The 57,671-nt window shown below is 52.1% G+C and carries 43 protein-coding genes (2 of these 43 cut by a window edge); 24 read left to right on the top strand and 19 right to left on the bottom strand.

Translation table 11 applies throughout. The features are described from left to right. Positions 1–1,926, top strand: the 3' portion of a protein-coding gene (locus tag JRC49_06185) for an aconitate hydratase (protein ID QTE72398.1). 87 nt of this gene lie to the left of the window's left edge; only the last 1,926 of its 2,013 coding nucleotides appear in the window; its start codon lies off the left edge, out of view; it ends in the stop codon at positions 1,924–1,926. Positions 1,927–2,108: 182 nt separating this feature from the next. Here the strand turns inward: JRC49_06185 and JRC49_06180 are convergent, their stop codons facing one another. Together JRC49_06180 and JRC49_06175 are read right to left on the bottom strand one after the other, a co-directional pair. Next, positions 2,109–3,416 carry a sensor histidine kinase gene (locus tag JRC49_06180; protein QTE72397.1) on the bottom strand — a complete coding sequence of 436 codons (1,308 nt, stop codon included), beginning with the start codon at positions 3,414–3,416 and terminating at the stop codon, positions 2,109–2,111. Continuing rightward, positions 3,413–4,165: a response regulator transcription factor gene (locus tag JRC49_06175; protein ID QTE72396.1), complete on the bottom strand. Its 753-nt coding sequence runs from the start codon at positions 4,163–4,165 to the stop codon at positions 3,413–3,415. The genes JRC49_06180 and JRC49_06175 overlap by 4 nt, the downstream gene beginning before the upstream one ends. Before the next feature lie 177 nt (positions 4,166–4,342). Here JRC49_06175 and JRC49_06170 point away from each other — a divergent pair, with 177 nt between their 5' ends. From JRC49_06170 to JRC49_06155, 4 genes are all read left to right on the top strand, one after another. Then, the gene (locus tag JRC49_06170) at positions 4,343–4,852 is read left to right on the top strand and encodes a hypothetical protein (protein QTE72395.1); all 510 of its coding nucleotides are present in this window, start codon (positions 4,343–4,345) and stop codon (positions 4,850–4,852) included. Between the two features lie 129 nt (positions 4,853–4,981). After that, complete coding sequence (locus JRC49_06165; GenBank protein ID QTE72394.1) at positions 4,982–5,803, top strand: hypothetical protein; 822 nt, start codon at positions 4,982–4,984, stop codon at positions 5,801–5,803. Between the two features lie 10 nt (positions 5,804–5,813). Further along, positions 5,814–6,536: an rRNA pseudouridine synthase gene (locus tag JRC49_06160; GenBank protein QTE72393.1), complete on the top strand. Its 723-nt coding sequence runs from the start codon at positions 5,814–5,816 to the stop codon at positions 6,534–6,536. Then, positions 6,533–7,138, top strand: a complete 606-nt coding sequence (locus JRC49_06155; GenBank protein ID QTE72392.1) for a class I SAM-dependent methyltransferase — start codon at positions 6,533–6,535, stop codon at positions 7,136–7,138. The genes JRC49_06160 and JRC49_06155 overlap by 4 nt, the downstream gene beginning before the upstream one ends. Before the next feature lie 172 nt (positions 7,139–7,310). On the opposite strand, the gene JRC49_06150 is transcribed toward JRC49_06155, so the two are convergent. From JRC49_06150 to JRC49_06135, 4 genes are all read right to left on the bottom strand, one after another. Next, positions 7,311–8,300: a hypothetical protein gene (locus JRC49_06150; GenBank protein QTE72391.1), complete on the bottom strand. Its 990-nt coding sequence runs from the start codon at positions 8,298–8,300 to the stop codon at positions 7,311–7,313. Continuing rightward, a complete protein-coding gene (locus JRC49_06145) occupies positions 8,287–8,757 on the bottom strand; it encodes a sigma-70 family RNA polymerase sigma factor (protein ID QTE72813.1) in 471 nt (156 codons plus the stop codon). The genes JRC49_06150 and JRC49_06145 overlap by 14 nt, the downstream gene beginning before the upstream one ends. A gap of 263 nt (positions 8,758–9,020) precedes the next feature. Beyond that, positions 9,021–10,148, bottom strand: a complete 1,128-nt coding sequence (locus JRC49_06140) for a hypothetical protein (protein ID QTE72390.1) — start codon at positions 10,146–10,148, stop codon at positions 9,021–9,023. Between the two features lie 3 nt (positions 10,149–10,151). Continuing rightward, positions 10,152–10,628 (bottom strand): RNA polymerase sigma factor, encoded by a 477-nt coding sequence (locus JRC49_06135; GenBank protein QTE72389.1) that lies wholly within the window; start codon positions 10,626–10,628, stop codon positions 10,152–10,154. Positions 10,629–10,959: 331 nt separating this feature from the next. Between JRC49_06135 and JRC49_06130 the strand changes: the two genes are divergently transcribed. From JRC49_06130 to JRC49_06115, 4 genes are all read left to right on the top strand, one after another. Further along, positions 10,960–11,946, top strand: coding sequence for a hypothetical protein (locus JRC49_06130; GenBank protein QTE72388.1), 987 nt, complete (start codon positions 10,960–10,962; stop codon positions 11,944–11,946). A gap of 48 nt (positions 11,947–11,994) precedes the next feature. Further along, a complete protein-coding gene (locus tag JRC49_06125) occupies positions 11,995–12,963 on the top strand; it encodes a hypothetical protein (GenBank protein QTE72387.1) in 969 nt (322 codons plus the stop codon). A gap of 81 nt (positions 12,964–13,044) precedes the next feature. Then, a complete protein-coding gene (locus tag JRC49_06120) occupies positions 13,045–13,557 on the top strand; it encodes a sigma-70 family RNA polymerase sigma factor (GenBank protein ID QTE72386.1) in 513 nt (170 codons plus the stop codon). A 116-nt stretch (positions 13,558–13,673) separates the two neighbouring features. Then, the gene (locus tag JRC49_06115) at positions 13,674–14,519 is read left to right on the top strand and encodes a hypothetical protein (protein ID QTE72385.1); all 846 of its coding nucleotides are present in this window, start codon (positions 13,674–13,676) and stop codon (positions 14,517–14,519) included. A gap of 78 nt (positions 14,520–14,597) precedes the next feature. On the opposite strand, the gene clpB is transcribed toward JRC49_06115, so the two are convergent. Next, positions 14,598–17,195: an ATP-dependent chaperone ClpB gene (gene clpB / locus JRC49_06110; GenBank protein QTE72384.1), complete on the bottom strand. Its 2,598-nt coding sequence runs from the start codon at positions 17,193–17,195 to the stop codon at positions 14,598–14,600. A gap of 659 nt (positions 17,196–17,854) precedes the next feature. Here clpB and JRC49_06105 point away from each other — a divergent pair. Both JRC49_06105 and JRC49_06100 read left to right on the top strand, forming a co-directional pair. After that, positions 17,855–20,833 carry a PBP1A family penicillin-binding protein gene (locus JRC49_06105; GenBank protein ID QTE72383.1) on the top strand — a complete coding sequence of 993 codons (2,979 nt, stop codon included), beginning with the start codon at positions 17,855–17,857 and terminating at the stop codon, positions 20,831–20,833. A gap of 228 nt (positions 20,834–21,061) precedes the next feature. Beyond that, a complete protein-coding gene (locus JRC49_06100) occupies positions 21,062–21,766 on the top strand; it encodes a CvpA family protein (GenBank protein ID QTE72382.1) in 705 nt (234 codons plus the stop codon). A gap of 187 nt (positions 21,767–21,953) precedes the next feature. Here JRC49_06100 and ugpC read toward each other — a convergent pair whose 3' ends face one another. The 6 genes from ugpC to JRC49_06070 form a co-directional block, all read right to left on the bottom strand. Further along, positions 21,954–23,081, bottom strand: a complete 1,128-nt coding sequence (gene ugpC / locus JRC49_06095; protein QTE72381.1) for a sn-glycerol-3-phosphate ABC transporter ATP-binding protein UgpC — start codon at positions 23,079–23,081, stop codon at positions 21,954–21,956. 563 nt (positions 23,082–23,644) lie between these two features. Further along, a complete protein-coding gene (locus JRC49_06090) occupies positions 23,645–24,487 on the bottom strand; it encodes a sugar ABC transporter permease (protein ID QTE72812.1) in 843 nt (280 codons plus the stop codon). Between the two features lie 26 nt (positions 24,488–24,513). After that, the gene (locus JRC49_06085) at positions 24,514–26,049 is read right to left on the bottom strand and encodes a sugar ABC transporter permease (protein ID QTE72380.1); all 1,536 of its coding nucleotides are present in this window, start codon (positions 26,047–26,049) and stop codon (positions 24,514–24,516) included. A 110-nt stretch (positions 26,050–26,159) separates the two neighbouring features. Then, on the bottom strand, positions 26,160–27,683 hold the full coding sequence (locus JRC49_06080; protein ID QTE72379.1) for an extracellular solute-binding protein: 1,524 nt from the start codon (positions 27,681–27,683) through the stop codon (positions 26,160–26,162). A gap of 212 nt (positions 27,684–27,895) precedes the next feature. Beyond that, a complete protein-coding gene (locus tag JRC49_06075; GenBank protein ID QTE72378.1) occupies positions 27,896–29,857 on the bottom strand; it encodes a glycosyl hydrolase 53 family protein in 1,962 nt (653 codons plus the stop codon). Next, positions 29,854–30,879: a hypothetical protein gene (locus tag JRC49_06070; GenBank protein ID QTE72377.1), complete on the bottom strand. Its 1,026-nt coding sequence runs from the start codon at positions 30,877–30,879 to the stop codon at positions 29,854–29,856. The genes JRC49_06075 and JRC49_06070 overlap by 4 nt, the downstream gene beginning before the upstream one ends. 120 nt (positions 30,880–30,999) lie before the next feature. On the opposite strand from JRC49_06070, the gene JRC49_06065 reads away from it, so the two are divergent. From JRC49_06065 to JRC49_06055, 3 genes are all read left to right on the top strand, one after another. Beyond that, positions 31,000–32,568: a hypothetical protein gene (locus tag JRC49_06065; protein ID QTE72376.1), complete on the top strand. Its 1,569-nt coding sequence runs from the start codon at positions 31,000–31,002 to the stop codon at positions 32,566–32,568. 202 nt (positions 32,569–32,770) lie between these two features. Then, a complete protein-coding gene (locus JRC49_06060; GenBank protein QTE72375.1) occupies positions 32,771–34,234 on the top strand; it encodes a C69 family dipeptidase in 1,464 nt (487 codons plus the stop codon). Positions 34,235–34,653: 419 nt separating this feature from the next. Then, positions 34,654–36,549 (top strand): helix-turn-helix transcriptional regulator, encoded by a 1,896-nt coding sequence (locus tag JRC49_06055; protein QTE72374.1) that lies wholly within the window; start codon positions 34,654–34,656, stop codon positions 36,547–36,549. On the opposite strand, the gene JRC49_06050 is transcribed toward JRC49_06055, so the two are convergent. Continuing rightward, on the bottom strand, positions 36,531–36,710 hold the full coding sequence (locus tag JRC49_06050) for a hypothetical protein (protein ID QTE72373.1): 180 nt from the start codon (positions 36,708–36,710) through the stop codon (positions 36,531–36,533). The two genes, JRC49_06055 and JRC49_06050, sit on opposite strands and share 19 nt — an antisense overlap. A 465-nt stretch (positions 36,711–37,175) precedes the next feature. On the opposite strand from JRC49_06050, the gene JRC49_06045 reads away from it, so the two are divergent. Genes JRC49_06045 through JRC49_06030 form a run of 4 tightly spaced genes read left to right on the top strand, consistent with a single transcriptional unit; the run spans position 37,176 to position 42,546 of the window. After that, positions 37,176–38,480 carry a radical SAM protein gene (locus JRC49_06045; protein QTE72372.1) on the top strand — a complete coding sequence of 435 codons (1,305 nt, stop codon included), beginning with the start codon at positions 37,176–37,178 and terminating at the stop codon, positions 38,478–38,480. After that, the gene (locus JRC49_06040; protein ID QTE72371.1) at positions 38,425–40,077 is read left to right on the top strand and encodes a YcaO-like family protein; all 1,653 of its coding nucleotides are present in this window, start codon (positions 38,425–38,427) and stop codon (positions 40,075–40,077) included. Before JRC49_06045 ends, JRC49_06040 begins: the two co-directional genes overlap by 56 nt. Next, complete coding sequence (locus JRC49_06035; GenBank protein QTE72370.1) at positions 40,064–40,993, top strand: hypothetical protein; 930 nt, start codon at positions 40,064–40,066, stop codon at positions 40,991–40,993. The genes JRC49_06040 and JRC49_06035 overlap by 14 nt, the downstream gene beginning before the upstream one ends. After that, complete coding sequence (locus JRC49_06030; GenBank protein ID QTE72369.1) at positions 40,990–42,546, top strand: ABC transporter ATP-binding protein; 1,557 nt, start codon at positions 40,990–40,992, stop codon at positions 42,544–42,546. Before JRC49_06035 ends, JRC49_06030 begins: the two co-directional genes overlap by 4 nt. A gap of 60 nt (positions 42,547–42,606) precedes the next feature. Here JRC49_06030 and JRC49_06025 read toward each other — a convergent pair whose 3' ends face one another. Both JRC49_06025 and JRC49_06020 read right to left on the bottom strand, forming a co-directional pair. After that, positions 42,607–43,899, bottom strand: a complete 1,293-nt coding sequence (locus JRC49_06025) for a TldD/PmbA family protein (protein QTE72368.1) — start codon at positions 43,897–43,899, stop codon at positions 42,607–42,609. Next, the gene (locus JRC49_06020) at positions 43,899–45,344 is read right to left on the bottom strand and encodes a TldD/PmbA family protein (GenBank protein ID QTE72367.1); all 1,446 of its coding nucleotides are present in this window, start codon (positions 45,342–45,344) and stop codon (positions 43,899–43,901) included. The genes JRC49_06025 and JRC49_06020 overlap by 1 nt, the downstream gene beginning before the upstream one ends. Before the next feature lie 874 nt (positions 45,345–46,218). On the opposite strand from JRC49_06020, the gene JRC49_06015 reads away from it, so the two are divergent. The 6 genes from JRC49_06015 (at position 46,219) to JRC49_05990 (ending at position 54,508) form a co-directional block, all read left to right on the top strand. Continuing rightward, positions 46,219–47,904, top strand: coding sequence for a peptide ABC transporter substrate-binding protein (locus tag JRC49_06015; GenBank protein ID QTE72811.1), 1,686 nt, complete (start codon positions 46,219–46,221; stop codon positions 47,902–47,904). A gap of 120 nt (positions 47,905–48,024) precedes the next feature. Beyond that, complete coding sequence (locus tag JRC49_06010; GenBank protein QTE72366.1) at positions 48,025–49,608, top strand: ABC transporter permease; 1,584 nt, start codon at positions 48,025–48,027, stop codon at positions 49,606–49,608. Next, complete coding sequence (locus JRC49_06005) at positions 49,608–50,567, top strand: ABC transporter permease (protein QTE72365.1); 960 nt, start codon at positions 49,608–49,610, stop codon at positions 50,565–50,567. The genes JRC49_06010 and JRC49_06005 overlap by 1 nt, the downstream gene beginning before the upstream one ends. 16 nt (positions 50,568–50,583) lie before the next feature. After that, entirely contained in the window at positions 50,584–52,389 is a 1,806-nt protein-coding gene (locus JRC49_06000; protein ID QTE72364.1) for an ATP-binding cassette domain-containing protein, read from the top strand. 2 nt (positions 52,390–52,391) lie between these two features. Next, entirely contained in the window at positions 52,392–53,333 is a 942-nt protein-coding gene (locus JRC49_05995) for an ATP-binding cassette domain-containing protein (protein ID QTE72363.1), read from the top strand. A 26-nt stretch (positions 53,334–53,359) separates the two neighbouring features. Further along, positions 53,360–54,508 (top strand): hypothetical protein, encoded by a 1,149-nt coding sequence (locus JRC49_05990; protein QTE72362.1) that lies wholly within the window; start codon positions 53,360–53,362, stop codon positions 54,506–54,508. Positions 54,509–54,588: 80 nt separating this feature from the next. On the opposite strand, the gene JRC49_05985 is transcribed toward JRC49_05990, so the two are convergent. The 3 genes in view from JRC49_05985 to JRC49_05975 are tightly spaced (at most 18 nt apart) and all read right to left on the bottom strand, a layout consistent with a single transcriptional unit that may run on beyond the window. Further along, a complete protein-coding gene (locus JRC49_05985) occupies positions 54,589–55,821 on the bottom strand; it encodes a hypothetical protein (protein ID QTE72361.1) in 1,233 nt (410 codons plus the stop codon). Positions 55,822–55,839: 18 nt separating this feature from the next. After that, positions 55,840–56,886, bottom strand: coding sequence for a DUF58 domain-containing protein (locus JRC49_05980; protein QTE72360.1), 1,047 nt, complete (start codon positions 56,884–56,886; stop codon positions 55,840–55,842). Next, a protein-coding gene (locus tag JRC49_05975) for a MoxR family ATPase (GenBank protein ID QTE72359.1) crosses the window boundary here: on the bottom strand, positions 56,883–57,671 show its 3' portion. It continues 153 nt past the right edge of the window; 789 of the gene's 942 nt are visible here — the last part of the coding sequence; its start codon lies beyond the right edge, outside the window; it ends in the stop codon at positions 56,883–56,885. Before JRC49_05975 ends, JRC49_05980 begins: the two co-directional genes overlap by 4 nt.

Below are 57,671 nucleotides of genomic sequence, written 5' to 3'. Positions count from 1 at the left end.
AATTTAACTCAGAAGATTCTGAATGCCCACCTGGTTAGCGGAAAACCCGCGGCAGGCGAAGAGGTCTCCATCCGGATTGACCAGACCCTGACGCAGGACTCCACGGGAACCATGGCTTACCTGCAGTTTGAGGCTATGGGTATCGGCCGGGTCAGAACCATGAAGAGCGTAGCCTATATTGACCACAATACCCTGCAGACCGGCTTTGAAAACGCGGATGACCACCAGTACATCCAGAGCGTAACAAAGAAGCACGGCATCTTCTGCTCCAAGCCCGGCAACGGCATCTGCCACCAGGTGCACCTGGAACGCTTCGGCGTACCGGGACTGACCCTGCTGGGCAGCGACAGCCACACCCCCACCGGCGGCGGCATCGGCATGCTGGCCATCGGCGCGGGCGGCCTGGACGTGGCGGTGGCCATGGGCGGCGGCGCCTACTACCTGACCTACCCGAAGGTGGTCGGTATCCGCCTGAGCGGCAGCCTGCCCTACGGTGTGGCCGCCAAGGATATCATCCTGGAGGTGCTCCGCCGGCTGACCGTGAAGGGCGGCGTGGGCAAGGTAATGGAATACATCGGCGAGGGTGTGAAGACCCTGACGGTACCGGAACGCGCCACCATCGCGAACATGGGCGCGGAGCTGGGCGCCACCACCTCCGTATTCCCCAGTGACGAAGTGACCCGCGCCTTCCTGAAGGCCCAGGGCCGGGAAGCGGATTTCCGGGAACTGGCTGCGGACGCGGATGCTGAATATGATGATATCGTGGATATCGACCTGAATACCCTGGAGCCCCTGGTGGCTCAGCCCCATATGCCGGACAACGTGGACACCGTGAAGAACATCGGACCGATCAAGGTGGACCAGGTGTTCATCGGCAGCTGCACCAACTCCAGCTATCAGGATATGATGCGGGTGGCCCGGATCCTGAAGGGCAAGACCGTGCATCCGGACGTGAGCCTGGTGATCGGACCCGGATCCAAACAGGTGCTGACCATGCTGGCCCGCAACGGCGCGCTGGCGGATATGCTCGGTGCCGGTGCCCGGATCCTGGAGAGCGCCTGCGGCCCCTGCATCGGCATGGGTCAGAGCCCGAAGACCAACGCGGTCTCCGTGCGGACCAACAACCGGAACTTCTACGCCCGCAGCGGGACTGCCTCCGCGGGCATCTACCTGACCAGCTGCGAAACCGCGGCGGTAACCGCCCTGACCGGCGTGCTGACCGATCCCCGGACGCTGGACCTGGACCTGACGGTGGAACAGCCGAAGCAGTTTGAAGTAAACGACAACCTGGTGATCCCGCCGGTGGCGGAAGGCCAGGAGGATACTGTGGACGTGGTTCGCGGCCCGAACATCAAGCCCTTCCCGCTGGGACACGACCTGGAGAATGACGTCAGCGGCAAGGTCTTGCTGAAGATGGAAGACAACATCACCACAGACCATATCATGCCCAGCAACGCGAAACTGCTGCCCTTCCGCAGCAACATTCCGCACCTGGCTGATTTCTGCCTGACTCCTGTGGACGAAACCTTCCCGGCACGGGCCAAGGAAGAAAAGGGCGGTATTCTGGTAGCCGGCGCCAACTACGGCCAGGGCTCCAGCCGTGAGCACGCCGCACTGGTACCGCTGTACCTGGGCATCCGTGCCGTGGCGGCCAAGAGCTTTGCCCGCATTCACCAGGCGAACCTGATCAACAACGGCATCCTGCCCCTGACCTTCGCGGACGAGAAGGACTATGACCGGATCGACCAGGGCGATACCCTGAGCCTGCCGGGCGTCCGGGAAAAGATCGAAGCGGGCGAGGAAACCCTGGTGCTGAAGAACGAGACCAAGGGCGAGACCTACGCCGTGAAGATGCCGCTGACCGAGCGCCAGAAGGGCATGATCCTCTCCGGCGGACTGATCAACTACATCAGATCCAATGCTTAATGCGGAGACGTTTAAGGGTTAAATGAAATATGAGCCTGAAGGCTCATGTGAAATACGGCTTCGCCGTGTGAAATGTGGCTTCGCCACATGAAATATTCGACTTCGTCGAATGTGATGGATACTTTAAGCAAATAAAAAACACGGACGGGAGAATTTCCTGTCCGTGTTTTTTATTCAGTAGATTATGCCGGCTGGAGAAGGAGCATGACGTCGCTGTGGAATTCACAGCCGTCATGGGAGAACTCCGCTTTGCCGTGATATTTCTCGGCGGAGGTCCGGATGGACTTCAGACCGATGCCGCTGCCGCTATGGCGGCGGGACAGATATTTGCCGTTACGCTCTTTGACCAAGCCGTTGAAGGAATTGGTGGCCACGATATACAGCCGGTTATTCTGTACCAGGCCGGAAAGCAGCAGGCTGCGTTTTTCGGCGGGAATCTCCAGGGAGGCCGCGACGGCATTCTCCAGGATGTTGCCGATGATGGTGCACAGGTCCACATCCGAGACGGAAGTCTTCTGCGGGATATCAATGCGGAAGGAAATCGGGATAGCATTTTCCTTTGCCTTGCCCGCATAATAGTTCAGCAGGGCATTGAGAGCACGGTTTGAACAGTAATGGCGGGTTTCCGGAATGGGAAGCGCGTCATAATATTCATCAATATACTGGCCCAGCTGTTCATAGTTTCCTTCGTGATAAAGGTTCTTCATCGTCAGGATATTCTGGCGGAAGTCATGGCGGGTGCGGGCGAAGGATTCCATGTACTGCTGCTGGGACTCGAACTGACTTTCCTGCATTTCCAGCATTCTCATCCGCTCCCGGGTACGGGAAGCATTCAGGGCGCCCATGACGATCTGGTAATAGATGACACAGAGCATATTCCACAGGATAAGGAAGGTAAAAATGGAAAACAGGAAAGAACGAAAAACGTTGTTGACAAAAAGGGTCTCATATTTCAGTGGACGGATGAACAAATTGCAGATGATCATGACACCGGAAAAGGGCAGAGTCATATACCAGATCTTTTCCAGTTTCAGTTCGTCGATGAGCCGGCTGCCGTGACGGAAGAACGGGAAGAAAAGGATCCCCAAGGCGACAGTGTTGACACCCAATTGGATCAGGGCCGACTTCAGGCTGAGGGTATTGGCGCCGGAGGCAGGATCGAAAGAGGCCTCGATGGCACAGGTGAGATTGCAGAGAATGGCCATCAGGGCGGAAACAGACAGGAATACAGCCAGGGTCTTGCTGATAGGACACTTCAGGATATGCTGATAGACCACAAAAAAGACCAGCAGCATCGGAAAAAGAACATAGTTGATATCCAGCGAGAACTGGATCGTGACGAAGGCGGCCATGGGAAGAAGGAACGCGTTCAGTACTGCCAGGATGGCGACGGTTTTCTTCTGGCCGGGCTTCAGCTGATGGCGCATAGGCAGGAGGCACAGAACCTGGGCCGGGAGTACCATGACAAAGGAGAGCAGGGCTGCAATCACGGGCGGATTCCTCCTTCCGCCATGCTTTCACGGCGAATCCTGGAAAAAGTATAGTCGGTCCAGAGCTGCTCAATTGTGGCGCGGTTCCGGACGCTGACGGGAAGTCGGAGATCTCCCTGCAGGCAGCAGGTGTTGTCGGCAATATCAGTGATATAGTCCATATTGACGATGACTCCGCGGAGGACCTGGAGGAAGCGGCCATCCTGCTCCAGCTTGGACCAGACGGAAGAAAGCGTCATCCGGGTACGGTATTCTTTTTTCTGGCGGCTGTGAATAACCAGGTAGTTCCGGTCCGCCGTAAGACAGACCAGGTCACTGTAGGGGAGACTGATTTCCGTTTTGCCGGCGGTAAACCGGAGGGTCGGGAACGTATCACGGATATGTCCGCGAAGCAGACGGTCCATGACCCGGAAAACGGCCTCAGGTCCTTCGTCCTTGTTGATATAGTCATAGACGTGCCAGTGGATGGCCTCGGCCTGATGCTCATTGCTGGTGGTCAGGAAAACCAGGCAGACCTCCTCGTCTATTTCGCGGATTCTGGCGGCGGTTTCAATCCCTGAGATTCCATTCATGTAGACGTCCAGGAAGATAAGAGAAAAATGCTGTGAGGAGAGAGCTTCCAGAAGCTCCTCACCGCCGGAATATGTATGCAGGTCAAAATGAAGACCGTTCCTGTCGGCGTATTCATTCAGGGTTTCCGACAGTTTTGCCAGGGCATCCGGCCTGTCATCTGTGAGCGCAATGTGCATTCCGTTTCCTCCTTCTCCGATAAACACACGGGAGACAGTATACCACTCGTCCCAGATTTTTGCCACTCGTCCCATTTTTATTGATTTCAGAAAGCGATTTTTGTATGATTTTTGCCGTTGTGTGAGCTGTAAGGCTCGAAAAAAGGGACGAGGTCCCGAAGGAAAGAGGAAAACAAAATGAAAAAGCTGGTTGTACTGATCCTGGCACTCTGCATGCTGTGCTCTGTCGCGTTCGCGAATGAGCTGACCTGGGCTTCCGTGGAAGAAGCTGCTTCCCAGATCGCCGGTGAATTCAAGACCTTTGATGAAATCAGCGTGAAAATCTGGATCCCCGAAGTGCTGCAGGCCGTTGAACTGAGCGATGAAGACCGTGAAAGCGGCTACATCGGCTACTACATGACCGAAGACCAGAGTGCTGCTGTTGCTGTTCAGTACGTGAATATGGAAGGTATGAGCCTGGAAGAATATGAAGCTCAGCTGAAGGAAGACAGCGAAGTTTCCGACATCGAAGCCGGTACCGTGAACGGCCTGCCCGCCCTGAGCTACGCGATCAAGGATAAGGACACCGGCGTCGTGGCCTTCACCACCGAGATGGGTTATATCCTGGAAGTGGCCTGTGGTCCTGTGTCCAACGAAGGATTTGCTCAGATGGTCGGCATCATCCTGAGCTCCATCCAGGGCTGCTGAGCAAGGCAAATCCCATATACCTGATTATGACAGGATGCACCGCATATACGGTGCATCCTGTTTTCATTGCAATGAAACCGCAAAACCGGTATAATACACGGGAAAAGACAGACAGGAGGGATCACCTGAATGACGATTTCCGCAGCGTTGAAAGACGCGTTTCGGGCATACAAGGAGCATTTCGGAAACACGGTCAAATTCCTGATCGTGGAGGCCTGCATTACCCTGGCGGCCCTGACGCCGCTGCTGTTCCTGACGGACAGCAGCCTGATGGTGTTTGCCCTGCTGGCTGTTCCGTTCTGGATGCTGCTGGTTTTCTGGGGACGGGTGAACGCGGCCTCAGCCATGCGGGATGCCCTGAGAGGTGGGAGCTTGTTCAGCATCCGGCTGATTGATCCCTCCGAATATGGAAAGAAGCTGGCATACGGACTGAAGCGGATGCTGATGCTGTTGTTCTGGAGCGTGCCGCTGATTGCCTGCCTGGTGATCGCCAAGATTCATTATTCCGGGGATATGGACGGGTTTACCCTGCTGCGGGGGATTAAGGACTTCGGCGGCGGGGAACTGATGACCGGCGTTCTGTACCTGATTGCCATTTTTGTCGGCGCGGTACTCCTGGTGGCCTTTGGCTGCGCTTTCCACAGCGGAGACCGGCACGCGTTTATCCGGAACAATCCGAAGATGCTGCGCGGCCATCACGGGAAGATCGTCCTGTGCTGGCTGTGCTCACTGATTACCTTGCTGCCGATCATTATTGCGATTGTTGCGGTGATCATCCGCTACCTGCCGGTGCTGCAGGACCTGAACGGTCTGGTGATGAAGACGGTCAGCCTGCCCTCCACCAAGGTGTCCCTGATTATCCTGGCTGTGGGCGGAGTACTGACTATTCCGCTGCTGCCGCTGCGTTCCCTGATTCCCGCGGCGTTTGTGAACGGACTGGAGAAGGAGTAATACCGGTATCATGAAAATGAGGCTGGACCGCTGGCTGGCTACGCTTTCCGTCGGCAGCCGCAGTGAGGTTAAACAATGGATCCGCGGCGGACAGGCCGCGGTGAATGGGCGGGTCATCCGGGATCCCGCCCTTTCTTTTGAGACGGAACAGGACAGCCTGACGCTGAACGGCAAAGCACTGGACGGACGGGTCGTCCGCCATGTGATGCTGCACAAGCCTGCCGGGCTGCTGACCGCGGCGCGGGACGCCAAGCAGCCTACGGTGATGGACCTGCTGCCGCCGGTGTACCGGAGCATTGGATGCATGCCGGTGGGCAGGCTGGACAAGGACACTACCGGACTGCTGGTGCTGACCTGCGACGGGGAACTGAACCACCGGCTGCTGAGCCCGGGACGCCATGTGGACAAGCGCTACAGGGCGCTGGTGGAAGGCGAACTGGAAGAGAAGGATATTGAAACCTTTGCTTCCGGGATGGATCTGGGAGATTTCACCGCCCAGCCCGCGAAGCTGACGATCCTGAGACCGTCCGTGGCGGAGGTGATTATCTCCGAAGGAAAGTTCCACCAGGTGAAACGGATGTTCTCCGCGGTGGGGCATGAAGTGCTGGAACTGCACCGCTGTGCTTTCGGTCCGCTGGAACTGGATCCGGAACTGGCGGAAGGACAATGGCGGGAACTGACAGACGAGGAGCTGAAAGCCCTGCGGCAGGCCGCAGGCATGGGGGAAGTATGAACGATCATTATTATACCCGGGTGCCGCAGAGCGAATCGAGACCGGTAGGGTGTGAGTATACCTACCGGGGGATTCCGCTGAGCTTCCAGACGGATGCGGGAGTATTCTCCAAGGGAGAAGTGGATACCGGTACGCGGCTGCTGCTGGAGGCGCTGCCGGAAGAAATGAAGGGTGATGTCCTGGACCTGGGCTGCGGCTGGGGCGTGATCGGGATTTCGATTGCGCGAAAATGGCCGGAAACCCGGGTGACCATGGCGGACGTGAACACGAGGGCGCTGGACCTGAGCCGAGAGAACGCGAAGCGGAACCGGGTTGAGGTTACCTGTATTGAAAGCGACGGTATGGCGGCCGTGGAAGGGCAGACCTTTGACGCAGTGGTGACCAACCCGCCGATCCGGGCAGGGAAACAGGTGATCTACAAGATGTTCGCGGACGCGGCGAAGAGCCTGAACCCCGGCGGCGCGCTGTATCTGGTGATCAGGAAACAGCAGGGCGCGGAAAGCTGTATGAAGTACCTGCAGACATTGTATGACAGTGTGGAGAAGCTGGATAAATCAGCGGGATTCTGGGTGCTTAAAGCAATGAATTGCGATCGCTGTTAACAAAGTTCCGTTCGACAGTGTCTCCGGAACTTTGACAGCTGTAGCATGGCAGCTGTTACCCAAATCATAGATTTGGACAGCTGCTCAAATGAAGAATGTAAAATGAAGAATGAATACTGAAAAGGCCCTCATGTTGGTAAAACATGAAGGCCTTTTCGGTTGAACGGAAGGATCAGCCATTGCCAGCCAGACCGGAGTCATAAACCAGGTCTTCAATAACTCCCGTTAACAGATTAATCGTTACCCAATACTGACCATCTTTCTCCGTAAAATTATCCCCAGAGAAAGTGGCACCCTCTTTCTGCCACAGGCAGTAACAGAGATTGATCAGCGGTTCATCATTCTCATATGACGCATAAATCATATCCGGTTGATATTCAAGCTTGTCGGCCTGTTCTTTTGTCAGCGTATATTCCTGGATGATGGCTTCTTTTCCGACATCCGCGGCCTGTTCCACTGTGATCTTCCCACGGCTTTCAGCTTCTGCAATTTCCGCAAGGCGCTGCTTTTCATCTTCTTCCACTTCTGCCAAGGCATGTTCCCATTCCGCCTGGTCCTCTTCTGTCCACTCCTCATCGTCAATCTGTCCGTCTGCCAGGCGGGGATTGGGTGAGTAATCAGGGCTGGGGATGATTCCCAGTTCCATGAGCTGCTGCATTGCATTTCCATAATCATAGGAGATTATATGCAGCTGATCGGGGCCATAGGCTTCGGCGGACAGACCGCCGGAAGTATCTTTGCCTTCATTGGACCAGCTTACCGTTGCTTTGGGTCCATCGACCATCACAGTATATTCACCGATTCTGGATACGGGTCCAACATCATTGGTAGTGCTGTAAACAACGGTGGTTGTTCCGTCTTCGTTCTCTTTTACGTCACGCCAGAACAGACTGAGCAAATCCGGGGTGATACCATACTGGTCTTCCATAGCCTGATTGGAGATGCGAACCGCATCATATTTAGGGGAAAAGATCAGTCCGGCGGCCAGTGCGGTTACGCTCAGGCAGACAATCGCGGCGATCAGAATAAATGTAGTGGAAAACTTCTTCACAGGCTTTTCCTCCTCGTTGAGAGCATGAAGCACCCTTTGGCGCTTCCGCTCGTCCCATACGAGCCCGGAAAGGTTCTGGTCAACGAGCTCCTGAAATTCATTGTTCTTCATTGTAATACCACTCCTTTAACCTGTCCCGTAAAAGTTCATTCGCTTTATTCAATCGGGACCGGACCCTGCCGTCGGATAATCCCAGCGCGCTTGCGACTTCCTTCAGTTTGAGTCCTTCGTAATACCGGAGAAGGATCACTTCCCGGTACTTTGCAGGCAGATGCATGACCTCGGTCAATACTGTGTTATCCGGAAACTCAAAAACAGCAGGCTGTTCGGGCAGCGTGTCGATATCTGTTGACCGGCTGTGGTGGCGGAACCAGGCGGATTTCAGCATGTCACGGCTGACGTTGATTGCGATGGCTGTCAGCCATGTCTTTTCTGAACTCTCTCCGCGATAATTGTCTGAATGCCGGTATGCCCTGATGAATGTTTCCTGCACAGCGTCCTGCGCAAGATCCGCGTCCTTCAGATAGAGAGCGCACATTCTCAATAGGCTGCTGCCGTACTGTTCCATCAGCCGCTCGATTTCAAAGCGGCTGCTTTCCTGGATTCCCTGGGACACAGTACCAACTCCTTTCACCTATTAGACGAGGCAGGACGATAAAGCTGCATTTTTTCCTGAATCTTTTTTCAAAAGCATTATACCCAACGAAACAGAAGTGTATCAGCTTCCGGGATGGCTTTGTTGTATTCTTTTGCCTTTTTTGTGATATTAAAAAAATAGCCTCATGTTTAATAAACAACATGAGGCTTTGAGTGCCTTTATTTGTGAATGATTCAGCGTTCCACAAACTCCAGGGTATAAGGGGTAAAGAGTTCTCCTGTGCCGGAATCCCGCGGCTGGATGGTGTAACTACTGCCAATCTGAGTTATAGGAATCATTTCCCTGATCAGCAGATGCATCCATTCTTCAGCATCGCTGAATCTATCCAGATTCTTCCATTCATTTGTCATGCAGGGAAGCTCTTTGCCTTCCTGATCCAACACGTGGAACCAGGGACTGCCGTGGAGCGGCAGGGTGATGGAAGGAACTGAACAGCCTTCCTCATCCTCTACCATGGAGTTTTCATATTCTTCCGGATCATAATCATCTTCCACTTCAATTTCAAAGTAGCTGCCCATATCTGTACGGGTGATCCGTGCGGAAAGAACCTTGTAGTTTTCCAATTTGATCGGCAGGTTGGTTGCTTCATAGATACGGGCTTTGGCAATCTGGACGGGCAGAGTCACATTGTAGGGTACCGTTTCAGCAACAGGCATGATAAAATCATCATTCAGAACGAATTCATCAAGCGAGAATCCAGCGGAGATTGTCATGGAATCGCCAAGTTCCATCTCATCAATAAAGAAAGTAATATCCATAGAAATGGAGCAAGCTGAATCATAGCGCTTGACCAGGTTTTCCATCATTTCATACCGCTGTCCGCCGGTTTCAACAACCATCTGGGAGGGATTGAGGACATACACCTGCGGGGCTGCCGCACGTTCGGCGGCGAAAGGCAGGGTACTCAGATCTTTATCCCAGTCAAATCCCCAGAGCAGGGAGCCTTTTTCAGGATCAGCAGTACAGGTAACCAGCATATGAACGGAGCGACCGTCGCACACAGCCTCATCTACCCGGATCTCTTTCAGAATTCCGGTTTTGGCATAATCGACTTTCACATCCGGTTTCTGAATCTGTACTTCACCAATGTCTTTAGCGTGCAGGAAGTTCAGGATGTCCCCGCCGAAGGCAAGGGCTGTGGCCATCAGGACAAGAATCAGGGCAAAAGCGATTATTACGGATCGCGGAATGATGCGTTTCATTTGATGTTCCTCCGTTTTTGTCTGCAGCGCGCGCTGAACGGAGCGCTCGAAGGCTTCCGGTGCAGGCTCAAAGCAGTCTTTCCAATTCAATTCTTTCATCCTTCACACCTCCTCTTCCAGCAGAACGCGTAATGTGGTTCTCGCCCGATGCAATCGCTGTTTGACAGTGCCCTCGGGGCAGTGAAGTATATGCGCGGTTTCACGCAGGGAAAAGCCGTCGATATAGTAGAGTGTAACGGCGAGCCGCAGCTTTTCGGGAAGCTGCATCACAGCACTGTGAAGCGCTTCATCCCGCAGGCGGGTGTCGACGTCATCCGGTTGTTCGATCTCAATCTCTTCCACGGTTACTTCACGCCAATGTGAGCGGCACAGGCGTTTGCATTCGTTGACGAGGATGCGCATGATCCATGCGTTAAAAAGGCTTTCATCGCGCAGCTGCGGGAGCTTGCGCCAGGCTTTCCATACGCATTCCTGCACGGCATCCTGCCGGTCCTGGGGGCTGTGCAGCAGGCTGGCGGATACCCGGTACATCTTCTGGGTAAGTGCGGTTACCTGCTGCTCGAATTCAAATTCAGTCATGGGCGCCCTTTCCTTTCCTGTATCGGCCGATACACCCTATAGACACATTCACCGGGGAAAAGGTTCGATTTTTCAAAAAGTTTTTGTTCCGGATAGATAACGAAAGAAGAATTACCGGCGTTCCGCCTGCGCGGAACTTACATCAATAACAGGCGGAAATGTGCTTTGATATTGTTATTCAAAAGCCCAAACCGGATACCGTCATTTGCGGTATCCGGTTTGGGCTGGACACGGCAGATGAAAAAACAATTGAAATACATAAATGCATGTTTCAAATGACGGGAGATTCGTTGTCTATATAGATGCAGGATATTGTTGGAGGGAATAACAGATGAAATGGTACAAAAGAATGCACTGCCGGGCATCACTGCTTCTTTGCGTGATGCTGGTTTTTGCGTTCTGTATCGTGAGCGCCAGGGCGGAGGAACATATCAGCAAACGGATTGCTACGCTGGGCGAATCATACATGGATATTGATATGGATGTGCCGGCTGAACCGCCCGCAACAGTGCCCCGGATGAAACTGGAACGAATCTGTTTTGATAAAACCAAAATCAGAGAATTAATCAAAAAGTACAGTATTGCTCCTCAAACGGGAGAAGAATGGGTTTGTGAGATCGGAAGCAAACTGAATCCTGATTATGAATTGTATTTCTGTGAGGAATCTGGTGCTTATGACAGTATAGCTGTTGATCTATATGCACCGCATATTCTGATGGATGAAACAGACGAAGGCCAGTGTAGGGCTGATGCAACAGTCAAGGCATTCCTAGATGAATTGGGACTCGTCTATGAGTATCCATTTTATTATGTTGCCCCGATGGAGGAGAATGCAGGCGATGTGCGGTTAATAGAAATTGTAGCCAGGCTTACCATTGATGGGATGCCCTGTAATACAACGATCGGATGGACGCGTGATTCTAATAGCATGGGGGATGGAGATCCTACGCCGGGAGCTTTTTTCATTGTGACTGAAAATGGTGAATTGGCAACGGCTATTATCAGAAACCCTGTGAAGGTAATCAAAACTAAGGAAGACCAAACAATGATCAAGAGTTGGAATGCTGTTCTTGAGGATAATAAGGGATTGATCATGGAACAGTTTGGCACCAGAGAAGATGCTGGGGCAACTCTGACGCTGAAACAGGTTGAATTTGTGCTGATGGTTGACGCCCATCAAATAGCTTATCCTGCATGGGCTTATTATTTTGACTGCTATGTACCTGCGGATCCAAACAGTTCGGGTCCTTTTTCATACGACTTACTACTGACCTATAACGCCGGAACGGGACAAGAAGTGTGGCGATGCATTGAATGATTAAGAGTTCCCAGAAAGTTGAAATGAATGCTAAAGGAGAGAGAGAAAGTGTCCTGGAAAATTCGCATTTGGTCTGCTTTATTGATCGGTCTGACAATTCAGCTTGTCTGCGGCTGCATAATAACTGCAGGCGCAGAAACACACATCAGCAAACGGATTGCAACCCTGGGTGAATCATACATAGATATTGATGTGGATGCGCCGGCTGAGCCGCCTGCGACTGTGCCCCAGATAAAGGTGGAACGGGTAAGATTTAAACGGAAAGAAATCAAGGAAGTGCTGGACAAGTATCGTCCTGCTCCGCAAAAGGGAGAATCATGGCAATTTGAGATCAGCAGCAGCCTGAATCCGGATTTCGGACTGATCTGGTGCGAGGAAAACGGTTTATACGGGCCTTTCTGGTGTTATGAAGATGCGCTACATACACCGCTGGATGAAACAGATGAAAGCCTGCGCATTGCGGATATGACGGCCAGGGCATTCCTGGATGAACTTGGGCTCCCTTATGAATATCCGTTCTATGTGGTTGCTCCCATGGGAAAAGAGGGCAGGGACGCAGAACTGATCAGAATTGCAGCACGGCTTACCCTTGACGGTATTCCTTGCAATACGACCATCGGATGGACGCGCTACTCAAACGGCGGCGGAAACGGGGATGCCACTCCCGGCGCGTTCCTGACGATGACCCGGGACGGAAAACTGGGAATGGCGATTATCCGGAATCCTGTCAAAATAATTGAGTGCCTGGATGACACGATACCGATCAGAGACTGGGAATCAATCCTTGAGGCAGATAAAGAAAGAATTATGGACAGGTTCTGTACGGGAGAAAACGCCGGTTCGACCTTTACCCTGAAGCAGGTACAGTTTGTAATGATGGTTGACGCACGACAGAACGCGTATCCGGCATGGACCTATATCTTTGATCGCTATATGCCTGCGAATAACAACCGTGATTCATATACTTATCATTACCAGATAACCTATGACGCCTGGACGGGCGAACCGGTATGGTAACGCAGTATGGAAAAAATAAAAATGCATGTTGCGTTTTAGGGATATCGCTGTGTCTAATAAGTGAAAGGTGGTGAGGCTGCCGTGGAAACTGTCAAGGGCCCTGACAGCAAGGAAACACGAATTGAACATATGGTAACCCAATACCAGCTCCCGCTGCTGCGTTTGTGCATTATGTACCTGCATGATGAGGAGCAGGCGAAGGATGCGGTACAGGAAACATTTATCAAAGCATACCGGAATCTGGACAGCTTCAGGAATGACGCGTCTGAAAAGACCTGGCTGACCCGGATTGCGATCAATACCTGCAAGAATATGTACAGGTCCGGATGGTTCAGACATATGGACCGTTCAGTGACACTGGATATGATTGCTGAACGTCCCGCTCCGGCGGATGAGTACGACGATGAACTGACAACCGCGATCATGAATCTTCCCGTTAAACTGCGGGAGACAGCCCTGATCTGCTGGCTGCAGGGAATGACATATGACGAGGCTGCCGACATGCTGGGGATCTCCCGACAGGCTGTGGGCAGCAGACTAAACCGTGCAAGACGGAAACTGCGGTTTGCTATGGAAGGAAGTGATAAAGCATGACCTTGCATGAAGAACAGGAAAGAGTACAAAAGGCAGTTGGGAACTCCCTTTCATATGTAAAGGAAGATCCATGGCTTACGCAGCGGGTTCTTGCAAATGCGAAAGGAGAAGAACCTGTGGTTAAGAAAATTACTACCTCTATGATTCTGGTATTTGTTTTACTCTTTATTGCGATTGCTGCGATTGCGGCCGGGATTATCTACAACCAGGACTGGTACTGGAATAACCGGAACAGCCCCGAAAGGGATAACAATCCCGAAGTATACAATGCCGTTATGGCGAATATGACGGAAAATCCCGAACAGCATCCGGGCGAGCACAGCCTGGTGCAGATTGCTGTACAGGATGTATCCTGGGCACTGGAAGCGAATGTGATGACCTTTTCCTTTAAAGCCACACCGAAGGAACCGGAGCATTTTGAACTCCACAGCATGCTGAATCTGGATGAGGACGGGGCATCTGTTGATGAGAGCAGTTCCATTGAAACGACTGAGGATGGCGAGGATCGCTCCATGCACTGGCTGTGGCGGACTGACGTGGACCTGGGCATGTCGCAGGGCTATGGACATATTCCCGGCTTTGGTCCGGTAGCTGACATGATGGATGACAACAGCAAGCAGCTTCTTCTGATTGACTGGGAGGGAACAACAGATCTGATTCTTGATTCCGGTGAAGCCGGGGAAGGAACGGTGAAGCTTCCCATGTACGGCAGCTGGGATACGTACCGGACCACGGAAGGAGACGTTTATTTCTGGGCGGAATATGACCTGGATTGGCTCAGAAGGGATTTTGAAAAAACATATCCTGACCGGAAGGATGATTTTGACAAGCTGATCAGCCGGGATACACTTTCCTGCCTGTTGACCTATAAGGTTGTGGAATATGCCGATGGTATGGGCGGTAAACTGCATACCAGCGGGATTCCCGGATCTGCGGAGTTTGTGATCCATCCGAAAAAATAACAGAAAACTTTTATAAAAATGAAGCGGATACCGCAAATGCGGTATCCGCTATACAATTAGGTTGTATTTGCCCTGGGATTAAGCAATGACGATTTCGCCATTGGCATCCAGGTCCACGGTCAGCTCGGTGCCGGGAGCCACATCCGCGGCGATGACTTTACGGGCAATGAGGGTTTCCACCTTGCTCTGCAGGTAACGCTTAAGGGGACGGGCACCGAAGACGGGATCGAAGCCCCGGTCGATGACGGCATTCAGGGCGGCGTCGGTCAGTTTGACCTTCAGCTGTTTGTCCTCCAGGCGGCGGTTCAGGTTTTTGATCATCAGGCCCACGATGGAACCGATCTCGTTTCGGGTCAGGGGTTTGTAGCAGACGATTTCGTCAATCCGGTTCAGGAACTCGGGACGGAAGCGGGTCTTCAGCAGGCGGTCCACCTGCTCCCGGGCTTCCGGAGTGATTTCACCATCGGCGATGCCGTCGAGGATGAACTCGCTGCCCAGGTTGCTGGTCATGATCAGGATGGTGTTCTTGAAGTCCACGGTGCGGCCCTGGCTGTCGGTAATCCGGCCGTCATCCAGCACCTGCAGGAGAACGTTGAAGACATCCGGGTGGGCCTTTTCCACTTCATCAAACAGAACGACGCAGTAGGGACGGCGACGGACCGCTTCAGTCAGCTGGCCGCCTTCATCATAGCCCACATATCCGGGAGGTGCACCGATCAGCCGGGAGACACTGAACTTTTCCATGTACTCGGACATATCGATCCGGACCATGTTCTTTTCATCGTCGAAGAGGGCCTGTGCCAGGGCTTTGGCCAGCTCGGTTTTACCGACACCGGTGGGGCCGAGGAACAGGAAGGAACCCAGGGGACGGTTCGGATCCTGAATGCCGGCACGGGAACGCAGGATGGCTTCGGACACTTTCTTCACAGCTTCATCCTGGCCGATGACCCGCTCATGCAGGACGTCCTCCAGGTGGAGCAGCTTCTCGCGCTCGCCTTCCATCAGCTTGGATACCGGGATACCGGTCCAGCGGCCGACGATCCGGGCGATTTCTTCTTCCGTTACCCGGTCGCGGAGGAGGCTGTTTTCGCCCTTGCTTTCCTCGGCAATGGCTTCTTCCTTTTCCAGCTCCTGCTTCAGTTTCGGCAGTTCACCATACTTCAGTTCCGCGGCGCGATTCAGGTCATAGGAACGCTCGGCCTGTTCGATCTCGGCATTGACGCGTTCGATTTCCTCGCGCAGGCCGGTGACCTTGCCGATGGCCTCTTTTTCCGCTTCCCAGCGGGCTTTCATGGTATTGAACTGATCCCGCTGCTCCGCCAGCTCCTTCTGCACTTCATCCAGGTGTGCGCGGGAGAGGGGATCGTCATCCTTCTTCAGGGCAGCTTCCTCAATCTCCAGCTGCATGATATGACGGCGGACATCGTCCAGCTCGGTAGGAAGGGAATCGATCTCCGTACGGATCATAGCGCAGGCTTCATCCACCAGGTCGATGGCCTTATCCGGCAGGAACCGGTCGGTAATGTAGCGGTTGGAGAGGGTGGCGGCGGCGATCAGGGCATTGTCCTGGATCTTGACGCCATGGAAAACTTCATACCGTTCCTTCAGACCGCGCAGGATAGCGATGGTATCTTCAACGGTAGGCTCGGAAACCATGACGGGCTGGAAACGACGTTCCAGGGCGGCATCCTTCTCGATATACTGACGGTACTCGTTCAGGGTGGTGGCACCGATACAGTGGAGCTCACCCCGGGCCAGCATAGGCTTCAGGATGTTGCCGGCGTCCATGGCGCCGTCCGCCTTGCCGGCACCGACGATGGTGTGCAGCTCATCGATGAACAGGATGATGCGGCCGTCGCTCTTCTTGATTTCCGCCAGAACGGCCTTCAGACGCTCTTCAAACTCACCGCGGAACTTGGCGCCGGCGATCAGGCTGCCCATATCCAGGGAGAAAATGGTCTTATCCTTCAGGCTGTCTGGTACGTCGCCACGGACAATCCGCTGAGCCAGGCCTTCGGCGATGGCGGTTTTACCGACACCGGGTTCACCGATCAGGACCGGGTTGTTCTTCGTTTTACGGGAAAGGATACGGATGACATTCCGGATTTCACTGTCCCGGCCGATGACCGGATCCAGCTTCTGCTTCCGGGCCAGATCCACCAGATCGGAGCCGTACTTCTTCAGCGCGTCATAGGTGTCTTCCGGCGTGTCAGAGGTGACACGGGCAGCGCCGCGGACTTCGCTGAGCGCCTTGAGGAAGGCGTCATCGCGGTATCCCTGGGCTTTCAGCAGGCGCTTGACGTTGGCAGAAGCCTTGGCACAAAGTCCCATCCAGACATGCTCAACGGAGAGATACTCGTCCTTCATGCGCTGGGCGATCTTTTCCGCTTCCACCAGGGCCTGCTCCACATCATTGGCGATGTAGACCTTGCCGGGCTCCCGGCCGGAACCGGAAACACGGGGCGTACGGTCCAGGTTTTCCTTCAGGCCGCTGACAAACGCGGGCACGGAAATGCCGCACTTAGTGAGAAGCTGGGGGATAAGTTCGCTTTCATCCTCGGTCAGGGCGAGCATCAGGTGCTCCTGTTCCACCTGCATATGCTGATATTCGATGGCAAGAGACTGAGCCCGCTGCAGGGCATTGACTGTCTTTTGCGTGAACTGATTCATATTCATAGGGATTACCTCCTTCGAAGGTTATTTGACTAACTTTGACCTTCAAGAGTATTATACACCGGCAATGATTGTTGTCAAGAGGAGAAAACAAATTCTGCGATCGCCGTATTCCATTTCTGCATCGCTAATGGCTTGCAGAAATGGACGGCTGTAGCATGGGAGGCATTAGTCGTGCTAAAGCACGAATGCCTCCACAACAATTCAGAATTAGTATAGTCTCTTTGCTGAAACTGTTCCGTATGTGTTGAAGGTCTACATCCCCGGAGGAGATCTCTCCATGCGGAGCCCGTTGGGCTCCTTAGTCGAGATGACAATGTGGAGGTAATGGTGTTCCTTCCTGAATCAGGCCTGCGGCCTTAGTAAGGAATTCTTCGACGCGCTCATTGCATTCGCTTGCTCAGAATGACACCAGATTGCAGGTGTTCCTGCTTGCGGAGAAAAGATGACGATTCATGATTCGTAAAGCAACAATGAAATGATACCGGAGGAACCGTCCCCTCTGTATCATTGGTGATCCGTTGAATTGGAAGAAATGAAGAGTTAAAGACGTTGTTTTTTGGAAGGATGGTTTTTGGACAAGGAAAGCGATCTATGATATTATAAACTGTCTTGGTATAAGCTTTTCGCGCCATGACAAACGGTCAAACCGGAGGGTTAGAATGTTCGGTAAGAAGAAACGGGAAGAAGATAACTTCGAAGAATTCGAAGAATATTCTTCCGATGAAGGCTACGAACCGCAGTTCCCTGAAAACAGGGATCCTGATGCGTATGACGAGCCGATGGATGAAGCGGAGTATTATCCCGAAGAGTCCGGATATGATGAATACGAGGAAACCTACGACGGAGAAGAGGCCTACGACAACGAGGCTTACGAAGAGGAATCTTCCTGGGCGCGGGATGACGAGGAGTACGACGAGGATTATGACGAGGAGCCGGAAGACAAACCGGAACCCCGCAGTATTTTCCGCCCGGAAACCCGGAAACCGAATTTTGTCGTCAGTGTGCTGCTGAACACGATCAGGGTGCTGATCGTGATTGTGGTGCTTGCCGGTGTGGCCGGACTGGGCGCACTGGCCGGAATTGCCAAGGGTTATGTGGATACGGCTCCCGAACTAAACCTGGTGGCAATGGATACCCAGGCACAGACCTCTTTCATTTATGATTGCAACGGTAATCTGATTACTGAATACAAAGGAACAGAAAACCGGGTGCTGGTATCGCTGGCCGCGATGCCCAAGATGCTTCGCAATGCTTTTATCGCAGTGGAAGACGCCCGTTTCTATTCCCATAACGGTGTGGACCTGAAGCGTATTGTGGGCGCCCTTGTGTTCAACCTGACTTCTTCCTCCACACAGGGCGGTTCCACCATTACCCAGCAGCTGATCAAGAATACCCTGCTTTCCTCGGAACAGAGCTATAAGCGGAAAATCCAGGAGGCCTATCTGGCCTTGCAGCTGGAAAACCGGTACACCAAGGATCAGATCCTGGAAACCTATCTGAACACGATTTTCCTGGGTGAAAACTATTACGGCGTGCAGGTGGCGGCACAGGGCTATTTCGGTAAAAACCTGGGCGAACTGAGTATCCGGGAATGCGCGATACTGGCCGGTACGACCAACAACCCTTACTACTATAATCCGCGGCGGAATCTGTATACCCGCAAGAGTGACGAAAAGGACTATGCCGCGGTAACCAACAACCGGACGAATTATGTGCTCCGGTGTATGTATGAAAACCAGTTCATCACTAAGGAACAGTATGAAGAAGCCCTGAACCCGGCCACGGCACACGTCCTGCAGGAGGCTCCGTCGTCAGGAGACAGCATGTACAAGTATCCCCATTATGTGGAGTACGCTGTGAAGGAAGTTGTAAACATCTTTCTGGAGCTGAACGGCCTGGAGGATAACGCAACGAACCGGGCAGCCATGGAAAACAAGCTCCGTACCGGCGGTTACAGGGTGCGGCTGGCAATTGATCCCAACATCCAGGAGACGGTGGAAACCACGCTGCAGAACTGGAGCAAGTATCCGTCCCTGCGGGATCCGTCAGACAAGGTGTTCCGGACAAAGAACTCCGACGGCACCTATACAGAAACCATTGAGCCCCAGGCGGCCTGCGCGGTGCTGGATTACCGGACGGGTGAGCTGAAGGCGATTGTCGGTTCCCGTACTGAAGTGACAGCAAGGAAGACCCTGAACCGGGCTACGGACATGAAGATGCCGGTCGGTTCTTCCATCAAGCCGATTGCGGTTTACGCACCGGCCCTGGAACTGGGCTGCAGCCCGGCCACGGTGGTTTACAACATGCCGATACCGATTTCCGGCTGGAAGGATTCCAAGGGAAACGATTCCTGGCCGAAGAACTACGGCGGAGGCGGCTATGTGGGTCCTGAAACCCTGCGCACTGCCATGGCCAAGTCTCATAATACATCCGCGGCATCCACACTTATGTCCTATGTGGGCGTGGAACGCAGCGTGGACTTCCTGCACCGGCTGGGTATTGACGACGGCCACATCGATGCCACTCCCTTCGGCCTGAGCCTTGGTTCCTCCGGTATTACCCCGCTGCAGATGACGGTTGCCTTCGGCGTACTGGCCAACGGCGGCGTTTACCAGGAGCCTATATCCGTGCTGGGTATTTCCGATTCCGCAAATCATGTGGTATGGGATGGACACCAGCACCAGGAACGGCGCAAGGTTTTCTCGCCCAGCACTTCCTGGCTGATCGTAGACATGCTGAAGACCGCGGTACAAAGCGGTACCGGTACAAGCGCAAAGATCAGCGGACAGATCGTGGGCGGTAAGACCGGTACAAACTCCGACCAGAAGGGCGTATTCTTCTCCGGTATGACCGGATACTACGCTTCCGCCCTGTGGGTCGGTCATGACAACTATAAGGCACTGTCCTCCAAGTCCACAGGTTCCGGCGCGGCCGCGCCGCTGTGGCAGGCCTACATGAGCAAGATCCACCAGGGCCTGGACAAGAAGGATATCCTGGACGGCAATCCTTCCGATTACGGCCTGGTGAAGGTAACCACCTGTGCGGTGAGCGGCCAGCTGGCTACGGAAGCCTGCCGGAACGACGCAATGGGATACGGTGTTGTGACAGACTGGTGGGCTAAGGGAACCGAACCGACTGTGAACTGCCAGATGCATACCAACATGACAGTCTGTGCTGAGTCCGGAATGCCGCCTTCTCCCAATTGTCCGTATACTGTGACACGCGGCGTAGTAACGATCCCGACAGGACATCCCCTGTATAACCTGCTGGGACAGTACCAGTCAGTCATTGAGGAATACCTGGGATCGACGGCTGTGACAAGCAATACGGTCTGTACCCTGCACAGCGGATTCTATCAGCAGCCCACGATGCCTGATCAGTTCCCCGGATATGACCAGGGCGGCTATCAGGGCGGTTACGACCAGGGCGGTAGCGATCAGTCTTTTGCTGACGCCAGACAGGTGCTGACGATGGCGGAGACCATGATGGCCTCCATGGACCCGAACAGCGAGCAGTACCGTGCGATCCAGAACGCGGCGGATTACCTGCGGATGCTGATCGGCGGAGGCGGGGCGAATCAGTCCGATGTGATGAGCGCCATGCAGACCCTGACGCAGGCGCTGGGAGGAATTTATTAATGGAATTAATAAATTCCTCCAATGCATAATTCATAATTCATAATGCATAATGACAGAGTGTTCCGCTGAGACGGGGAAAAGAAACGAGATCTCTCCACGCAGGCGCGAAGCGCCTTTGGTCGAGATGACAGTTCGGAACGCAGATGTTCCGGACAACATTCGGAGAAAGTTTGTATTATTGAAGAATACATTATCATGATCCGGGAAACAGGAGGAAGAAGAGATTAGATGAACATTGTGGACATTGTGATCCTGGCGATCCTGGGACTGAGTATACTGGTAGGACTGTACCGTGGATTTATCTCTTCTGTGGCGTCCATGGGCGGATGCCTGCTTTCCCTTGGCCTCAGCTTCTGGCTGAGTCCGAAGCTGGCAGGAGTGATCCAGAACAATCCTGAAATTCTGCGTACCCTGGCGTCCTATACTGACGCAGCAACGAAGCTGGGCGACCAGACCCTGGCAGGAAGCAGTGTTACGTCCCTGACTGAGAACAGCATTACGGAGATCCTGAATAAGGTATCCCTGCCTGCTCCGCTGAACACCCTGCTGCAGAACAACCTGACAAACCAGGTTTACGGTACGGCCGCAGACGTGGGAACCTATGTTTCCCAGACGATTGTCGGCGCTATCCTGAATGTAATCTGCTTTATTGTATGCTTCCTGGCGCTGCTGCTGGTGATTCACTTTGTGATCAACTTCCTGAAAGTGGTCTTCAAGTTCCCGGTGCTGAAGCAGCTGAACTCCCTGGCCGGCGGTGCCTTCGGGTTGATCCGCGGCGCACTGCTGTGCTTTGTGGCTTTTGCCCTGCTGCCCCTGGTCCAGACCCTGCTGCCGGTTAATAACCTGAACCAGCTGGTGGAAGCCAGTGCCCTGGCACCGTTGTTTAACAGCGGGAACCTGATACTGGCGATTATGAATGGGAAGCTGTTCTGATTTTCTTTGCAAGGCAAAGGAAATCAGAACAATGAAATATTGGCCTTTGGCCAATGTGAAATATCCTGCTTCGCAGGATGTGAAATATCGCTTGCGCGATATGAAATATGCGCCTATGGCGCATGTGACAGATACTAAAAAACCCAGCGGCCTGTAAGCAGGCCGCTGGGTTTTGATTTTGGAAAGATTAGCCGTCAATGAGACTCTTTTCTGTGGCGGGATCGAAGAGGTGCATGACCTTCGCGGGGAAGGTGATGTACAGCTTGTTGCCAAAGGTCAGGCTTTCACGCTGTTCCTTCGTCAGGTCCACAGTGGGGAGACGGACAATGATCTTGTCATTGTTCTGGCTGGACAGGTGCAGATGCAGCTCGCTGCCCATCATTTCGTTGACGTCGATTTTGCATTCGATAGCGCCTTCCTGGTTGTCAAACAACACGCTGGTATGCTCCGGACGGACGCCCAGGATGATTTCCTGGGAACCGACGCCCTTCTGCTCCAGAACTGCATTCTGTTCTTCATTCAGGGGCAGTTTGACACCGAGAATATCCACAACGTATCCGCCGGCTGCCTTTTCCAGGTTTGCCTTCAGGAAGTTCATCTGGGGGCTGCCGATGAAGCCGGCCACGAAGAGGTTCACGGGAGTATCGAACACTTCCTGGGGAGTACCGACCTGCTCAATGAAGCCATCCTTCATGATGACGATCCGGTCGCCCAGGGTCATGGCTTCCGTCTGGTCATGGGTAACGTAGATGAAGGTGGTATCCAGCTTCTGACGGAGGAGGATGATTTCCGCGCGCATCTGGTTGCGCAGCTTAGCGTCCAGGTTGGACAGCGGTTCGTCCATCAGGAAGACCTTGGCGTTCCGGACCATGGCGCGGCCGATAGCCACGCGCTGGCGCTGGCCGCCGGACAGGGCGCGGGGCTTCCGGGTCAGGTATTCGGTGATGCCCAGAATCTGCGCCGCGTTGGTGACGCGTTCGTAGATCTCATCCTCGGGCATCTTCTTCAGCCGCAGGCTGAAAGCGATGTTGTCGTATACCGTCATATGCGGATACAGGGCGTAGTTCTGGAAAACCATGGCGATATTCCTGTCCTTGGGCTGCAGGTCATTGACGACCTCGCCGTCGATTTCCAGGGTGCCTTCGGAGATGTCCTCCAGGCCGGCGATCATCCGCAGGGTGGTGGACTTGCCGCAGCCGGAAGGTCCGACGAAGACCACAAACTCCTTGTCCGCGATTTCCAGGTTAAAGTCATGAACTGCCGTGACTTTGTTATCGTAAATCTTTTTGACGTCAGTCAATTTTACGCTTGCCATACTATATTTGCTCCTTCCATTCGCCGGTATTTCAATTCAGAATTCAGAATTAAGAATTCAGAATTAATAGTTGACTGCTTTTCATAACCCCGTTTCTGGGTGCTGCGGGTAAAGATTTTACCCTTTACCGCATCCGCAACCTCAATCGTCGCTGCTTTTCCGCAATCTCAATGGTCGCAACTCCACACTGTGGAGCTTGCTCCCTTTCGATTGACCTCTCGGGGCTGCCGCCCGTTTTACGCTGATAAAGAGCCACTGGCTCTTTATCCGGGCGCTCCAAACCCTCTTAGGAATTTCAGCCACTGGCTGCCCTCAGAGGTTCGCCCTGGAGCGCGCTCACCGCTCGTTTCGGCAAGGATTCGCGCGCGCACCGCGGGCGGCATTCCTCGTGCCCGGGGCTGCCGCCCGTTCTCCACTGAAAACTGTCCACTGGACAGTTTTCCGGGCGTTCCGAACCCCGCGCACCGCGCACGACAGGACTCCGGGTCGCTTTTGCCTATGGCAAATGCCCCACTGGGGCACCGCGTCCCTCGCTCCCCACCTCGGAGTCACTGTCAAAGGCTTTAGCCTTTGACTGCGCCTCCTGTTACGCCTTCCACATAGTACTTCTGTAAGAACAGGAACAGAAGCGTAACAGGGATTGCCACCAGTACGCCGCCCGCGCAGAACATGGTGTAGTTGTTGTTGATCTGGTCTGGCGTCAGCCAGTTGTACAGACCGACCGCCACGTTCATACCGGCGGATGCGCCGAAGGAAATGTAGCGGGCAAAGACGTAGTCGCCCCAGGGGCCCATGAATGCCGTCAGGACTGTGTAGATGACGATGGGCTTGGAGAGCGGCAGGATGATCTTTTTCAGCACCTGGAAACGGGTCGCCCCGTCGACACGGGCGGCTTCATCCAGCGATTTGGGGATGGTGTCAAAGAAACCTTTGGACACATAGTAGCCCATACCGGAGGAGGCGATGTAGACCAGGATCAGACCGGGAACTGCGTTGGCCTGGGTAAGGCCCAGGTCCTTCAGCACGCGGTACAGGATAATCATGGTCAGCATGCCGGGGAAGAAGCCCAGGATAAGCATGAACCTCATCAGGGGTTTACGCATCTTGAAACGGAAACGGCTGAGCGTGTAGCTCATGCACAGCACGATGACCGTCTGGAAGAGTGCGGTAAAGACGGAAATAATGAAGGTGTTTGTATACCAGCGGGTAAAGTCTGAGGAGAACAGCTTCCGGTAGTTGTCCAGGCCCCAGACTTTGGGCATCACGTAGCCCACCTGCCAGGTGCTTTCCACCCGGAAGGACTGCAGCACAATGCAGAAGAAGGGGATCAGCCAGATGGCGCTGATGGTGATCAGAAGAATATAGATCAGCGTGTTGCCCAGCGTTCTGGAGGCCCGCAGTCCCATGTGACGCTTCATACTTGATTCACTCATCACTGGAAGTCCTCCTCATTCTTAATACTCGGCAGCAGGTTGTAGACGATCAGTGCAATGATCGATACCACAACGAAGACCATGATACCGATTACAGAAGCCAGGTAATATTTGGACTCCGCACCGGTACTGATCTTGAACAGCCAGGTGATCAGCAGATCCGTATAACCCACGGAGCCTGAAGCCGACGATGCTGCCGGGTTCGTCGGCGCGCCTCCCGTGAGCAGGAAGATCACGTTGAAGTTGTTGATGTTGCCTATAAAACTGGTCAGCAGGTACGGTCCTGTGATGAACAGCATATATGGAAGTGTGATTTTCGTATACTGCTGCCAGGGATTGGCACCGTCAATACGGGCGGATTCATACAGGTCCGCCGGAATGTTCATCAGGATACCGGTGGCCATCAGCATCAGGTACGGAATACCGATCCAGATGTTGATGAGAATGACGCTGACCCGGGCCCAGGTGGCGTCTTCCCAGAAGGGAAGGGCTTTATCAATCCAGCCCAGGCTCATCAGGGCACCGTTCACGATACCGTCCTTGGCGAACATCTTGGACACATACAGCAGGGAGATGAACTGCGGAATGGCGATGGTCATGACCAGGATCGTCCGCCAGAGCTTTTTGCCCTTGATGCCCTTCTTGTTGATGGCCATAGCCACGAACATGCCCAGGAAGTAGTTGGTGAATGTGGCGAAGAAAGCCCACATCAGCGTCCAGGACAGGATTTCACCGAATGTGGCCGCATAGCTCTGGGTTCCGCTGGCACTCTTCCAGGAGAACAGGGTGTTGAAGTTATCCAACCCCACCCAGTGGAACAGGTTGCTGATGTATCCGTCATGAGCGCCGTCATAGTTGGTGAAGGCAACCAGGATCATGAAGATGAGCGGCAGAACAGTAAAGATGATGATGCCGGTCAGGGGCAGCGACAGCAACGTCTTATGGAAAGACTCATCCACCATGGAATGCAGGTCTTCCTTTGAGCTTTTCAGCCTTTTGCCGGCGGCCAGGATCCGCTCCGCCTCCTTGTTCTGGCGGATGTTGACCCGCCAGGTGTAGATGAAGGCGATGATGAAGAAGATGGTCAGCACACTGTATAGCAGGATCTGGAAGGAGTTGTCGTTGTATGTATGGACATATGCATCGTAAATCTCGTCATATGTCTCTGTGGGGCCGACCTTGCCCAGGGAGGGCATCATGGACAGCCAGTATGCTCCGGACAGGATCATGTATCCGATAAATACAATTTCAAACAGCAGGAACAGCAGTCCCCGCAGGATCTGTCCCCTGGCCAGGCAGCCAAAGCCCATGACCAGGTAACTGAGTTTGGTTTTCCAGTCGCCGTTGACAAAGGTGGTTACGATATCCTTTGCCTCCCGGCCGATGGCGGCGACGCCTGACTTCAGCGCTCCCCCAATCCTCTGAAATGCATTCAGGGTTGCCTGGGGGATTTTGGCGAAGAAGCGCCCCACCTTATACCCGAGTCTCCGTCCTTTGGACAGCTTCAGGTATTCCAGGTCACTGAGCTGTGCCATATCCGTGATCCACTCCTCTCCTGTGCATGGAAAATCCGAAATCGGCCGGAGCCGAAATGTTCTTCAGCTCCGGCCGAAAATGATCGAGTCAGATTCTGATTATGTTGTTATCAGTTCTTCACGATGGTGATGGCAGTGCCGTCCCAGGTCACGGTGTAGTTGCCGGGCTCTGCGAACACGATGTTATTGTCGGGGTTGTCAGCACCCAGATCCTTGATCAGTTCAGCACCGGTGGTAACCTGAGCGAAGCCCTTGTCAGTGCCCCAGTCAGCGGGCTTGACAATACGGCCGCCCATGTAGTCGCTTTCCGGAACGTCCAGCGTCAGGGCGCCATCCTTGAAGTAGTAGGTGTCAGCTTCGTCAGCGTTGTTCCAGCCGTTCCAGGCACCTACGAACAGCAGGGCGTTGGCATCCAGCTTCAGGGATTCGTTGATCTTGTTCTCGTAGTTCACGAGGACCTGCTTCAGGCCTTCTTCATCCGTGGCATCCTTGGCTTCGTCAGCAATAACATTGCCGATGTTCCACCAGGCACCGCTGATTGCGAGCTGAACCTGTCCGTATTCCTTCTGAGCATACACAGCAGCCAGAATCGGGTCATTCAGAACAGCTTCATCAGCCTGGGCTTCCAGGTTGGCGGGGCCCCAGCCGTTGGAGGCATGACGCTCCAGGGAGCATTCCTTGCCGGTCAGGAACTGGGCCAGCTTGTTCAGGGCGGCGTTCTTCACCGGATCTTCCTGCGGCTTAATGCCCATGAGCTTGAAGCCGAAGAAGCTGCCGATGTGATAGGCGGTACCGTCGATGTCATAGGAAGGCAGATCAGCAACGCCCAGGTTGTCGCCCAGGATCTGCTTGGCAGTGGAGGAACCCCAGGTGCCGGAGACCACGATGGCGGAATTGCTTTCGAAAGCGGAAACTTCGGAGCTGCTGTTCCAGCAGTCGGAATCCAGCAGTTTCTTCATGCCCTTCAGGGCGATCAGGCCCTTGTCGCTGTTGAAGTTATCCACAACGCCCTTGGCATTGCCGTCGGCGTCCATAACCCAGGTGGAGGTGCAGCCGACATCGCCGAAGAAGAAGCCGGCGGAATACCAGACGTTCTTCAGATCGAAGGAGAAGTACTTACCGGCCTTCTCGCAGTCTTCGATCAGCTTTTCAAGAGAGTCAACATCCTCGTCCGGAATGACGCTCTTGTCATAGTACATGAAGTAGCCGTTGTCCGCGGTCAGCGGGTAGGCGTACATGGTGCCATCCACGGTGACGGACTTGGCGGAGTCAGCGTCATAATTCGCGGTGACGAATTCGGCAGCCTTGGTTCCCAGCTTGGCCAGGGCCTTGGCGGTCAGCAGGCGGGACAGCTGGTCCTGCGCGAAGCAGTAGATGTCAGCGCCGGCTTCAACGTCCTGCACCATGTTGCTGGCAGCGTCGCCTTCACCCATCTTTTCGATGGTGGCTTTGAAAACGATGCCGTCTTCGTTGGTTTCATTGAAACGCTTGATCTGAGCTTCGGTCAGGTCAACGATGGCGTCAGCCACCCAGACCTTGATTTCGTATTCTCCGGCCAGGCTGGACGCAGAAGCGAAAGAGACCATGGAAAGTGCCATTACAGCAGCCAATACGATGGCGAGGAATTTTTTCATGGAGTGATCATCCTTTCAATATTTATTTTCATTCTTTTTTGCCGGACGACAAATTCTCCAAAGAGCCATGTGACTTTTGGGAGAATTTATGCCGTTTCGACTGTGTGCATATTTTATAGCAGAGTCCATTTTTTGTCAACAACAAATTTTCTGGAAGCCCTTATTTTACGTAATTGGTATCGTTTCCGATGATTCGAAAACCCGGAGCCCTTTTACCGTAAAGAATTGAGCATTGCGTCGTCGATTTTTCCCCAGGCCCCGTTACCGGCTCCCTGGCACTTTACATAGAGACCGACCGTCACTTCCATACCGGCAGGATGATCAAATTCCGGAATGATCCCCTGGTTCCAGCTGTTCCAGCCGGTAATAGGAATCTGTTCCGACCTTGCGACCTCGGTACCGTCCACTTTGGCATAGGCATAAATATCGGTAGTGCCGCAGTCGCCGCCCATGACGGACAAGGCGAACCTGAACTTTCCTTCCGGAAGGTCGCTGACTGTCTGCTCCAGGGTGAATTCCACACTGTCCTGGGCGGCACTCCAGAAATGCATGTGTTTTGAACCGGTGAGGGAATCTGTTTTTTTATCCTCTATATACAGTTCATCCGCTTTCTTCAGATCAGTGATGACCCAGGCATCGCTGCCTTCCTCAAAGCTGTAATCCTTCAGGTAGTTATATTCAACCATGGAAACGAAGCACTTTGCCTCCATACCGCCGGCCTCTCCGGTGATCACATACTGCGCGGGACCGGAAGTGTGCATTGCCTGATCTTCTTCCTCCGAAAGATTCCAGGTAACAGGGATGGCCTGGCGGCTGTCATCTGTCATGACGGCATTGACTGTTTCCGGAAGAACCAGGGGCATATTCAGGTCGCAGATGACAGACGGCTCTTCCAGCGCGTCCGGAACAGGCGCAATTTCATTGCCGGTGCGCATCAGGCTGAAAACCTTCAGGGATTCCAGCGCGTTTCCTTTCGCGTCAAAGAAAGCCTGGTTGTCCACGGCGATGCCGCCGTAATATTTCCCGGCATCCTTGGGATCATATACAGAGGCATAACTGGAAGCCCAGCCGGAGCCGTACTGCTCCCAGATTTCATGGTTCTCTTCCCAGCTGTCCGTTCCCACGGTGATCCAGGCGCCTTCCCAGTAGCAGACGCCGATGCCGGAGGGCGTGTGGTTTACGATGGTATCCGTGATGTTTCGGATACAGTTGGCCTGGCCCTGGACGGTGAAGGGATAATCCTTGACGATTCCACCGCCGTCACCGATGGTATTGGCGGAGAAATCCGTATCCTCCGCAGTAAAGGCGTAGGAGGTTTCCATAACCATGACTTTTTTGCCGTAAGTTTCGGCAATCTCCGTCAGGGTTTCAGCAAGATTGTCCAGCGTGCCGTGCCAGTAAGGATAATAGGAAGTGGCGAAGACGTCATACTGGATCAGGCCGTATTGCTCGTAATAAGCCATCTTGGAAGCATAGGTCCGGTAGCTGTCCGGCTTCTCGGGATTGGCAAAATGCAGGGCAATCAGGGCTTCCGGATAGACTTCCTTCACGGCACGGGAACCGGCGTCCATGAGATGGGCGATGTCCCGCCAGATCTTTTCCCCGCAGAGAGCGCCGTTGGTTTCATTGCCCAGCTGAACCATGCCCACATCCACACCGGCATCCTTCAGCTGCTTCATGCAGTCAAGGGTATATTTATATAATTCTTCTTCCTTTTCATCGATATCCAGCTTTGCCCAGGCACGGGGAACCATCTGCTTGCCCGGATCAGCCCAGAAATCGGAATAGTGGAAGTCCACCAGCAGCTTCATGCCGCAGGCAGTCGCCCGTTTGCCGATTTCCACGGCATTGAGGATATCGCAGTTGCCGCCGCCGAAGCCGCGGCCTTCATTATCATAGGGATTATTCCAGACACGGACGCGGATATAGTTGATCCCGTTTTCCGCCAGCAGGCTGAACAAATCGGCTTCTTTGCCGTCAAAGTCGTAATACTTTACGCCGCTTTTCTCTTCGGCGAGCACGCTGGAGATATCCATGCCGAAAATGAAGTCATCCGGCAGGTTTTCCACCTTCTTTACATACAGCGTGTCGGAAGAAGACTCCGCCCCGGCGGACAGGCAGGGCAGAAGCAGGAAAAGAATCAGGGCCAGGATCAGGAACATGCGCGCGTTCATCTGGTTTCCTCCTCTGTTTTCAGGTTTATCAGCAGCTCAGCGCCCTGCCGGGCCAGTCCATCCTCCAGATGGGCGGAATTTGCGCCAAGATACAGACGGTAGGTCTCTTCCGGGGCATACAGGAGCCATGTGCCGGCAACGGAAACCCCGGTTTCCGGATCATGGACGGTAACGCTTTCCTCCCCGGGAGCAAACCAGTCCGCAAACTGTTCCAGGTCGCTGTCCGGAACAATATAGAGATCCGCGGCGCGGAGTGCGTCGGAACCGAACATGGCATAGGAGAAGGGATGCACCTGCACCATGCGGATGGGTTCAGGAAGCTCTTTTTCCAGCAGGGCGGCCAGCTGTGCCTCATTGCGGACTTCCCCGTCCACATAAAGGGTCAGTTTATGGGCCGGATCGGTATCCGTGATCTGGTAAAACACAAAGCTGCCGAAGATGACGGCTACCAGCAGCCAGACGCCAAGCAGGGGAATGAGCTGTCCTATCTTCTTTATCCGGGCGGGACGGCGGGAAGCACCGCCTTCCGCGGAGCCGCTCTCCAGGGTTTCCACCCCGGCAATATAGCTGTGAACCAACGCCAGGCGCACCAGGCTTCCGTCCCGGGGCAGCCGGGAAACCCAGCGCTCATCCAGGTTCAGGCGGGCAGGATCCCCCTCTCCGGAATCCAGCAGGACTTTGCGAATGCGGATGCTTTTCGGGATCTGGATGGAATCCCGGGTCAGGGTCAGGCGGCCGGTCCGGAACTCCTTTTCCCCTTTCTGCAGCATATCCAGATGCCCGGACTGGGTACGGGCTTCCTTCACGCCCAGCACATAGACGGTAATGCAGATCCAGCCCAGGAGGGCGGTGACGGCAAGGATCACGGCATGCATGGTCTGCGCGTTCTCCGTGCGCACCAGCAGGCACAAGACAATGAAGATAATCAGCGTGAGGCAGACGAGGATCCGGAAAGCGGCGGTCAGCCGTTTTTCACGCGTTTTCCACGCGGACAGTTCTGTTTCGGTCAAAAACCATTCCATATAAGCGGTACATCCTTTTTTCCCTTGTTTAACCGCAATATAGCATCTTTTCCTTTCCTTGACAACCGGTCTGCTTTGGTTCATGATACAGGAGAAAGCTGCGGAAAGAAGGGAATAACTGTGAAACGATTTGTCGTCCTGTTACTGGCGCTGGTACTGTTGAGCGGTGTTTCCGCCGCCGAAGAAAAGGGCCTGAATATGGAAAACAATCACCGGGTGTTTTATGAGATTTTTGTGGGTTCCTTCTCCGATTCAAACGGAGACGGAACCGGTGACCTGCAGGGCATTATCAACCGGATGGATTACCTGAACGACGGGGATCCGGCTTCAGGCAAGAGCCTGGGGATAGAGGGAATCTGGCTGACGCCGGTCTTCTGCTCTCCTTCCTATCATAAATACGACGTGACCAATTATTATCAGATTGATCCCGCCTTCGGTACGGAAGAGGACCTGAAGGAACTGATCGCCCTGTGCCACGAGCGGGACGTGAAGCTGATCCTGGATCTGCCGCTGAACCATACGGGCGAAAACAACGAGTGGTTCATCAATTTCCGGAACGCGCACCAGAACGGAGATCCGGACGATCCCTTCTATAACTTCTATACCTGGATGCCTTCAGAGGCACCCGCGCCTGCCGGCAGGCGCTTCAGGAATTTCGGCAGCCTTTCCCTGAAGGTGGAGGCCAATTTCTCCGACCAGATGCCGGAACTCAATTTTGACAACGAGCAGGTACGGCAGGCTGTGCTGGACGTGGCGGTCTACTGGCTGAATCTGGGGGTGGACGGCTTCCGGTTTGACGCCGCGAAATATCCCTATTACGGCGAGCATGACAGGAACGCGGAATTCTGGGAGTGGTACATGGCCGAGCTGAAGAAGATCAACCCGGACATTTATACCGTGGCGGAGGTCTGGGACGGGGACGCCATCATTGACCGGTACCTGAAAGCCTTCAACTGTTTCCACTTTTCCACCGCCCTGGTGGAGGGACTGATCGCGGAAACTGCATTGGGAGGGGACGTGAACCGGTTTGCTCAGGCGACCCAGTCGTACCTGAAGGAGATCCATGACATCAATCCGGAAGCGATGAACATTCCCTTCATAGCCAACCACGATACCGACCGGGCGGCAGGCTTCCTGACCGTTGCCAGCGGCAGCATGCATATGGCTGCCAACCTGTATATCCTGATGCCCGGTTCGCCCTTCCTGTATTACGGCGAAGAGATCGGCCTGCGCGGTTCCCGGGGCGGAGCCAATACAGACGCCAACCGGCGCCTGGCCATGTGCTGGGGAGACGGGGATACGGTGGAGGATCCGATCGGCAGCAATTACGACAAGTCCAAGTTCTCCTCGGTGGCGGACCGGGAAAAGAACAGCGCGTCCATCCTGTGGCATTACCGCAGGCTGATCGCGCTCCGGAAGGCTTATCCGGAGATTGCCCGGGGAGAATTTACTGCCCTGAAGTTCAAAAACACGAAGCTGGGCGGCTGGCTGTGCACCCTGGACGGCAGCACGGTGGGCGTATTCCACAACACAACGGAGAAAACGCTGAAGGTAGATCTGGCGGAGGCGACGGACCAGACGTTTGCGGAGATTGCGGCGTCGCTGTCCGTGGATCCCTTTGAGGGCTTCGCGGAGCTGGACGGAACGGTACTGACGCTGGGCGGACAGACGAGCGCGATACTGAAGTAATTCAGAATTAAGAATTCAGAATTCAGAATTAACGGATTATCAGACGGAAGATGTTCCGTATAAATGATAGTTTATCCCTCCAGAGGAGCCTCTGCTTCGGTAAGGATAACAAAATAATCATTATGAATTATGAATTGTGAATTATGAATTTTCAGAACCTGCGGTTCATATTCCGCAGGTTCTGTGTAAGGAGGATATTTTCATGCCCTGTACGACTGTGCTGGTGGGACGGAAAGCCAGCAATGACGGTTCCACGATGATCGCCCGGACGGACGACGGACACTTTGACGTAAAGAAGCTGATCAAGGTGAACCCCAAGGATCAGCCGAAGAAGTATATCAGCAAAATATCCCATGTGGAGATTGAGCTTCCGGAAAACCCGCTGGGATACACTTCCTGCCCCAGCGTGGACCCGAAGGACGGCGTCTGGGCCGCCACGGGCATCAACGAAGCCAACGTGGGTATAACAGCCACGGAGACCATCACCTCCAATCCCCGGGTGCTGGCGGCGGACCCGCCGGTGGAATACAAAAAGGCGAAGACCCGGAAGGAAAAGGACGTGCCCGGCGGCATCGGGGAAGAGGATATTGTGGTGCTGGTGCTGCCCTATATCCGCAGCGCCCGGGAGGGCGTGGAACGGCTGGGAAAGCTGTTGGAGCAGTACGGCACCTATGAGTCCAACGGCATCGCCTTCAACGACGAGCATGAGGTCTGGTGGATGGAAACCATCGGCGGTCATCACTGGATGGCGCGGCGGATTCCGGAGGACAGCGTGGTGATCATGCCGAACCAGTTCGGCATGGACGGGTTTGACCTGAAGGACGCCTTCGGAAAGCAGGAGGCGAACCTGTGCTCCGCGGACCTGAAGGAGTTTATCCGGGACAATCACCTGGACCTGAACCAGGATGGGAAGTTCAACCCCCGGGACATCTTCGGCAGCCGCCGGGATATGGACCATATCTACAACACGCCCCGGGCCTGGTTCATGGGCCGGTACCTGACCCCGGAAAGCCATCGGTGGGACGGACCGGACGCTGAATTCACGCCGGAGAGCGACAATATCCCCTGGTGCCTGAAGCCGGACCGGAAGGTGGCGGCGGAGGACGTGAAATATATGCTGTCCGGACATTACCAGGGAACGCCGTATGATCCCTATATCAACCGGGATACGGGAATGCGGGGCATGTATCGGTCCATCGGCATCAACCGCACCGGCGTAACCAGCATCTGCCAGATCCGGCCGGATGTGCCGGACGCCATCAAAGGCATTGAATGGATCATCTTCGGGTCCACCACCTTCGGCGCCGCCCTGCCGCTGTACACAAATGTGAGCCGGATCCCGGACTACCTGAGCAAGGTAACACTGGACACCTCCACGGAAAACTATTACTGGAGCAGCCGGCTGATCGGCGCCCTGGCGGATCCGTGGTACGCTTCCACGGTCCAGAACATTGAACGGTATGAGCTGACAGTGATGACAAAGGGTCGGACGCTGATCCGGGAATATGACAGGAAGATGATCGAATCCGGCAACTTCTCCCTGACGGAGGAAGCCAACGGGAAGATCTGCGCCATGGCGAAGGAGGAAACCACAGCCACGCTGAACAAGATCCTGCTGACGGCCAGTGAGAAAATGAAGAACGGCTATAAGATGGCGGACAATTAATGCGGCTGGACAACCGAACAAACAAAGGGGATGCCTCACTTCTTCGTGTGGCATCCCCTTATGATTCTGTATCACTGATCCGGAAACACGGTTATTCCTTCCGGGACTGAATCGTATCCATGACTTTCTTTTCGTTGTAAGCAGCAAGGATTACAGCACCGAGTACACAGAAGACCCGGCGGACGCTTTGCGAAAGGTGCAGGAAGCGCAGGCTATTCCCTCATGCGTGCAAACCATGCAAACGCGACGTTCGTTTTTGCATTTTTAGTGTTTTGGCTTTGAACATGCGGGAGCAATTCTATATAATGAAAATGTCTCATATTGATCATAGAAAACCGAAAATATATAAGACCAAAGAAATGACACTATACCACTGATTCCAATAATCCAAATACGCTTGAATGTGAAAGGAATCTGTTATGGCAGTTAGAGACGCCGGATCTATTATTCGAGAACTCAGGCTAGCTACTGGTATGTCTCAGTGGGATTTCTGCGATGGCATATGTTCCGTTCAGACTCTTTCCAATATTGAAAATGGCAAACAAGCTATTTCTCCGATTGTTTTTCAAAGCCTGACAGAAAAATGCGGGGAAATGATTAATCCTTATCCTCAATTTGTCAGCCTTGATGATTTTCAGTGTTATATGGCTGTGAGCAATGTGGATTTTTACATTGATTCCTGGCAGTTTTCTATTGCGCTGGACGAATTAAGAAAAATTGAAGAAAGTTATTTTGCTGAAAATAAGCTGTATTATCAACAATGGTTGATGTATCATGCCTATATTTTGGAATTGTCCGGCCATGAAGATTATGCAGCCAGAAAGGAGTTGCTCCTTCATGCGCTCAGCATTACTGGCTGCGATGATATAAACAAGATTTCTCCAAAGCGGATGCTTCTTTCAGTGGAAACACGCCTTCTGATAATGCTTGGCGAAGTATGCATTTTGCAGAATGATCAGACGAACAGTTCTCGGATTCTAGCCATTGTGGAGAAACAGTTTCCCGTTTCAGAAAGAAATACGGGGGGACGTTTCCCGCATGGCGCTGTGGAGCTTTTGCGTCAGCATTATCTCTTGAATTTTGATCCACAAAAAGCATCTGTGGAAGGAGCGTATGAAGATTATCATAACGCGGTCAACAGCTTTATTAGCGTACCGACATTACGTGCTTGTTTTGCTTATGCAGCAGCATTATATATCAATGGCCATTATGAAAAAGCTGAGGGAAAAGTTCGGCAGCTGAATGCAGGATCCAGTCTTTCCGGACCGGCTTATATCAATACCTGCTGCCAATTTCTGGACAAATGTGACGGTATCCCTGATGGCTTTAAAAAGCTGTTCATTAGAAGAAAAACAAAGAAGAATTATATGTTTCCCCAAAGACATGATCCCTCTTCCATGTCTAAAGGTGTTTATTCTTTCGAGGATGGATTTGGCTTTGGTCTGGGAAATGTGATCAAGCATTTGCGTGAAAAACAGGGCCTGTCTCTTGATGAAACATGTGATGGCTTATGCAACCGTTCCGTCCTTTATAAAATCGAAAAAGGCGATGTTGTGCCGCGATTGACATTGGCGGAGGCGATCATTCAAAGACTTGGAATCGTGACACGCATATTTGATTTTTACGGTTCATCTGAAGAAAAAGAATACTACTCCTATAAGAGGAATCTTCTTTTTCTGACTACAAAGCGGAAAAAGGATGTTGCTGATACCCTAAACAATATCGAATCACTGCATATGGCAAAAGATCCTTTGGTGCAGCAGTATGTGATGTTATGGAAAGCTGCTGCTCTGCTGCCAGAATGTGAAATGGAAAAAGAACTAAAAAAGGCCATCCAGCTCACGCAAAAGAATTATGCGCAGAACCGGTTGACCAAGAGAATGTCGTGGACAGAAATTAACATCGTGCAGCATATTTGTCATTGCCATTACAGAAACAATCCGAACAAGGGAATCGCAGAGACAAGAGAACTTCTTTCAATGCTGACAAATTACAACTTTCCGGAAGAACAGTGCCGCTTTTATATTCCGGTACTGATGAACAATTTATCGTACTACTATTATACAAACAACACTTTTTCGGAACTGGATAAAATGAAAGAGCAATATGAAACCCCGCTAATGAGGTATTATAGTGATTACAAAGTGCTGTATATGTTTACACACATCAGATCAATCATAAAACGCGGTTGGATGCTGCATAACCTGAAGGATGAAATTGACTTTGTGCGTCAGAATCTTCTCCTTATTGAGGAAAATGATTTAGCGGAAGAATTGACGAGTCTTTTAGCAGAATATCAGATTGATTTCATGTAATAAAAGCCAGCGTCGCCTCTCAATTCTTTACCTTGAGTGTAATCAGTTTCACCTTCTGCAACCAGTATTGAGTTGTCTAAAGGAGAAGAGTTTGACAAACTGCATACATAAGCAGAAAGAACCAGACCTAAAACAACTATCATAGCAATAATCTTTTTCATAACCAGCATCTCCTTAAAAACAATATAGTTTATGGGTAGTATTCTATTTTTTTTGTTTTTCGATGAGAATAATACTTTAAGAAACAAAATAGATGTCTATTACTCTCAAAGTGTTTCATGATAGTTGATTGTTCAGCAACGTTATTTCGTTATGATTTAATTATAGTTTCGGCAGTCACGTGAAATAGATATTCAAGATGATTTGCTGAAATTAATACAAGAATGCACTGATATTCAAGTGCCATCTTAGAAAGGAGGACGTAAATATGTTGGAAAACATGAACAAGCAGGAAGAAGTTGAAGTCATCGAATATGACGAACTCGAGACCGAAGCCAGCTTCGAACTGCATTGCCTGTGCGGACTTTCCTCCGGATCAGGATCTTAATCATTTGCAAAGGGACATTGCCCGTTGTGTGAGTTGGGCAATGTCCCTTGCATGAATTCAAAACAATGAGGCAAGTAAGATGATTTATTACAGTGATCCACTATATACAATTATCCCAGATAAAGGTAAATATATCCTTTATTGTGGAAACTTGCGGAAAGCAATACGGCTTTCATATTCCAAAATGTATTTATATAAAACGATTGTTGAGAACCAGAACAAAATGTCATTGGACACAATGTTCGAATGTTATCAGATAGATCCAAAAGATTATGAAGACTTTACGGAACAGATGGTCCAGAAAAAAATCTTCTTTATCAGGAAAGAGGATTTCCAGAAAGAAGATTTTTGCCATCGGTATAATAAGCTCAGCTGCGATCAGGAATTAAGAGTTGCATATCTTCATGTGACGCAAAGATGCAATTTGAATTGTTATTATTGTTATAACAAAAAAAATATAAATTCAAGACGTGAAGAGCTTAGCACGGAAGAATGGAAGAGTGCTATCGATAAACTGTACGGAAAAGGCGTGAGAACATTTGTTTTCACCGGAGGAGAACCCACATTGAGAACAGACCTGGAAGAAATACTGATGTCTGTTCCTGCAGATTGCAAGGTTAATGTTTTAACAAACGGAACATTGTTGAAAAATGAAGTTAAACGCATATTTCGATATGCGAACGAAATAATAGTCAGCCTGGATTCCGCCATTGCTGAAAACAATGATCGAAATCGAGAGAATTCGGCTCATTACAATGTGTTTTCAAATATCGATGGTTTGGATAAAGAACAAAAAAGAAAGCTGACCGTTCGTACGGTAATAACAAAATATAATGTAAATGATATCGAATCTCTGAGAGAACGGATGCGGGAGATGGGGGTACGATATGTTACGAGTGGATATCTTCCGAATTCTTCTAAGGAATGGGATGAGTTTATTCCGCCTCAGAATGAGTTTTCGAACGGATCATCCAAACAAAAAATAGTCGAATGCGGAGCTGGAAAATCAGAGATTGCGATTGATTCCAACGGAGATATTTATCCCTGTCAAAGCTTAATAAAGCCGGGTTTCATTCTTGGAAATATCAAAAATGAAAACTGGTGGAGGCAGATGAGGGAAAAGGCAGAAACAGTCATACCGCAAAGGGATATTAACAGCATTGAAAAATGCAGGGATTGCGTATACAAGTATTTTTGCGGAAATGGCTGCAAAGCTATTACTTTTAACCTATATCAACAGTTGGAACGATGCAACGATTTCTTCTGTGAGTTTTATAAACAAAAAGCGATTGCCGACATAAAAAACCTTTTTCAGAAGGAGAATTGTGATGTATCAGGGAGCGAAGGATCGGGAACCGATCGACACGATACGGATCAGCACTGAATATCTGCAAAGCAAAAAAATCTTCTTTATTGAAGAGTGGCATGAAAACAACAGTGGATTGTATTCTGTATCAGTTAAAATTCCAGGAACCGGGTTCTCGGTAAATGGAAAAGGGATTAACCGGGAATTAGCACTGGCAAGTGCACACGGGGAAATGCAGGAACGTTTATTGAACAAGGCTTTTTTCCGCATTAATAATGATACATTGTATTGGATGTCAAACTCATGCGAAAAATCGGAGATTCATGTTGAGCTGTTGCTTAAAAAAATCGGAGTATCCGAATCAAAGATTGAAAATCTTACAAAACAAATCACCAAGAGCCTTGGAAAGACCAGAGCACTGAAGGATGATGTGTTTATTTCCTTTAGTGGAGATCAGATAATAGTTCCGACTAAGGTTTCTGATTTCTTATATGGGACAAACGGAATGTGTGCCGGCAATTCCTATGAAGAAGCATTTACACAAGGCCTTTCCGAGATATTGGAGAGATATGTTGCAAGGAAGCTCTTTAGCGGAAAAGTATTAACGCCAGATTATAATTATAAAGAACTGGCAAAAGCCGAATACTTTGATATGCTGATCAATAAACTTGAAAATATGGGCATATCTGTCTGCGTTAAGGATTTTTCTTTGGGTAAAGAAATCCCGGTACTTGGCGTTATATTTATCAATCAAAACAACCAGACATATTTTATGAAGATGGGTGCGCATCCGAATCTTAATATCGCATTGGAACGGTGTTTCACGGAATTTGCACAGGGAAGGTCAAATCAACAGATGAGCCATATGGTTCACATAGAAGACGTTTTTACGAGTGAGCACGATCAGCTACTGCGATATTTTACGGATGGAAACACTTCATTTCCAATTGAGTTGCTGAAGAATCATGGTAAGAGTACGCTGAAATCAACAGATGCATCTGATAATAAAGGGTATTTTCAGCAATTAAAGAACCTGATCGAAGCATTGAATTATACGATTTATTATCAAGATAATTCTTCAGAAGCCTTTCAGGCCTTCCGGATCATCATTCCGGGAATGAGCGAGATTGCATCACCGGAGGATATTCCCAAGGCACGGGGGATGTTTGATGTAAACAAGCATATCAAATCCTTGTTTGAATCAAAATCTGTTTCTGTCAAAGAGCTGAACGCTTTAGCAGCCAGCCTTGAAAAGAGTAATGGATTAAACAAGGAACTCGGGTTGCATTATCCGGTTATTTCGGTCAAGTTAAATGGCAGACAGCTTCCAAAATTCAAAATGTTTGAATTCTTGAACTTGATGTATCTTAGAAAAGGAGAAATTGAAGAATCCTACCACTTTATGATCAATCATATTAAACTCTGCAAACGCGATCCAGTATATCTATGCTTGATGATGATGGAGAAATTAATCCTGGATAAAAAAGTTTTGTCGCAAGATGTTGATTCGTTCGGGGGATATATTGGGGGAGTTTTTAAAAAGAATGTTCGCGATGCAGCTATTAATCTTCTTTTCCATTCGGCGGATTTATTTGAAGTAAAATGGAATGTTGAAAATAATTACTTTTATCAGAATAGAAGGAGTTTATATATAAAGCTGTATGGATATCAGTAATCTGGAACAGGTGATAAACCTTCTTGCAGACATGGAGAGCAATAACCCGGATGTTGAAAAACGACTGGCAGAGAGCATTGTAAATACCATGTCAATTCCATATTTTCGTATGGAAAGTGATGAACGGATCATTGCTGATATTCTGGGCTTCGAAACCAGAAAGCTTGCAGATGATATCTACAGAGTAGAGAAAGTATTTGATCCTGGAATGGAAGAAATAGTACCCGGGGATCTTTTGATCGCTCCGCAAAAAATCCAGAAACGCCTGGACATAAAGGATATCCCTGCACAGGTTAAGCTTTGGGTCTTGAGAATAAGCAGCAGTGATGTTAAGTTATTTGAAAAGAAAGTCGAGGTGAATCTTCTGGCGGAGGAACGAAACGACATATGTAAAAAAGGCATGCAATATCTTAAAGTAGCGGATTTCACCTCGATTGATGAATCGAAAACAAAAATCAATCAAACGCTCATTCTGGACCTGCGGTTGAATCGAGGTGGTAGAATCGCTGAAATGATGACAGCATATGAGATGATCTTTGGCTCGAAGATGAGGATGTTTCAAAATAAAAAGGACAATTCCTTGAATTTCCGTGCAGATAGATCAGAACCTTTCAAAACGGTATATTTGATCGTGGACAGAATTACCTGCAGCAGTGCAGAAATATTCGCAGGCATAGCGCAAGAATATGTAGATGCGATTCTTGTTGGAACGAAGATGTATGGAAAAGATATGATTTGCAAAAGAAAACAATTCGGAAGCTTTATCCTTCATGTTCCGGAAACAAAGTTTTATATCGGAAATAGAAGTGTAAAAGAGATCGAACCTGATTATCTGGTTGATAATATTTGTGAATATAATGCTGAAGAGATCTTAGACCTTTGTTACAGGTTGGATCACAGGGAGGAACAGAAATGAAAGAGTATAAGAAGTTCTTTGTGTTTATGCTGAGCATTGTGGTGGTATCAAGTCTCCTGAGCCTGATGCCGCCGATCTGCCTGCAGATCTGGGGGTCATCCGGAGATTCACTGGATGTTAAGCGGATTATCTGGATTATTGCTATTTTACTGATCACGAATGTCGTAAACACGATTCTGGTACTCTATCGGGAAAACTACGCGAATAAGTTCAACAAAGAAAATGCCAGATCCTATCTGCGGAATTTCATGAACATGAAATACGACAGGATCATCCAGGAAGGACCTTCCAACCTTCTCGAACGGATTATTACGGCGGTTACCGGCATATATGCATATATGACAGGCGGGTATATACAGATCTGGTCGTCGGTAATCATTGCGGCAGCGGCGATTGCACTCTTAAGTCAGGTCAGTCTGATTATTGCAGCAGCAATGCTTTTGTTCATTCCATTCATCTATTTCGGTTTCAAACTGATTAATAAGGAGCTTACCAAGCGGTCCATTGAGCTGCAGAAACAAACAGGCCTCGGCTTTCAGGAAATCATGAGTTATATTCAGGAACCGGATTACTTCAAGCAGCTGCCGAGTACGGAGCCTGTGATCAAAAAGATGAATCCGGCTTTGGATAAAATCTATGACGCGATGGCAAGGATCAACAAGTTCGCGCAAACATCATCGATTGCGCTGTCCAGCCTGGGAACCATTCTGCAGAATGTGATTATGCTGCTTATTGTATATTCTTTCCTGGAGGCTAAAACATCACCTTATCTTCTGATGATCGCAACCATCATTGTCCCGCTCTATTTTGAAGCGGTACAATCGATCACGCGGGCCAATATTAACAAGAAGGACTATGTCGCGGCGCTGAATCTGGAAAAAATGCTGAAGGAAAACGGGGAAGAAACAGGCGGAACCGGGATGGATGCAGTATCGACCCTGACGATTGATGTCAACAAGATCGATCTGACGGATAAAATTCTTGATTTTGAAGCGCATGCTGAACTGCACAAGGGTGATATCGGACGGATTTACGGAAAGTCCGGTTGCGGGAAAAGTACCTTTGCGAAAGCCTTGCTGAAATTCCGCCAGATTGACGGGGTGAAGATTAACGGGATCAGCCTGTCGGATATTGATAATAAGGAATTGAGGAAAAACGTTGAATATGTTTCACAAAACATTCCGATCATCAAGGGTTCTGTCAGAGATAACCTGTTGTTTGGAAAAGAGTATCTGGGCATTGAAGACGCGCAGCTGCAGAAGATATCACTGCTGTCTTCTGTGTTAAGCAACAAAACGCTGGATGATGAAATTCTGGAGGGCGGAGCCAATCTTTCGGGCGGTGAAAAGCAAAAGATCGCGATTGTTCGGGCACTTTTGTCCGACCCGGAGATTTTGATTCTGGATGAGGTGTGCAGCAACATAGACCGTCAGACTTCAGACGAGATCTATGATATGCTTAAGTCAGAGAAGGAACGACGGATTACGATTATCATCTCGCACGACGATCTTCCGGAAGATTTTGTTAATGTTGATATAACAAAAACCAATTGACAATTAATGGATAAAGGGCGGTCTCACATGTGAGGCCGCCCTTTGTTTAAGCCTGGGTAATCAGGCGTTTTCCACGCCGGTAATGGTAACACCCTGCAGGCGGGTTACGGAAGGAATCAGGACGGTGTTATACTGCCGGGATTCCTTCGAGAAACGCATGGTCTTTGACAGTTCCGGGAAACTGCCGGAAACCGAGCCGCCGCAGACGGGAGTAACCTTACCGCCCTGGTGCAGGTAGGCCAGACGGATCTCACCGGCGATGTCGCCGGTAATCAGGTCCACCTGGAAATCGGAAAACTCCACAACCTCCAGGAAATCACCGGTGCGCAGATCAGCTGCGGATTCGGTTCCGCCGTCCACCACAATATTGGAAGCGATGAAGGACGAATCCATCCCCAAGTATTGGGCAAACTGGCGGCTGCCCATGTAGCTGACAGCCTTGCCGTGATCGATCAGGGTCAGGTCACGGATCGGAGCACCCTCCTCATCATACGCAAAGTTGCGGGAAGAGTTGGACAGGGAACGTACCGCACGCATGGTCAGGTTTTCCGGTGCAACCATATCCCCGATTTTCCAGTCGGACATGCCACGGTACACCACGGATGTAAACAGCTTGGAGGCAAAGAATCGATAGAGTTCCACGGACGGATCGGTGGCAAAGACCACATCCATCTTCTCCAATGCGGGAGTAGGAACAGTAACCAGCCTGTCACGGCCATAGGTAAGGGCCTCAGTCAGATCTGCGGTCAGCTGTTCCCGGTCGCAGGTGCCGGATTTGAGCATCCGGTACAGTTCGATTTCATGTCCGTCTTTCCGGGCGTTGACCACTGCTTCCACCATGGAGGAGGGATAGACGGAGGTCACATCGATGCCGTTGCTGTTCAGGAAACGGCGGCGGATCTCACTGACAAAGATTTCATAGCTGTTCAGGTCTTCTGTTTCTGTTTCCGGAACCGAAGCCAGTGCTTTGATAAAATCACCGCTGATGGCTTCCAGATCAATCTTTTCCGCTTTTGTTTCCGCTTCAGCCGCGCTGGGAGTATTCAGCGTATAGAAGGGATTGCGAACATAGGAAGCATCACTGCACAGCCCGTTTACGATGCGGCGCATCTCTTCTTCCGAAGCGTCGGAAGGAATGGACGCTTCCGCACGGCCAAGGCAGTCGTCAAACTTTTTGTAGACGCTGACAGAGAAGGAACGGACATCCTTGACCCTGTGCTGGTCCAGGCTGTGACGGATAAAGTAGAATTCCCAGCCTTTTTCTTCCTCATCGGTTACTTCCCAGGCATCTGCCCCTGAGGTTTTCAGTACATTCAGCAGCGTGTCCAGCGCTGCGTTATTCATATCAGCCATTATCCCAGCCTCACTTTCGCTTTCAGATAGGGACCGCCGTCGGCCACCTTGACCCATTCCTTGTGTCCTTTGCCGCAGGCGCCGGCACCAAAGCTCTCCCGGTCAGTGGATACCATGGAGACGGAACCCAGCAGGTCCGGCACATAACCGGTCATGACCAGCGGAGAAACCACTTTGCCGGTCAGCTTGCCGTTTTTGATTTCATAGCCGCGGTCGAGGATGCACTGGATACCCCAGTGCTTGGGATCTTCCATACCGGACTGCATGCCTTCAAGCAGATAACCGTTTTCAATGGAAGCAATCATTTCCTCAAGGGTGCTGGTACCGGAATCGAACATGGTATTGGTCATGCGGGTGTAGACCTTGTGGGAGAAATTCTCCCGTTTGCCGTTGCCGGTGGGCTTGACGCCCAGCCGCAGGGCGCTGAGGGCATCGCAGATTCCTCCGCGCAGGATGCCGCGGTCAATTTCCGTGACGTCACCGGCGGGAGTTCCCTCATCGTCAAAGGCATAAGAGGTAACATCTTCTGCGCACAGGGCGCCTTCATGCATGGTGACCAGATCGGAACCGACCCGTTTGCCGATGTAGTCGGCACCCAGAGCACGCCCCTTGACAAACATATCCATCTCCACACCGTGTCCGAAGGCTTCATGAGCGATCAGGCCGGTAACTTCCGGCGCGGTGATGACGTCATATTCCCCGGGCACAACCCGCTCCGCGGAAATCAGGTCTTTCGCGATGCGCAGGACTTCGGGGATTTTATCTTCCATGTGATCGAACAGTTCCGGACCGCCCAGACCGGACAGGGAGGTGTAAGCCATCTCCGTACGGTCTTCACCGGCAACCAGTGCGGCGGCCATTCCCTCGCTGAAGACGTAGGACTGGCGGAGATCCTGATGCTCGGTCAGGAACATCTTGCAGACATGGGTGGAGGAGGCGCGGACATGGAAATCGATCACATTCAGGCCTTTGTCCGCTCCGTCTTTCATCCCCTGATCGGAAACGGCAGACAGCTTGTCCACCAGGGCAGAAATGTTTTCTTCTTTCGGCAGGCGGCCGGTTTCCTTTTCCGCAAATACAGTACGGGCTTCGTCCGGAAGGATACCGGTTTCATAAGCCTTGACACCGTTTGCGTTCAGCAGGCGCAGCTGGGCGTCCAGCTCCCGGGTAATGCTTTCGAAGGTTTCCTTTGCTTTGGCCGGATCAAAACCGGTAAAGGCTGATTCAGCATAGAGTCCGTTTTTGTACACACGAACCACTGTGCCGCGTTCCGTGGCAATCGTTTCATGGGATACGTTCCTGGAACGCTGGGAAATGGTGACAGAAAAGCCGTCGGAGTCTGTGGACAGTACGGATACGTAGTCATACCGCCCGCGGAGCAGGGTGATCAGCTCCTTCAGCCCAGGAGCAATTCCATTCAGATAAGATGAAAAAGGTGCTTTCATGAAGGTTCTCCTTTTCTCATATATTGCGACAGAAGCATTGTACAAAGGGGCCTTGGGGAAGTCAAATTAAAATCTGATGAAAGCCCTGCATCCTGTAGACTGTATACAATAGACGGTATCCAGAGGACAGAGAAAGCACAGATCGGCTGATTACGCGATTATTGCGGTTCTGACTGGTTTCAGAATGGTGGAACCCTTGAATTTATTTGTTTCGGGGGCGAAATACCAATATACAATTTATGGGGGTTGTATGACAAAGAACATACAAGACGTGCGGATTGCAATTTATATAAGGCTGTGATAGAATTATTCCACGATTTTTGATCTAGAAGGGGAGTCTTGCCTGAGTGGCACCTTTTACCAGGGACTGTCCGGGGAACGCCCCGTAAAAACAGAATATTTATACGTTTATACTATTTTTTGTTGTGCGTAAGGTTATTCGTCGGGAGCGAACCCCGATTGATAATATATTTCAAAAAGAAAGGATAGATTCTCAATGATCAAACTGACCAAGGTTCTTTCTCTGGTTCTCGCATTGGCCATGCTGTGCAGCGTTGCGTTCGCAGAAGAAGCTGCCTACGTGCGCGGCGACGATGACGAGATCTACGATGCAGTGCTGGGCGATTTCACCGCCCTGATGGACGCTGCTGAAGCTGCTAAAAGCATCGATGAGCGCTTCATCCTGGAAGCCAAAGCTGAAGCTTATCTGCTGGACAGCGCCGTGATGATCCCCACCACGACCCAGGGCGGTGCTTACGCCATCACCCGGATCGCCTACCGTACGATCCCCTACGCCAACTGGGGAAACGATGATGACCGCTGGGGCACCATGGTGATCGCCAACGAGTTCATCAAGAAGGAAGACCGTGAGACCATGAAGGAAGCCTGGGCCAAGGCTGTTGCCGGTGAAGGCGAATACAACGCCGCCCAGATGCTGACCGATATGGGCTACACGCTCGCTTCCGATTACAAGACCACTTTCTCTACCGCTCCTGTTACCCTGGACTGGCTGAACACCTCTTCCCAGGCTGACACCGAAATCACGGTTCAGACTGTGGACGGCCTGGTGCAGTACAGCAACCTGGGCGTTATGGAGCCCAAGCTGGCCAAGAGCTGGGATATCAGCGACGACGGCCTGACCTACACCTTCCACCTCCGCGATGACGCGAAGTGGTTCACTTCCGAGGGCGCTGAGTATGCTCCCGTGACCGCGAAGGACTTCGTTGCCGGCTTCCGTCACATGCTGGATGCCAAGGCCGGTCTGGAGTGGCTGGTTGACGGCGTTATCAAGGGTGCTACCTCCTACTATGCTGAGGGCGGTGCCTGGGAAGATGTCGGCTACGAAGCTGCTGATGACTACACCCTGGTTGTCACGCTTGAACAGCCCACTTCCTACTTCATGACCATGCTGACCTACAGCTGCTTCCTGCCGATCTGCGAAGACTGGTACCTGAGCCACGGCGGCGTGTTCGGCGGCGAGGAACTGACCGCTGCTTCCGCTGACACCAGCACCTACACCTACGGCCAGAACACCGACGTTTCTTCCCAGGTCTATTGCGGACCCTTCCTGCTCCAGAAGCTGGTCGGCGATTCCGAAATCAAGGTTGTGAAGAACGAAAACTACTACGATGCTGCGAAGATCAACGTGAACAGCATCACCTGGATTTATGACGACGGCGGCAACCCCGCCCAGACCTACAAAGACACTGTGGACGGCATTTATGCCAGCACAGCCCTGACCGAAGCTTCCGGCACCCTGGCCCTGGCCAAGGCAGATGGTAACTTCGATAAGTACGGCTATGTTTCCGACACCACCTCCACCTCCTACTTCGGCGGCCTGAACCTGAACCGCGGCACCTTCGAACTGGCCAGCGGCGCCTGCAAGTCCCCGAAGACCGAGCAGCAGAAGATCGACACCCAGACCGCTCTGCTGAACAAGAACTTCCGTAAGGCCCTGCAGCATGCCTTCGACAAGGGCACCTACAATGCAGTTCAGCGCGGCGAAGACCTGAAGTACGCTTCCCTGCGCAACATGTATACTCACCCCGAGTTCGTGCAGCTGAGCGCGGATACTCAGGATGCGGACGGCAACGAATTCAAGGCCGGTACCATGTACGGCGAAATCGTGCAGTTCTATCTTGATCAGATGGGCTGCAAGGTCACCGTGGCTGACGCCTGCGACGGCTGGTACAATCCTGACGCTGCCAAGGAGTTCCTGGCTGCGGCTAAGGAAGAGCTGGGCGACACCGTGTCCTGGCCGATCCAGATCGACGTTGTCTATCTCGGATCTTCCGCCAACAACACCGCTCAGTCCCAGGCTTACAAGCAGAAGGTCGAGGAGACCCTGGGCGCTGAAAACGTCGTCGTGAACCTGATCGAAGCAACCACCACTGAAGACTTCTACGCCTGCGGCTATCGTGCCAGCAACGGCGAAGCCGGTAACTTCGATATGTTCTACGGCTCCGGCTGGGGTCCTGACTACGGCGATCCCAATACTTACCTGAACACCTTCCTGGGCGGCGGCGCCGGCTACATGACCAAGGTGATCGGTCTGTATTAATTACCGGATTTCTGATCCAAGGATGTCATTATGACAGAAGGGATGGGGAAGCGGCATATGCCGCTTCCCCACCTGTCCTTTTTTTGAAACGGCAAATATGATGATTAAGTTGGTGCATTCATGAAAAAATACCTGGGAAAACGGATCCTGTTCTCCATCTTTTCCCTGATCATTGTAGTGGCGACGGTTATGTTGCTGGTGTTCACCTGTATCAACCGTAACGTCATCTTCCAGATGGATGATACATGGAACAAAAAGAGCAACAATGACCGTATTTACTACGAATACACTATGTATTCGAAGTATGGCTACCTGGAGTTCGTGGATTACTCGAACTTCCTGAAAAACAAGTATGAGCCGCTGTACGGGAGCGACTATACCAAAAACGAAGACTATAAAGCCGACAAGAATGCTATCCAGGACGAAAATACGTACCTGGACAATGCTTCTGTGCAGGAATTTATCGCCCAGACCGAGGCGAAAGGATACAAAGCGACTTATGTGGCTCCGGCCCGGGCCAAGTCGGGCAAGGTCAAGACAGGCGGCAACGCCTATCTGCTGGCCGTTCATGAGAAAAGTGTGTTTACCCGCCTGTGGAACTACTTTTCCCAGCTGATTACTGTGGAAACAACCGGCGACGTCACCGATCCCGCGCTGACGGAGCGTTATATCCGGGTGGAAAAGGACCCCTACAGCGGTTTCTATGCTTTGGTGGGTTCGGGTACCACTCATAAATACCTGCTGTATGTGGACGGACGTTTCCCGTTCATTCACCAGAACTTTATTCATCTGAACCTCGGTACTTCCTATACCCGGTACCGCGGACAGGAAATCACAGACGTTATTCACCGTCCGGCAGGGGAACAGGTCAAAGTGAAATCCCAGTATCCGGCGATGGTGGGTACGGATGAGTATGTGGAAACCGCCATTGACTTCCACAGCCTGACCTATAACTACAATCCGCGGACCGCGGCAGAGCAGAAGCAGTTCCCGGATCAATACACCACTTATTCCTACAATTACAGCGGGCTGTCCATGATTGAGAACTCTTTCGTGATCGGCCTGATCGCTACATTGATTGCCTACCTGATCGGCCTGCCGCTGGGCATTGCTATGGCGCGGCATAAGGACGGGCTGCTCGATAAAATCGGCAACGGTTATATCATCTTTATCATGGCAGTGCCGTCCCTGGCCTATATTTTCCTGTTTGCCACCATTGGTACCACCGTGTTCAACCTGCCATACAAGTTTGCCAATGCGCAAGTAAAGATCCTGGCCTATGTGCTGCCGACGGTTTCGCTGGCACTGCGTGATATCGGCGGCCTGATGAAGTGGATGCGGCGCTACATGATCGACCAGATGAACAGCGACTATGTCAAGTTCGCACGGGCAGAGGGCCTGAGCGAAAAGGAGATATACCGCAAGCACATCTCTCCCAACGCCATGATCTACCTGGTACACGGCATCCCGGCCAGCATTCTCGGCTGTCTGACAGGCGCTATCGTTACGGAACGTGTATATGCAGTTCCCGGCGTCGGCAACCTGCTGACAACTGCCCTGGCCGGCCATGACAACGGCATCATCGTGGCCTGTACCCTGTTCTATACCGCGCTTTCTCTCGTCGCCGTGATTCTGGGCGACCTGCTGCTGGCCAAGAAAGACCCGCGGATTTCACTTACTACCAGCAAAGGAGGTGGCCGGTAATGTCTGAAAACGTAAAGACGATGAACAACGATTTCGGGTTTATCGACATCAACTCCATCCAGGCTGAAAAGATTACCGCACCCCGGTATTCCTACTGGGCGAGCGTGTTCCGCGTGTTTTTCCGCAAAAAGATTAATATCGTCCTGATTATCCTGTTTATTTTGCTGATCGCGCTGAGCTTTATTGTTCCCGCAATCATTCCCTATGATCCGTATGAAAATGTGACGAACGCAAAAACATACTATCTGAGCCCGGAAGCAGCCATGAATTATTTCGGCGGATTCAGCTTCAAGTGGCTGCTTGGCACCGGCGGACAAGGCAACAGCATCTTTGCCGGTATCTGGGCTTCCGCCCGGACAAGCCTGTTGCTGGCTGTTATCTGCGCAGCGATCAATATGTCAATCGGCATCATCGTCGGCGCTGTATGGGGCTACAGCAAGAAGGCTGACCAGATCCTGCTGGCTATCTACAACATTATTGCCAATGTGCCTTATATCCTGCTGATTTCCGTGCTGGTGTACATCATCGGCTCCGGATTCTGGAGCTTTGTGTTCGCACTGACGGTGACCGGCTGGCTGGGTATTGCCTATTTCTTCCGCACACAGGTTATGATTATCCGCGACCGGGAATACTCCCTGGCTTCCCGCTGCCTGGGTACGCCGATCAACCGGATGATCAGCAAGAATATGCTCCCGTTCCTGACCAGCGTTATTGTGACGCTGCTGGCAACAGAGCTGCCCAGCTATATCAGCATGGAAGTGTTCCTGAGCTATATCGGCATCGGCCTGAGTGCTGACGTGCCTTCCCTGGGCCGGATGATTCAGGAAGCACAGAGCGCTTTCAAGACCTACCCCTGGGCTTTCTGGCCGCCGGTGGTCATTTCTGCCGCGATTACAATCATCCTTTACGTTCTGGGCCAGAACCTGGCGGACGCCACCGACCCCAGGACGCATATGTAAGGAGGGAGGAACAGAAATGGCAAACGAAAACAGAAAGATCCTCCTTTCCCTGAAAAACGTCACGGTAAAATTTAACGTGCGCGGCCGAATCCTGACCGCTATCCGCAATGTGTCCCTGGATATCTTTGAAAATGAATCTATCGCGATCGTCGGTGAATCCGGTTCCGGTAAATCCGTGCTGACAAAGACTTTTGCCGGCATGCTGGAAAACAACGGATTTATTCCGGAAGGCAGCATTGTCTTTGCGGATGATGAACTGTCCGACACCCGGGTGAAGCTGACCTCTAAGAACAGACGGCTGGTGAAGCAGGTCATCAAACGGCTGAACAAGGATTCCGTCCTTGAACGGGGTGCTGCCGAATATCTGCAGATTCTTGCCAAAGAACAGGAAATCAGGCACAAAAAGGGCCTGAACACTGAAGAAGAAGAAAAGTATACAGCCGAACGCAAGGCGCTGAAGGATGCCGCAGTGGATATCCGGAATTATCTCCAGACACTGGACCGGCATTCCAAGACAGACCAGGCGGAGATTGCCGCCAATGAGAAAAAGCTGGAAGAAATCGATGCCAAGCGCAAAAAGCTGGAAGCTGACCGGGATGCGGTTATGAATACCCGGGCGGCTGCTTATGAAGGCAGCGCTGAAGCGGAAGAAGACGCCAAGGCACTGGAAGCCCTGAAGGCCCTCCGGACACAGAAGATCGAGACGGCTGAGCAGCCGGCAAATCCATACGGCCTGAAGGATGAAGTGATCGAACGCAACAAGATCCTGGCCTACGAGACGCTGCTGTCCATCGGCCGGTATCCTATGCGCTCCCAGATCCAGTTTATTCCCAAACTGCACAAGGCGTTCCGGGACGCGATGAAAGCCGGTGAAGACCTGCGCGATAAGGCGGTCCTGAACCGGATTTTCCAGACCTGCGCGTTCTATGTGGAATACAGGTCTGTGGACGAAGCCAGGAATGAGGTTGTGGGTTACGCCATCATCGACTGCGCCCACGTGAAATATACCAAGGACTGGCAGCAGATCCGCGGCTGCAAGATTGCCACGGTGTTCCAGGATCCCATGACAAGCCTGAACCCGGTTATCACCATCGGCAAGCAGATCATGACCGTGGTGCTGAAGCACCAGAAGTGCTCCCAGGAAGAAGCGAAGAAACGTACGCTGGACATCATGGAGAAGGTTGGTATTCCGGAGCCTGAAAAGCGCTTTGATGATTATCCCTTCATGTACTCCGGCGGTATGCGGCAGCGTATTGTTATTGCTATCGCACTGAGCTGCCAGCCGAAGATCCTGATTTGTGACGAACCCACCACGGCACTGGATGTGACCATCCAGGCCCAGATTCTGCGGCTGATCAAGGATCTGCAGCGTGACCTGGGCTTCACGACGGTTTATATCACCCACGACCTGGGTGTTGTAGCCAACGTGGCGGAGCGCGTGGCTGTGCTGTATGCCGGACAGATTGTGGAACTGGGCACAGTGGAGGATATTTTCTACGATCCGAAGCACCCCTATACATGGGCCCTGCTGTCCTCCCTGCCGCAGCTGACGGAACGGGGAACTGACCTGTTCTCCATTCCCGGCACACCGCCGTCCCTGTATAACAAGATCGTTGGCGACGCGTTTGCGCCGCGGAACCAGTACGCGATGGCGATTGACCTGAAGGAAGAACCGCCCATGTTCCAGGTCAGCGATACCCATTATGCCAAGACCTGGCTGCTGGATCCCCGGGCACCGAAGACCGAAGCACCGAAGAACATCCAGAACCTGCACGAGAAGATGGTTGAGATCTACGGTGATTCCGAAGGCGAAGGAGAGTAAGCATGGACAATCAGAACAACCGTGAAGTACTGCTTTCTGTCCAGAACCTGGACGTGGTATTTCATCAGGGAAAGAATAACTTTAAGGCTGTCAGCGACGTCAGCTTTGACATCTATAAGGGCGAGACGCTCTCCCTGGTAGGTGAGTCCGGATCCGGTAAAACAACGATCGGACGGGCTATCGTGCGCATCAATCCCTGCAGCAACGGCGCGATTTACTTCAAGGGCAAAAAGATTTCCGGCAAACTGAGCCGGAAAGACGACCGGGAAGTGATCCGCAAGATCCAGATGGTTTTCCAGGATCCGGCGGCTTCCCTGAACGAGCGCGCTACCATTGAATACATCATTTCCGAAGGCCTTTATAATTTCCATCTCTTCAAGAATGACCGGGACCGGATGGAGAAGGTGGAAAAGGCCATCAACGACGTCGGCCTGCTGCCGGAGCATCTGACACGGTATCCCCACGAGTTTTCCGGCGGACAGCGCCAGCGTGTCGGACTGGCCCGCTCCATCGTTATGGAGCCGGAACTGATTGTGGCTGACGAACCGATCTCCGCACTGGACGTGTCCATCCGCGCACAGGTACTGAACCTGCTGAAGAAGTTCCAGAAGGAACGGGGACTGACCTACCTGTTCATCGCGCATGACCTGTCCATCGTCCGGTTTATTTCCGACCGTATTGTGGTTATCTACAAGGGCCGGATTATGGAAGTGGCGGAAACAGAAGAACTGTTCGAGTATCCGCTGCATCCGTATACCCGCTCCCTGATGAGCGCTATTCCGATCCCGGATCCGATCCTGGAGAAGAAGAAAAAGCTCTTTGTGTACGAGCCGAAGGAATACGGCGAGAACGAACATCCTGCACTGGTGGACCTGGGCAACGGACACTGGCTGTACGGAACACCGGAAGAAATTGACGAAGCGAAGAAGAAACGCTTTGGTTAAGTGATAGACCAGAAAGGAAGAGAACCATGCTGCGGAAACCGAAAAATGTGATCCGGCTGGTTCTTTTCCTTTTGGCTTTTGCCCTGGCCGTGTTTTCCTTTACCTATGGTGTAAAGCAGATGGGACACAAGGAACCGGGCTGGCAGACGATTGATGCTGATGCCATGAAAGGACTTGTGACCTATGCCGGCGGATTGACCTATCAGTACTGGGCGGAAGGCAGCGAAGCTGCTATCCGCGATTTAACCGTAAACGTAAAAAAGGCGTACAGTGAATCCCTGTACCGGAACGTGGAACTGCTGGACGCACGCAATACCTATGAGGACATCGTCAACCTGGCCTCCGTGAACGAAAGTGAAGGCCAGGTTGTCACTGTTTCAAAGCGACTGGGCCAGGTGCTGGCGAAAGCCCTGTCAAGAACGGAAGAAAATGCCGGATACAGTGTTTTTGCGGGCGCGCTGAACGGTGAATGGCAGACGCTTCTCTATCTGGACGATCCGACGGATTTTGATCCCGCTGTGAACAAAGACCAGGCGGACCGGATCGCGAGGCTGACCGAGCTGGTCAATACTCCCGGGACTTTTTCGCTGGAGATCACGGAAAAGGGTGAGGAAGCAGAGATCTGCCTCCAGGTGTCCCCAGAGTATAAAAAAGCGATTGAAGAGATGGAGATTACCGCACCGGTGCTGGATCTCGGCGTACTGCGGGATGCGGTACTGATGGACCTGGTGGATGAGGATCTTCGGGCAGCCGGATTTACGGAGGGCGTGCTTTTCAGCAAGAGCGGGCTGAGCCTGCTGTCCGGATCGGGACGGACCCTGACGGTTTTCCCTGAGGAGGATGAACGGCCGGAAACGTCGCTGACAGTCAGCAGTCCGGCAGTTACCGCACGCTTTTCGGCTTCCCAGCCGGGAAGCGAAGGCTATGGCGCATATGAAATGGCCGGATTCAAACGGCATGCGTTTTTTGACGCACGGACCGGGGATTTCCGGAACCGGATTGAGGACGCTGTGATCGCGGGAAGCGGGATTACGGCCGAAAGCACGGCCTGGCAGCTGGTGCTGCTGAATTGCACGGAGGATCCGGAAAGCGTGAGCTGGCCGGATCATATGAGCGGACGCTGGATACTGCAAAAAGATCCCGCCCGGACAGTCTATCAGGGCGGGAAACAATGATCATGCTGATTCTGAAAAGGGTCAGCTTTTTTGTTGTTTCAGAACAAACCGGAAAAGGGTATAAATCCAGGATCGGGTCATTATCCGGTGATCCGTTCCAGGCAGGCCTGAGCCTCCTGAACCTGTTCGTTTGTGACTGCGGAGGGGTTCCCGTAACGGGCGGCCAGATAAAGCTCGCGAAGCCTGATCGCGTCTTCGCTTTCACTCATTTCCGGGTCATGCTTCAGGATTTCCGCGGAAGTATCGGAGGGTTGAACGCTCATCCCTTTGCCTTTTCGGTGTTCCAGGTAGGTTTTATAAACCCGCCGCAACTGCCGTGCGTTCCCTGCTAGAAGGGGCATACGGCGGCGTCCGACGCCGCGATGCCTGCTTTCTCCCGGGATGTCCTCTGTTTCGTCATACAGCAGTTCATCTTCTTCTTTGAGCTGGTTCCTCTTTGCATAACGCCAGATCAACACCAGAACCACTACCAGCAGGAGACCGAGCAGGATCCAGCCGCCGACCGCTGCAGCTTGTTCAAAGAGCATAAAGTCGTGTTCAGACCAATGCTCTTCCTGCATTCTTCCATTGGAACCGAGTTCCGCTTCCACTGCCTGCTGCTGGACATTATGTGAAGTAATTTCTCCCAGGATCGTTGTTTCATCAACCGGCTGGTCCCCGACAGGGAACAGTTTATTGAACAGCCAGATGAAAAACCGGCCGACTGGAACAAGGATCGCGGCCAGCGCCTGGTGACTGAAACGCAGGAACAGGAATACAAGCAGGGCCGCGCCTACAGCCAGTATCGGTATTCCGGCTACGGAAAGGAAATTCCGCAGCCTCCATTTCAGGTTCATTTCAGCCCCCATCTGCATACGGCGCATGGCAAGAATACCGAGGAACAGGAAGACCGCGATATAGATCAGCGCGTCCACTGAAATGAAACGATGGGTATAAATGGCCGCGTTCGCAATGTTGGCTGCTATAAAGAACAGACTGACAACCAGCATAAAGGTAAAGTTCCTGCGGTACTCATCCAGCGGCATGGCAAAATGCCCCCTGACCATCACGATGAAATAGTAGAGCCATGCAAGCAGCGGAACAATCATCAGGAGGCTGAACGGGCCGATTAAAAAGCAGAGCCCCGGCAGAATCGCCAGGAGAATTCTCGGAACGGGGCTGCTGAGGCGAACAATGACCAGGCCCAGCAGAAGACAAGCTGCCGCGAACAGGGCCATGGGAAGACGCCAGGCCTGAAAAACGCTGATCGCACTCAGGATCGCGTAAAAGAAACAAATATCAGCCGTTACGCGGAGAACGGAAGTCTGTTTCATGGATTGATCTCCTCCTTCTTATGCGATGTCTTTCTCAGCACAGAGAACAATTGGCTCCTGGTCAATATGGCGAGCAAGCCGGTTGATGGCTGCCTGGGTGCTTTCATCCAGGGACGGGGTTATGATAATGTGGGTACAGCTGTGTTTTTTCCGGCGGAGGCAATCGTCGATCACAGAGGCAAAGCCTGTATATCCCGTATGGCGAGACAGGCCGATCCGCCGTTGAATGAAGAACAGGTGATTTGCGCCAAGTCCTTCTGTCAGGGACTGAAGATCACCGTTGCTCAGCATAGCGTAGGGGATCTGTTCTTTTTCCAGAAGCTTGCATACACTGCTCGTCAGGGAGAGACAGTGTTCCATCAACCTGCGGGAGGTAGGATCAATGTTGACGACAACTACGGCGGCACGGTCCGTGGTGAAATCATGCTGCCGCACAATCATCCTGCCTGTCTTGGCACTCTGGTTCCAGGAAATCTGTTTCAGAGGTTCGCGGCCGGAATAATCACGGTAGCCCAGAACCATTATCGGATCATCATATAAAAAGCGCCTGACTGAAACGGCACCCAGTTCTCCGCCCAAGGCTTTTATGGAGGGGGTGTCGCAGGGCGCTGCTGTACAAATAAGGCGAATCCCTATGTCATCTGAGAGTACGCGCGGCTTCAGCCCCAGAAAATCGCCGAATTCCAGATAATACCGGCCAAGGTCGTATACGCCCCGCTGACGGATGGAGAAACGCAGTTTCCCTGTGAACTGCCGTTTCGGAGCCAGATAGAAATTATGGGAGATCAAGGTGCCGGCAAAATCGGAAACGGCGTGCTTCTGCATGAAGTCCTCATCTTCTTCCGGGGAAAAGACGGTATCCAGACGCAGGGTAAGGCCGGCGTACATGATGGGGAGGAGACTGTTGTTGCGCACGGTATACCGCAGCGTGACGATTTCACCAGGCTCAGACAGTTTTGTATCGATGGAAAAACAGGCATAAAGATTCCGAAGATCCGCACGGCGACTGGCGATCTCAAGCAGTGCAAGGAAGATTAGCGTAAGCAGCAGAACGGCAGGAATCATACTTTCTCCAGAGGGACTGGAATCTCATCCAGCAAGTTTTGAAGGAACTGAACAGTATCAATATGGCCCTGGTTGATCAGGGATAACCTGTGGGGAAGAACGCAGGGGGCTTCCTGCTTCACATCCTCAGGGATTACATAATCCCGTCCGCGTAACGCTGCGAGAATCTGGCAGGCACGGTACAGGGCGAGACTGCCGCGGGTGGATATGCCGCTGATCAGCATCTCACTGCGCCGGGTGGCTTCTACCAGATCCATCATATAAGCGGCGATATCATCATTGACACGAACCTGAGAATAGCTTTCCTGAAGGGACTCCAGTTCGCCGGGCTCCACGACCGGCTGCAGTTCCTCCAGTAATACGCGTGTATCCGGACGGCGCAGCACGCTGATCTCCTGTTCCCTTGTCATGTATCCCAGCCTCAGCCGCATGAAAAAACGGTCCATCTGTGCTTCAGGCAGGGGGAATGTGCCATATGATTCCAGCGGATTCTGGCTGGCCATGACCAGATAAGGCTCTTTCATGGCATAGCTTACGCCATCCACTGTGATCTGCCTTTCCTCCATGACTTCAAGCAGGGCCGACTGGCTGCGGGGCGTAGCCCGGTTGATTTCATCCGCCAGGATCACCTGCGCGAAGAGCGGACCCGGGCGGAACTCAAACTCGCATTTTTTCTGATTAAAGAAATTGATGCCTGTCAGATCAGAGGGCATCAGATCCGGCGTGAACTGAATCCTGCGGAACTCGCCGCCGATGCTCCGGGCAAAGGCGCGCAGCAACATGGT

Source organism: Clostridiales bacterium FE2011 (genome assembly GCA_017569305.1).
In the GTDB taxonomy this organism is placed as follows: domain Bacteria; phylum Bacillota; class Clostridia; order Christensenellales; family Aristaeellaceae; genus Aristaeella.
Note: the sequence above shows the minus strand (reverse complement) of the source record. Positions and strands in the feature narration are given on the sequence as shown.

Excerpts from the sequence above, each read along its gene's own strand:
- JRC49_06175 (QTE72396.1), bottom strand. The coding sequence starts at position 4,165 with ATGCACATTGCGCTCACAGATGACAGGCCGGATGCCCTGGCAAAACTG.
- JRC49_06170 (QTE72395.1), top strand. The coding sequence starts at position 4,343 with ATGAAAAAGCTGGTTGTACTGATCCTGGCACTCTGCATGCTGTGCTCT.
- JRC49_06165 (QTE72394.1), top strand. The coding sequence starts at position 4,982 with ATGACGATTTCCGCAGCGTTGAAAGACGCGTTTCGGGCATACAAGGAG.
- JRC49_06160 (QTE72393.1), top strand. The coding sequence starts at position 5,814 with ATGAAAATGAGGCTGGACCGCTGGCTGGCTACGCTTTCCGTCGGCAGC.
- JRC49_06155 (QTE72392.1), top strand. The coding sequence starts at position 6,533 with ATGAACGATCATTATTATACCCGGGTGCCGCAGAGCGAATCGAGACCG.
- JRC49_06150 (QTE72391.1), bottom strand. The coding sequence starts at position 8,300 with ATGAAGAACAATGAATTTCAGGAGCTCGTTGACCAGAACCTTTCCGGG.
- JRC49_06145 (QTE72813.1), bottom strand. The coding sequence starts at position 8,757 with ATGGAACAGTACGGCAGCAGCCTATTGAGAATGTGCGCTCTCTATCTG.
- JRC49_06140 (QTE72390.1), bottom strand. The coding sequence starts at position 10,148 with ATGAAAGAATTGAATTGGAAAGACTGCTTTGAGCCTGCACCGGAAGCC.
- JRC49_06135 (QTE72389.1), bottom strand. The coding sequence starts at position 10,628 with ATGACTGAATTTGAATTCGAGCAGCAGGTAACCGCACTTACCCAGAAG.
- JRC49_06130 (QTE72388.1), top strand. The coding sequence starts at position 10,960 with ATGAAATGGTACAAAAGAATGCACTGCCGGGCATCACTGCTTCTTTGC.
- clpB (QTE72384.1), bottom strand. The coding sequence starts at position 17,195 with ATGAATATGAATCAGTTCACGCAAAAGACAGTCAATGCCCTGCAGCGG.
- JRC49_06105 (QTE72383.1), top strand. The coding sequence starts at position 17,855 with ATGTTCGGTAAGAAGAAACGGGAAGAAGATAACTTCGAAGAATTCGAA.
- JRC49_06100 (QTE72382.1), top strand. The coding sequence starts at position 21,062 with ATGAACATTGTGGACATTGTGATCCTGGCGATCCTGGGACTGAGTATA.
- ugpC (QTE72381.1), bottom strand. The coding sequence starts at position 23,081 with ATGGCAAGCGTAAAATTGACTGACGTCAAAAAGATTTACGATAACAAA.
- JRC49_06090 (QTE72812.1), bottom strand. The coding sequence starts at position 24,487 with ATGGGACTGCGGGCCTCCAGAACGCTGGGCAACACGCTGATCTATATT.
- JRC49_06085 (QTE72380.1), bottom strand. The coding sequence starts at position 26,049 with ATGGCACAGCTCAGTGACCTGGAATACCTGAAGCTGTCCAAAGGACGG.
- JRC49_06080 (QTE72379.1), bottom strand. The coding sequence starts at position 27,683 with ATGAAAAAATTCCTCGCCATCGTATTGGCTGCTGTAATGGCACTTTCC.
- JRC49_06075 (QTE72378.1), bottom strand. The coding sequence starts at position 29,857 with ATGAACGCGCGCATGTTCCTGATCCTGGCCCTGATTCTTTTCCTGCTT.
- JRC49_06070 (QTE72377.1), bottom strand. The coding sequence starts at position 30,879 with ATGGAATGGTTTTTGACCGAAACAGAACTGTCCGCGTGGAAAACGCGT.
- JRC49_06060 (QTE72375.1), top strand. The coding sequence starts at position 32,771 with ATGCCCTGTACGACTGTGCTGGTGGGACGGAAAGCCAGCAATGACGGT.
- JRC49_06055 (QTE72374.1), top strand. The coding sequence starts at position 34,654 with ATGGCAGTTAGAGACGCCGGATCTATTATTCGAGAACTCAGGCTAGCT.
- JRC49_06050 (QTE72373.1), bottom strand. The coding sequence starts at position 36,710 with ATGAAAAAGATTATTGCTATGATAGTTGTTTTAGGTCTGGTTCTTTCT.
- JRC49_06045 (QTE72372.1), top strand. The coding sequence starts at position 37,176 with ATGATTTATTACAGTGATCCACTATATACAATTATCCCAGATAAAGGT.
- JRC49_06040 (QTE72371.1), top strand. The coding sequence starts at position 38,425 with ATGTATCAGGGAGCGAAGGATCGGGAACCGATCGACACGATACGGATC.
- JRC49_06035 (QTE72370.1), top strand. The coding sequence starts at position 40,064 with ATGGATATCAGTAATCTGGAACAGGTGATAAACCTTCTTGCAGACATG.
- JRC49_06030 (QTE72369.1), top strand. The coding sequence starts at position 40,990 with ATGAAAGAGTATAAGAAGTTCTTTGTGTTTATGCTGAGCATTGTGGTG.
- JRC49_06025 (QTE72368.1), bottom strand. The coding sequence starts at position 43,899 with ATGGCTGATATGAATAACGCAGCGCTGGACACGCTGCTGAATGTACTG.
- JRC49_06020 (QTE72367.1), bottom strand. The coding sequence starts at position 45,344 with ATGAAAGCACCTTTTTCATCTTATCTGAATGGAATTGCTCCTGGGCTG.
- JRC49_06015 (QTE72811.1), top strand. The coding sequence starts at position 46,219 with ATGAAGGAAGCCTGGGCCAAGGCTGTTGCCGGTGAAGGCGAATACAAC.
- JRC49_06010 (QTE72366.1), top strand. The coding sequence starts at position 48,025 with ATGAAAAAATACCTGGGAAAACGGATCCTGTTCTCCATCTTTTCCCTG.
- JRC49_06005 (QTE72365.1), top strand. The coding sequence starts at position 49,608 with ATGTCTGAAAACGTAAAGACGATGAACAACGATTTCGGGTTTATCGAC.
- JRC49_06000 (QTE72364.1), top strand. The coding sequence starts at position 50,584 with ATGGCAAACGAAAACAGAAAGATCCTCCTTTCCCTGAAAAACGTCACG.
- JRC49_05995 (QTE72363.1), top strand. The coding sequence starts at position 52,392 with ATGGACAATCAGAACAACCGTGAAGTACTGCTTTCTGTCCAGAACCTG.
- JRC49_05990 (QTE72362.1), top strand. The coding sequence starts at position 53,360 with ATGCTGCGGAAACCGAAAAATGTGATCCGGCTGGTTCTTTTCCTTTTG.
- JRC49_05985 (QTE72361.1), bottom strand. The coding sequence starts at position 55,821 with ATGAAACAGACTTCCGTTCTCCGCGTAACGGCTGATATTTGTTTCTTT.
- JRC49_05980 (QTE72360.1), bottom strand. The coding sequence starts at position 56,886 with ATGATTCCTGCCGTTCTGCTGCTTACGCTAATCTTCCTTGCACTGCTT.